The sequence below is a fragment of the Streptosporangium sp. NPDC002544 genome, from assembly GCF_040295965.1.
GTDB lineage: Bacteria > Actinomycetota > Actinomycetes > Streptosporangiales > Streptosporangiaceae > Streptosporangium.
The window spans coordinates 421526-477018 of the sequence record NZ_JBEOWJ010000001.1; the positions used below are offsets into that span (position 1 = coordinate 421526).

General features: G+C 71.4%; 55 protein-coding genes (1 of these 55 cut by a window edge). 26 read left to right on the forward strand and 29 right to left on the reverse strand.

Annotated features, from left to right (window positions below; all coding sequences use genetic code 11):
* The 4 genes from ABT061_RS01965 to ABT061_RS01980 form a co-directional block, all read left to right on the forward strand.
* Positions 1–548, forward strand: partial view of a YihY/virulence factor BrkB family protein gene (locus ABT061_RS01965; protein WP_350911625.1) — the 3' portion only. It extends 373 nt beyond the left edge of the window; only the last 548 of its 921 coding nucleotides appear in the window; the start codon falls outside the window, past its left edge; its stop codon occupies positions 546–548.
* Positions 549–610: 62 nt separating this feature from the next.
* Complete coding sequence (locus ABT061_RS01970; protein ID WP_350911626.1) at positions 611–964, forward strand: PadR family transcriptional regulator; 354 nt, start codon at positions 611–613, stop codon at positions 962–964.
* A 75-nt stretch (positions 965–1039) separates the two neighbouring features.
* Positions 1040–1171, forward strand: a complete 132-nt coding sequence (locus tag ABT061_RS01975) for a hypothetical protein (RefSeq protein ID WP_350911628.1) — start codon at positions 1040–1042, stop codon at positions 1169–1171.
* Positions 1168–2217, forward strand: coding sequence for a hypothetical protein (locus tag ABT061_RS01980; protein WP_350911630.1), 1050 nt, complete (start codon positions 1168–1170; stop codon positions 2215–2217). Before ABT061_RS01975 ends, ABT061_RS01980 begins: the two co-directional genes overlap by 4 nt.
* Positions 2218–2270: 53 nt before the next feature.
* Here ABT061_RS01980 and ABT061_RS01985 read toward each other — a convergent pair whose 3' ends face one another.
* Positions 2271–3503, reverse strand: a complete 1233-nt coding sequence (locus ABT061_RS01985; RefSeq protein ID WP_350911632.1) for a D-alanyl-D-alanine carboxypeptidase family protein — start codon at positions 3501–3503, stop codon at positions 2271–2273.
* An 87-nt stretch (positions 3504–3590) separates the two neighbouring features.
* Between ABT061_RS01985 and ABT061_RS01990 the strand changes: the two genes are divergently transcribed.
* The gene (locus ABT061_RS01990) at positions 3591–3809 is read left to right on the forward strand and encodes an SCO4848 family membrane protein (protein WP_030912524.1); all 219 of its coding nucleotides are present in this window, start codon (positions 3591–3593) and stop codon (positions 3807–3809) included.
* On the opposite strand, the gene ABT061_RS01995 is transcribed toward ABT061_RS01990, so the two are convergent.
* Positions 3768–5165, reverse strand: coding sequence for a peptide ligase PGM1-related protein (locus ABT061_RS01995; RefSeq protein WP_350911634.1), 1398 nt, complete (start codon positions 5163–5165; stop codon positions 3768–3770). The genes ABT061_RS01990 and ABT061_RS01995 overlap by 42 nt on opposite strands.
* A 533-nt stretch (positions 5166–5698) precedes the next feature.
* Here ABT061_RS01995 and ABT061_RS02000 point away from each other — a divergent pair.
* The 9 genes from ABT061_RS02000 to ABT061_RS02040 all read left to right on the forward strand — a co-directional run bounded on the left by ABT061_RS02000 (position 5699) and on the right by ABT061_RS02040 (position 16560).
* Positions 5699–6949, forward strand: coding sequence for a M20 family metallopeptidase (locus tag ABT061_RS02000; RefSeq protein ID WP_350911636.1), 1251 nt, complete (start codon positions 5699–5701; stop codon positions 6947–6949).
* Between the two features lie 291 nt (positions 6950–7240).
* Positions 7241–8320: a BMP family lipoprotein gene (locus tag ABT061_RS02005; protein WP_350911638.1), complete on the forward strand. Its 1080-nt coding sequence runs from the start codon at positions 7241–7243 to the stop codon at positions 8318–8320.
* A 100-nt stretch (positions 8321–8420) separates the two neighbouring features.
* Positions 8421–9944 (forward strand): ABC transporter ATP-binding protein, encoded by a 1524-nt coding sequence (locus tag ABT061_RS02010; RefSeq protein WP_350911968.1) that lies wholly within the window; start codon positions 8421–8423, stop codon positions 9942–9944.
* 37 nt (positions 9945–9981) lie between these two features.
* Positions 9982–11130, forward strand: a complete 1149-nt coding sequence (locus ABT061_RS02015; RefSeq protein WP_350911640.1) for an ABC transporter permease — start codon at positions 9982–9984, stop codon at positions 11128–11130.
* Positions 11127–12407, forward strand: a complete 1281-nt coding sequence (locus ABT061_RS02020) for an ABC transporter permease (RefSeq protein ID WP_350911642.1) — start codon at positions 11127–11129, stop codon at positions 12405–12407. The genes ABT061_RS02015 and ABT061_RS02020 overlap by 4 nt, the downstream gene beginning before the upstream one ends.
* Before the next feature lie 46 nt (positions 12408–12453).
* The gene (locus ABT061_RS02025; RefSeq protein WP_350911644.1) at positions 12454–12849 is read left to right on the forward strand and encodes a cytidine deaminase; all 396 of its coding nucleotides are present in this window, start codon (positions 12454–12456) and stop codon (positions 12847–12849) included.
* Between the two features lie 2 nt (positions 12850–12851).
* Entirely contained in the window at positions 12852–14132 is a 1281-nt protein-coding gene (locus tag ABT061_RS02030; RefSeq protein WP_350911646.1) for a thymidine phosphorylase, read from the forward strand.
* Between the two features lie 28 nt (positions 14133–14160).
* The gene (locus ABT061_RS02035; protein WP_350911648.1) at positions 14161–14721 is read left to right on the forward strand and encodes a TetR/AcrR family transcriptional regulator; all 561 of its coding nucleotides are present in this window, start codon (positions 14161–14163) and stop codon (positions 14719–14721) included.
* Between the two features lie 69 nt (positions 14722–14790).
* A complete protein-coding gene (locus ABT061_RS02040; protein ID WP_350911650.1) occupies positions 14791–16560 on the forward strand; it encodes an alpha/beta fold hydrolase in 1770 nt (589 codons plus the stop codon).
* Between the two features lie 134 nt (positions 16561–16694).
* On the opposite strand, the gene ABT061_RS02045 is transcribed toward ABT061_RS02040, so the two are convergent.
* The 5 genes from ABT061_RS02045 to lanL form a co-directional block, all read right to left on the reverse strand.
* Positions 16695–17741, reverse strand: a complete 1047-nt coding sequence (locus tag ABT061_RS02045; protein ID WP_350911651.1) for a radical SAM protein — start codon at positions 17739–17741, stop codon at positions 16695–16697.
* The gene (locus ABT061_RS02050) at positions 17738–19600 is read right to left on the reverse strand and encodes an ATP-binding cassette domain-containing protein (protein ID WP_350911653.1); all 1863 of its coding nucleotides are present in this window, start codon (positions 19598–19600) and stop codon (positions 17738–17740) included. The genes ABT061_RS02045 and ABT061_RS02050 overlap by 4 nt, the downstream gene beginning before the upstream one ends.
* Positions 19582–21330, reverse strand: a complete 1749-nt coding sequence (locus ABT061_RS02055) for an ABC transporter ATP-binding protein (RefSeq protein WP_350911655.1) — start codon at positions 21328–21330, stop codon at positions 19582–19584. The genes ABT061_RS02050 and ABT061_RS02055 overlap by 19 nt, the downstream gene beginning before the upstream one ends.
* Positions 21331–21599: 269 nt before the next feature.
* Positions 21600–23420, reverse strand: a complete 1821-nt coding sequence (locus ABT061_RS02060) for an alpha/beta hydrolase family protein (RefSeq protein WP_350911657.1) — start codon at positions 23418–23420, stop codon at positions 21600–21602.
* The gene (gene lanL, locus ABT061_RS02065) at positions 23420–26209 is read right to left on the reverse strand and encodes a class IV lanthionine synthetase LanL (protein WP_350911659.1); all 2790 of its coding nucleotides are present in this window, start codon (positions 26207–26209) and stop codon (positions 23420–23422) included. Before lanL ends, ABT061_RS02060 begins: the two co-directional genes overlap by 1 nt.
* Positions 26210–26824: 615 nt before the next feature.
* Here lanL and ABT061_RS02070 point away from each other — a divergent pair.
* A complete protein-coding gene (locus tag ABT061_RS02070) occupies positions 26825–26953 on the forward strand; it encodes an ALQxL family class IV lanthipeptide (RefSeq protein ID WP_350911661.1) in 129 nt (42 codons plus the stop codon).
* Positions 26954–27193: 240 nt separating this feature from the next.
* Here the strand turns inward: ABT061_RS02070 and ABT061_RS02075 are convergent, their stop codons facing one another.
* The 11 genes from ABT061_RS02075 to ABT061_RS02125 form a co-directional block, all read right to left on the reverse strand.
* Positions 27194–28408, reverse strand: coding sequence for a M16 family metallopeptidase (locus ABT061_RS02075; protein ID WP_350911663.1), 1215 nt, complete (start codon positions 28406–28408; stop codon positions 27194–27196).
* On the reverse strand, positions 28405–29679 hold the full coding sequence (locus ABT061_RS02080) for a M16 family metallopeptidase (protein ID WP_350911665.1): 1275 nt from the start codon (positions 29677–29679) through the stop codon (positions 28405–28407). The genes ABT061_RS02075 and ABT061_RS02080 overlap by 4 nt, the downstream gene beginning before the upstream one ends.
* A complete protein-coding gene (locus ABT061_RS02085; RefSeq protein ID WP_350911667.1) occupies positions 29676–30623 on the reverse strand; it encodes a hypothetical protein in 948 nt (315 codons plus the stop codon). Before ABT061_RS02085 ends, ABT061_RS02080 begins: the two co-directional genes overlap by 4 nt.
* The gene (locus tag ABT061_RS02090) at positions 30620–31228 is read right to left on the reverse strand and encodes a flavoprotein (RefSeq protein WP_350911669.1); all 609 of its coding nucleotides are present in this window, start codon (positions 31226–31228) and stop codon (positions 30620–30622) included. The genes ABT061_RS02085 and ABT061_RS02090 overlap by 4 nt, the downstream gene beginning before the upstream one ends.
* Complete coding sequence (locus tag ABT061_RS02095; RefSeq protein WP_350911671.1) at positions 31221–32186, reverse strand: LLM class flavin-dependent oxidoreductase; 966 nt, start codon at positions 32184–32186, stop codon at positions 31221–31223. Before ABT061_RS02095 ends, ABT061_RS02090 begins: the two co-directional genes overlap by 8 nt.
* An 84-nt stretch (positions 32187–32270) precedes the next feature.
* A complete protein-coding gene (locus ABT061_RS02100) occupies positions 32271–32429 on the reverse strand; it encodes a hypothetical protein (RefSeq protein ID WP_350911673.1) in 159 nt (52 codons plus the stop codon).
* Positions 32430–32434: 5 nt separating this feature from the next.
* Entirely contained in the window at positions 32435–33406 is a 972-nt protein-coding gene (locus tag ABT061_RS02105; RefSeq protein ID WP_350911675.1) for a T3SS effector HopA1 family protein, read from the reverse strand.
* Positions 33403–34491, reverse strand: coding sequence for a class V lanthionine synthetase subunit LxmK (gene lxmK, locus ABT061_RS02110; protein ID WP_350911677.1), 1089 nt, complete (start codon positions 34489–34491; stop codon positions 33403–33405). The genes ABT061_RS02105 and lxmK overlap by 4 nt, the downstream gene beginning before the upstream one ends.
* A gap of 264 nt (positions 34492–34755) precedes the next feature.
* On the reverse strand, positions 34756–34881 hold the full coding sequence (locus ABT061_RS02115) for an ALQxL family class IV lanthipeptide (RefSeq protein WP_350911679.1): 126 nt from the start codon (positions 34879–34881) through the stop codon (positions 34756–34758).
* A gap of 254 nt (positions 34882–35135) precedes the next feature.
* A complete protein-coding gene (locus ABT061_RS02120; RefSeq protein WP_350911681.1) occupies positions 35136–35261 on the reverse strand; it encodes an ALQxL family class IV lanthipeptide in 126 nt (41 codons plus the stop codon).
* A gap of 47 nt (positions 35262–35308) precedes the next feature.
* The gene (locus ABT061_RS02125; protein WP_350911684.1) at positions 35309–35446 is read right to left on the reverse strand and encodes an ALQxL family class IV lanthipeptide; all 138 of its coding nucleotides are present in this window, start codon (positions 35444–35446) and stop codon (positions 35309–35311) included.
* Between the two features lie 539 nt (positions 35447–35985).
* On the opposite strand from ABT061_RS02125, the gene ABT061_RS02130 reads away from it, so the two are divergent.
* From ABT061_RS02130 to ABT061_RS02145, 4 genes are all read left to right on the forward strand, one after another.
* On the forward strand, positions 35986–36573 hold the full coding sequence (locus tag ABT061_RS02130; protein ID WP_350911686.1) for an AMIN-like domain-containing (lipo)protein: 588 nt from the start codon (positions 35986–35988) through the stop codon (positions 36571–36573).
* Positions 36574–36608: 35 nt separating this feature from the next.
* Positions 36609–36962, forward strand: a complete 354-nt coding sequence (locus ABT061_RS02135; RefSeq protein ID WP_350911688.1) for a cupin domain-containing protein — start codon at positions 36609–36611, stop codon at positions 36960–36962.
* Positions 36963–37098: 136 nt separating this feature from the next.
* Positions 37099–38178 carry an adenosine deaminase gene (locus ABT061_RS02140; protein WP_350911690.1) on the forward strand — a complete coding sequence of 360 codons (1080 nt, stop codon included), beginning with the start codon at positions 37099–37101 and terminating at the stop codon, positions 38176–38178.
* Positions 38179–38211: 33 nt separating this feature from the next.
* Positions 38212–38895, forward strand: coding sequence for a hypothetical protein (locus tag ABT061_RS02145; RefSeq protein WP_350911691.1), 684 nt, complete (start codon positions 38212–38214; stop codon positions 38893–38895).
* 96 nt (positions 38896–38991) lie between these two features.
* Here the strand turns inward: ABT061_RS02145 and ABT061_RS02150 are convergent, their stop codons facing one another.
* Both ABT061_RS02150 and ABT061_RS02155 read right to left on the reverse strand, forming a co-directional pair.
* Positions 38992–40635, reverse strand: coding sequence for a phospho-sugar mutase (locus tag ABT061_RS02150; protein WP_350911693.1), 1644 nt, complete (start codon positions 40633–40635; stop codon positions 38992–38994).
* Positions 40636–40850: 215 nt separating this feature from the next.
* Complete coding sequence (locus tag ABT061_RS02155; protein ID WP_350911695.1) at positions 40851–41654, reverse strand: purine-nucleoside phosphorylase; 804 nt, start codon at positions 41652–41654, stop codon at positions 40851–40853.
* Positions 41655–41936: 282 nt separating this feature from the next.
* On the opposite strand from ABT061_RS02155, the gene ccmA reads away from it, so the two are divergent.
* Together ccmA and ABT061_RS02165 are read left to right on the forward strand one after the other, a co-directional pair.
* A complete protein-coding gene (ccmA, locus tag ABT061_RS02160) occupies positions 41937–42566 on the forward strand; it encodes a heme ABC exporter ATP-binding protein CcmA (RefSeq protein WP_350911697.1) in 630 nt (209 codons plus the stop codon).
* Positions 42563–44122, forward strand: a complete 1560-nt coding sequence (locus ABT061_RS02165; RefSeq protein ID WP_350911699.1) for a DUF6297 family protein — start codon at positions 42563–42565, stop codon at positions 44120–44122. The genes ccmA and ABT061_RS02165 overlap by 4 nt, the downstream gene beginning before the upstream one ends.
* Before the next feature lie 89 nt (positions 44123–44211).
* Here ABT061_RS02165 and ABT061_RS02170 read toward each other — a convergent pair whose 3' ends face one another.
* Positions 44212–44664, reverse strand: coding sequence for a gamma-glutamylcyclotransferase family protein (locus ABT061_RS02170; RefSeq protein WP_350911700.1), 453 nt, complete (start codon positions 44662–44664; stop codon positions 44212–44214).
* 153 nt (positions 44665–44817) lie between these two features.
* Between ABT061_RS02170 and ABT061_RS02175 the strand changes: the two genes are divergently transcribed.
* The gene (locus ABT061_RS02175; RefSeq protein ID WP_350911701.1) at positions 44818–46212 is read left to right on the forward strand and encodes an NAD(P)H-quinone dehydrogenase; all 1395 of its coding nucleotides are present in this window, start codon (positions 44818–44820) and stop codon (positions 46210–46212) included.
* Positions 46213–46410: 198 nt separating this feature from the next.
* Positions 46411–46737 carry a hypothetical protein gene (locus tag ABT061_RS02180; RefSeq protein ID WP_350911702.1) on the forward strand — a complete coding sequence of 109 codons (327 nt, stop codon included), beginning with the start codon at positions 46411–46413 and terminating at the stop codon, positions 46735–46737.
* Here the strand turns inward: ABT061_RS02180 and ABT061_RS02185 are convergent.
* From ABT061_RS02185 to ABT061_RS02200, 4 genes are all read right to left on the reverse strand, one after another.
* A complete protein-coding gene (locus tag ABT061_RS02185; RefSeq protein ID WP_350911703.1) occupies positions 46652–47242 on the reverse strand; it encodes a helix-turn-helix domain-containing protein in 591 nt (196 codons plus the stop codon). The genes ABT061_RS02180 and ABT061_RS02185 overlap by 86 nt on opposite strands.
* Positions 47154–47519, reverse strand: coding sequence for an RNHCP domain-containing protein (locus ABT061_RS02190; RefSeq protein WP_350911705.1), 366 nt, complete (start codon positions 47517–47519; stop codon positions 47154–47156). Before ABT061_RS02190 ends, ABT061_RS02185 begins: the two co-directional genes overlap by 89 nt.
* Positions 47520–47845: 326 nt before the next feature.
* Complete coding sequence (locus tag ABT061_RS02195; protein WP_350911707.1) at positions 47846–49042, reverse strand: pentapeptide repeat-containing protein; 1197 nt, start codon at positions 49040–49042, stop codon at positions 47846–47848.
* 147 nt (positions 49043–49189) lie between these two features.
* Entirely contained in the window at positions 49190–49582 is a 393-nt protein-coding gene (locus ABT061_RS02200) for a VOC family protein (protein ID WP_502991320.1), read from the reverse strand.
* A 289-nt stretch (positions 49583–49871) separates the two neighbouring features.
* Here ABT061_RS02200 and ABT061_RS02205 point away from each other — a divergent pair, with 289 nt between their 5' ends.
* Positions 49872–50459 (forward strand): histidine phosphatase family protein, encoded by a 588-nt coding sequence (locus ABT061_RS02205; protein WP_350911711.1) that lies wholly within the window; start codon positions 49872–49874, stop codon positions 50457–50459.
* A 385-nt stretch (positions 50460–50844) separates the two neighbouring features.
* Here ABT061_RS02205 and ABT061_RS02210 read toward each other — a convergent pair whose 3' ends face one another.
* Together ABT061_RS02210 and ABT061_RS02215 are read right to left on the reverse strand one after the other, a co-directional pair.
* Entirely contained in the window at positions 50845–51936 is a 1092-nt protein-coding gene (locus ABT061_RS02210; protein ID WP_350911713.1) for a WD40 repeat domain-containing protein, read from the reverse strand.
* Entirely contained in the window at positions 51933–52427 is a 495-nt protein-coding gene (locus ABT061_RS02215) for a SigE family RNA polymerase sigma factor (protein WP_350911715.1), read from the reverse strand. Before ABT061_RS02215 ends, ABT061_RS02210 begins: the two co-directional genes overlap by 4 nt.
* Before the next feature lie 185 nt (positions 52428–52612).
* Here ABT061_RS02215 and ABT061_RS02220 point away from each other — a divergent pair, with 185 nt between their 5' ends.
* Positions 52613–52804 (forward strand): hypothetical protein, encoded by a 192-nt coding sequence (locus ABT061_RS02220; RefSeq protein ID WP_350911717.1) that lies wholly within the window; start codon positions 52613–52615, stop codon positions 52802–52804.
* 53 nt (positions 52805–52857) lie between these two features.
* Here the strand turns inward: ABT061_RS02220 and ABT061_RS02225 are convergent, their stop codons facing one another.
* The gene (locus ABT061_RS02225; RefSeq protein ID WP_350911718.1) at positions 52858–53298 is read right to left on the reverse strand and encodes a hypothetical protein; all 441 of its coding nucleotides are present in this window, start codon (positions 53296–53298) and stop codon (positions 52858–52860) included.
* A gap of 431 nt (positions 53299–53729) precedes the next feature.
* Here ABT061_RS02225 and ABT061_RS02230 point away from each other — a divergent pair, with 431 nt between their 5' ends.
* A complete protein-coding gene (locus ABT061_RS02230) occupies positions 53730–54185 on the forward strand; it encodes a hypothetical protein (RefSeq protein WP_350911720.1) in 456 nt (151 codons plus the stop codon).
* A 180-nt stretch (positions 54186–54365) separates the two neighbouring features.
* On the opposite strand, the gene ABT061_RS02235 is transcribed toward ABT061_RS02230, so the two are convergent.
* The gene (locus tag ABT061_RS02235) at positions 54366–54917 is read right to left on the reverse strand and encodes a RidA family protein (RefSeq protein WP_350911722.1); all 552 of its coding nucleotides are present in this window, start codon (positions 54915–54917) and stop codon (positions 54366–54368) included.
* Positions 54918–55493: the final 576 nt, after the last annotated feature.

A 55493-nucleotide genomic window follows, 5' to 3' on the forward strand; every position in this document is an offset into this window, starting at 1 on the left:
CCCTGCGCGGCGCGCTGCGCGAGATCTCCATGACCACCGAGCCGCCGCTCGACTTCCTCCTGGCCAAGCTCAGGGACCTGTCGGCGCTCGTCCTCCTCGGCACCACCATGGTCGCCTCGGTGCTGGTCGGCGGTTTCGCCACCCAGGCCGGCGGGACCGTGGCCGAATGGCTGGGGCTGTCGGAGTCGGCGGTCGGCAGGGGCACGATCTGGCTGGTCGGCGTGACGGTCAGCGTCCTCGCCGACGTCGTCGTCTTTCTGATCATCCTGCGCTGGCTGGGACGCTCCAGACAGCCGCTCCGGGTGCTGCTGCGCGGCGCCCTGTTCGGCGCGGTCGGCTTCGCCCTGCTCAAGCAACTCGCGGCGCTGCTCCTCTCGCACATCCTGAACAACCCCGTCTACGGGGTGTTCGCCGTGGTGGTCGGCCTGCTGGTCTGGATCAACCTCTCGGCCCGGGTCATCATGTACACCGCCGCCTGGACCGCGACGGCCTCCCTCGGCCCCCCGCCCTACCCCACTCCGATTCCGGCCAACGCCGTCCCCAACTGATCCGGGCATCGCCCTTGGTCTGCCCTACCTAATATCATGCTTACCGATATATGCTGTGAGGCATGACTCCAAGGGCGATGACGGAGCCCGCGTTCCTCATCCTCACCGCGCTGGTCGATGCGCCGTGTCACGGCTACGGCATCGTGCGGGAGGTCGAGCAACTGTCCGGCGGGCGGGTCCGGCTCAAGGTCGGCACGCTGTACGGCGTGCTCGACCGGCTGGCGGGCGACGGGCTGGTGGCTCTCGACCGCGAGGAGGTCCAGCAGGGGCGGCTGCGCCGCTACTACCGGCTTACCGACGCGGGGTCGCGGACGCTGGAGACCGAGGCCGTCCGGCTCGCGGAGAACGCCAGAACCGCGGTCGACCGCCTCCGCGCCAGGCGCGGGCGTCCGTCCGTCGCGGGCGGGCCGGCGTGAGGCCGGGGCACTCCGGGTGACCCGGCGAAGCCGCCCGATGAACTCGTGAAGACCGGCGAGAGGACGATTCCACCGATGAACGAGCAGAGCGATGCCTCAGCCGCCTCCGGCGGCGGTGCGCCGGTGAGCGGGCGCGACGGTGACCCGAGGCGATTCGGATACGCCGCCGGCAGGGTGGCGACAGGTGAGCGGGTGGTGCGCCGGTGAGCCTGCTGGAGGAGCGCTACCGCTACTGGCTGCGTTTGCTGCCCGCCTCCTACCGTGCCGAGCGCGAGGAGGAGATGGTCGCCGTCTTCCTGGAGGGCTCGCCGGACGTCTCGGACGCGGACGGGCCCCGGCCCCGCTGGTCGGAGATCGCCAGTGTGGCCGCGCTGGCGGTCCGGGTCCGCCTCGGTGGCGCGGGCGCGGCGCCGAGATCCCTCGCGTGGGGCGAGACGGTCCGCCTGGTGGCTCTACTGGGGCTGCTCTTCCCGGCATTCTTCGCGATCCTGACCGTCGCGGCCGCCTTGCACACGTACGGGGTGATCGGCACGGTCGATTCTTCGCTCGCCCAGGTGGCAGGACCCCTCGGATCGGTTGAGCGGCTCGCGAACATTCTGCGGAGCCTGGCCAGAGCCGTCTGGATCGCGCCCTTCGTCGCGCTCGTCCTCGGCCATGTGCGCACGGCCAAGGTGCTGGCTCTCCTCGCCTTCGTGGCGGATCTGCTCGTCCTGACGGATCCGGGGTGGGGCCTGTTCGAGGCACTGGCCTGGTTGCTGATGCCGGTGGTCACTCTGTCGGCTCTGTGGACCGGCTTCCACCGTGATGCCCGGCCGGCTCGCCGCCCCCTGTGGCTGCTCGTGCTGCCCCTCGCCGCGGGCATCGTGTTCGACGTGCTGTTCCGGCTGGTGGCGGCCCCGGACATGCCGGCCTGGTGGTGGCCATGGCTCGACCCCCTCGGACTGGCGAGCACGTTGATCCTGGGCGCGGGCATCGGCTACGGGTATGTGCACCTCCGTTTTCCCGCCCGGCGCACGCCCTCGTGGCCGCTGGCCCTGGCGATCCTGGCGGTGCCGGTGCTCTGCGCCCGCCTCGCCGGGCTGAACCACGGCTTCGACGCCGCCGACGAGGTGAGCCGGATCATCATGCTCGGCACGCTCGGCCAGACGGCGGTGCTCCTGCTCGTCGCCCTGGTGCTCGCCGCCCTGGGATTGCCGGCCCTGCCCGCCGCCCAGGGCCCGTCGCCAGAGCCTCCCCGGATGACGTATCCGTGACCCTGGTCGTGTTCCGCGGATCGTCGCCATGGCCACGATCCGCGGAACACGCCTCAGCGGAAGCGCCTGCGCAGGCCGTACGCCAGCCAGAGCAGGCCGCCGAGCAGGCCCGCGCCGAGGACGTAGTAGCCGATCGGGATGCCCTCGTCGGCGGGTCTGGTGGCCGCGGCGGGGTTCCGCCCGGAGCCGGGGGTGGGGACGGCGGGCGGCGCCGAGGCGGTCGGGGGAGCGGGCAGCGGGGTGGGCTCGGGGATCGGGTCGACCAGCTGTCCGACCGGGGTGACCTTGCCGCGGTTGGCGAAGCCCCAGTCGAGCAGGTCGGCGACCTCCTCCCAGAAGTAGCCGTCGTGGCGCATGATCGACACGATGATCGTGTGACCGTTGCGCTTGGCCGCGCCGACGAAGCTGCCCAGGGCCTTGGAGGTCCAGCCGTTCTTGACGCCGATCATGCCCTTGTAGCGCCAGAGCAGCTTGTTGTGGTTGCCAATCTCGTAGTAGCCCTTGGGCGCCGGGAACTTGTCAGTTTTTGTGCTGATATATCGTCGAAAATCGGCGTTGGCCAGGCCGGCGCGGGCGATCAGTGCCAGGTCGTACGCCGAGCTGCTCTGGCCGGGTTTGTCCAGCCCGCTCGGGGTCTTGGCCACCGTGTCGAAAGCCTGCAGGCGCTTGGCCTCGGCGTTCATGTCCGCCAGGGTCACGGCCAGGCCGCCGTTGGCCTCGGCCAGCGCCATCGCGCAGTCGTTGCCCGAGACCAGCATCAGCGCCTTGAACAGGTCGTCGACGGTGTAGAGGGGCTTGGTGACCAGGCCGACCGCGCTGCCCTCCTCGTTCACGGCGCGGGTGCTCGGCCTGACCCTCCGGTTCTTGTCCAGTTTCGGGATCAGGGTGAGCGCGGTCAGCGCCTTCAGGGTGCTCGCGGGCAGGTAGCGCCCGTGGGCGTCCTTGGCCGCCAGCACCGCGCCGGTCTCGGCGTCGGCGATCACGTACGCCTTCGCGGCGGTCTTCGGCGGGGCCTTCACGCCCGAGGGGACGATGAGACCCCGCTCGGCGAGCCGGGAGCCGCCGACCGGCTCCCTCTCGCCCCGCGCGTGCGGGCCCAGCGCACCGGCGCCCGCGAGGTGGCTCAGGAGATCCGCACTCGACGGACCGGCCGGCGAGCCGGCGTCCGCCCGTAGTGCCGGTGAACCGGCCGCGGACACACCCGCGGTCCTGGCCTGAGCGGGTGCGCCGAGAAAGGTGGTCGCCGCGAGCAGCACCCCGACGGGCGCGAGATGTTTGATCCCCATGATGATCTCAGGGTAGCTTCGTGCCGGTTCGCATAGAGTTAGAGGTGCCCTGACCAGGTACGGGCCACTCGGCGGGATACTGACACCATGCAAATATCACGAAAGATCGCCGCTTTTCTGATCGGCCTTGCCGCTTTCATGATCTTCGAATGGATCAACCTTGGCTTCAACCTCGCGGACGGCCACCCGACGGCCTTCTACGTGGTCCACGGAATCCTGATCGCCGTCAACATCGTGCTCGCGATCGTGCTCGGCGTGATCGGCCTACGCGGTTGGTCGCAGCGTGAGCAGGGTTCTTCGGTGTAGCTCGGCGGCCTCCTCGGCGGAGTCGCCGATGCTGGTGAACCCCAGCTTGCCGAACTCGGTGATCGCGCCCAGCAGGTGCAGCACGTTCCCGGTGCGGCTCTCGCGGTCGAAGCCGAGACCCGCGTCGTGAACCAGCTTGACGACCTCCCCGGGGGTGCGGCCCTTCAGCGTGGGGGAGGCGCAGTTGTCCGTCGCCACGTAGTACTTCGGCCGCCCGTCGCGCATCAGCGTGCCGGTGCCGGGGTCGTACGACGCGCCGGTGGTCAGGATCGCGGCGCCGAGCGGGTGGGTGGTGCCGCCGATGCGCAGGTTGATCTCACACAGCAACGTCCGGTAGCCGCCGTCGGTCTTGACGGCGAAGAAGTCGACGCCGAACAGTCCCACCACGCCGCGGTCCGCCAGGACCCTGGCGATCCGCGCGGTGTACGCGCCCAGCTCGGCGCGGTACTCCCGCCGGGCGGGGAAGCTGCAGCCCTGGTAGACATCCCCGTTGGGGCCGCCGAGGACCTGTTCGTGGGTGGCGACCACGTCGTAGACGCCGCCGGGGGTGATCCTCGCCAGCGCGCTGGGGGAGCACAGCGGCCGGTCCTCGATGAACTCCTCGATCACCGCCCCCCGCTCGGCGATCTTCTCGGCGAACGTCGTCCAGTTCTCGTCGGAGGCGGAGAAGCTCGTGGGGCAGGAGACGAGCGGCCGGTCGTCCTTGGTCACGATGGCGTTCCCGAGCCCCGAGTAGCTGTTGTTGAGCTTGACCATCAGCCTGGTCGTGGGGCTCATCGCGCGGGCGGCGTGCTCCACCTCGGTCAGCGAACGCAGGTCGCCGAAGCCCCTGACCGTCGGCACCCCGGCCTCGTCGCCGATCGCGCGTCCACCACTCTTGGACCCCAGGTGGGCCAGGGAGGTGGCCGGGCCGTACACCGGCAGGGAGAGCAGCTCGGCGAGGCGTTCCTCGTACTCGCTCACCACGAACGGCACCATCCAGGCGCCCCCGCCGTCCTCGCGGGTCTTTCGACGGTCCCCGAGCGCGGCGCGGACGCGTTCGATCACGTCCGGGCGGCGCAGCAGCGCCTCGGTGAGCGGGTGCGTGTCGGGATCATCCAAACTGATCATTTGCAGGCGGGTACGGGCTTCGTCCGGATCGTCGAGGAAGCTCAGGTAGTAGTCCACGACCGCGTCGTTCACCGGCATCGAGGTGAGGTAGACGACCTCGACCTTCGGCTCTCTCAGGGTGAGGAGCAGGAAGAGCAGTCGTTCCTCGTAGCAGAGGGCTCCGGTGATCCTGCGCAGTTCATCCTGGGGAAGCGACAACGAGGGAAGGACCACCAGCGTGCCCTCGTCCGGTTCAAATATGCTCAAACGCGACTGCCTCTCCCCGAATGGGATGTTAGCGATCATGTGAGGAGTGAAACATGCATTCATCCCGTTTACATCACTCCGCCGGGTTCGATGACCGGCACCTGAGGTCAGGTAAATTGCCAGGTCGGCGATGTTTGGAAGTGGCCCGGGAGTGTCATCCTCCGGCCGGGCCGTCACCCCACATGACTACCGTCCCGTAGTCAATACGAGTCATCCCTTCTGGTTCCCTCGGGGGAGAAGGTGTACGAGTGAGGTATGGGGCGGCAAAACATTTGGCGTGGATGTCGGCGAGTTGCTCGCGGGGCGAGATAAAGTCGTTGTCATCGCCAATGCGACGGCTGCCCCGGACCACAGGCTCGCAGCTCCCGCGTCGGCGCCGACCAGCCCGCGCTGACACGGCCCGTGAGACCCACTCCGGCCCGTCGGTGTGGCGATCACTTTTTTCGGGACTGCCTCATGGGTTTCGAGATCCTGGGCAGTGGCACGGTGCGTCGAGGATGAAGGACCGCCGGCGCGGAATAGGACGGTGAGCAATGCGGGGGCGTAATTTGCGGGGAGAACTCGACACGTTCCTCGCCGGTCGCGAGCAGGAACTGATCAACTTCCGTCGAGACCTGCACATGCATCCCGAGCTCGCGTTCGCCGAATACCGCACGACGCAGCGCATCGCCGAGCGCCTGACCGCCGCGGGGCTGGCCCCCTCGGTGCTGCCGCGCGGCACCGGCCTGCTCTGCGACGTCGGCAGCGGTGACGGTCCCACCGTGGCACTGCGGGCCGACATCGACGCGCTGCCGGTGCCGGACGAGAAGGACGTCCCCTACAGCTCGACGGTCCCCGGCGTGTGCCACGCCTGCGGCCACGACGTGCACACCGCGGTTCTGCTCGGCACCTCGCTCTTCCTCGCCCAGCAGGCCGAGGCCGGCCTGCTGCCCGGCAGGGTCCGGCTGATCTTCCAGCCCGCCGAGGAGCTTCCCGGCGGTGCGCTTGAGGTCATGGCCTCCGGTGGCATCAGCGGTGTCGACCGCATCTTCGGTCTGCACTGCGACCCCCGGCTGGACGTCGGCAGGGTCGGTCTCAAATCCGGTCCCATCACCTCGGCCTGCGACAAGGTGACGATCCGGGTGAGCGGTCCCGGCGGGCACACCGCCAGGCCGCACCTCACCGCCGACCTCGTCTTCGCGCTCGCCAAGATCCTCACCGAGCTGCCCGCCGCGCTCTCCCGCCGGGTCGACCCCCGCTCCTCGCTCAGCCTGGTCTGGGGCCGGGTGGAGGCGGGTTCGGTGGCCAACGCCATCCCGGACGACGGCGTCGCCGAGGGCACCGTGCGCTGCCTGGACGAGGCGGCCTGGCACGCGGCCCCCGACATGATCAAGTCGCTGCTGGAGTCGGTCGCGGGCGCGTACGGCGTCGAGGCCGAGATGGACTACACACGCGGCGTGCCGCCGGTGGTCAACGACAAGATCAGCGTGCAGATGCTGGCCGAGGCCGCGGAGGGCGTGCTCGGCGAGGGTGCCTCCGGGCCGACGGAGCAGAGCCTGGGGGGTGAGGACTTCGGCTGGTACCTGGAGTCCATCCCCGGCGCGTTCGCCAGGCTCGGCACCCGCGAGCCGGGGACGGCGCACCTGGCGGACATCCACCAGGGCACCTTCGACGTGGACGAGAGCGCCATCGGTACCGGGGTGCGATTCCTCGCGGCGACCGCGCTGACCGCGCTCTGGGAGGGGCAGCGCCCCGTCGCGGACGAGGCCCTGATGGCACTGAAGGCGCTGAAGGCCGACAACTGACGCGCCCCCGGGGCGTAGTTGCCCGAAAAATTCCGACATATCCCGAGGAAACGGCCGACGATCTGGAGAGAAAGATCGTCGGTCCGGGGGGTGGCCCGTTGCGGGTCGCCTTCAAGGCTACCCGTAAGTAGCTCCATTGGGCCCGGTGTGTCACAAGGTGGCCTGAGCTGCATAACGGACCTGTTTCGGACTCGTGTACCGGTTTGGTCAACCCTGATGGACCAACTATCTTCCGTGCAGGGTTGCCGTGCGTCTCTTCGCGCGTGCACTGAAACGCGAAGGGAGTCCATCTTGCTTCAGAACCGATTCGGCAAGCTGGCCGCGACCGCACTGGCGGGCAGCATGCTCATGGGAGCTGCCGCGTGTGGTGGAAGCGAGGAAGCGACCACGTCGGCTCAGCCGAGCGAGGCCGCCAGCAGTGCGGCGCCGGCCGCGACGGGACCCAAGGTCGGTCTCGCGTACGACATCGGCGGGCGTGGCGACCAGTCGTTCAACGACTCCGCGGCGGCCGGCCTCGACAAGGCCAAGACCGAGCTGGGCCTGGCCGAGGTCAACGAGCTGGAGGCCGGTAACGGCGAGACCGAGGCGGCCAAGGAGGAGCGGCTCCGCCTGCTCGCCGACGGCGGCTTCAACCCGATCATCGCCGTGGGCTTCGCCTACTCCGGCCCGGTGAAGAAGGTCGCGACCGAGTTCCCCGACGTCAAGTTCGCGATCGTCGACGACGCCGCGGCGGTCGCCCCCAACATCTCCAACCTCCTCTTCGCCGAGCACGAGGGTTCCTTCCTGGTCGGCGCCGCGGCGGCGCTGAAGAGCAAGAAGAACCACGTGGGCTTCGTCGGCGGCGTCCAGGTGCCGCTGATCAACAAGTTCGAGGCCGGGTTCGCCGCGGGCGCCAAGGCGGTCAAGTCGGACGTGAAGATCGAGGTCAAGTACCTGACCCAGCCGCCGGACTTCACCGGCTTCACCGACCCGGCCAAGGGCAAGACCGCGGCCGAGGGCATGTTCGACGCGGGCGCCGACGTGGTCTACCAGGCCGCGGGCGGTTCCGGCGGCGGCGTGTTCGAGGCGGCCAAGGCCGCCAAGGGCCTGGCCATCGGCGTCGACTCCGACCAGGCCAAGACCGCGGCCCCCGAGCTGCAGGGCCTCATCATGACCTCCATGCTCAAGAAGGTCGACGTCGCCGTCTTCGACTTCCTGAAGAGCTTCACCACCAATTCCGTGAAGTCGGGCGTCACGACGTACGACCTCAAGGCCAATGGTGTCGACTACTCCACCACCGGTGGCCAGGTCGACGACATCAAGGCCCAGCTCGACGAGTACAAGCAGAAGATCATTTCCGGCGAGATCACCGTGCCGGACAAGACCTCCTGACCTGGTATTAATGAGGGGCCCGGCGGACATTTCCCCCGGGCCCCTCGTCCTACGCTCACCATCACGTTCCGTATCGGGCACCCGTACGGAGGAGGCCGTCATCAGCACCCCGGCACCGGCCGTCGAACTCGAGGGGATCACGAAACGATTCCCCGGCGTCGTCGCCAACCGCGACATCTCTCTCTCCGTGCGGCAGGGACACGTGCACGCCGTCGTCGGAGAGAACGGCGCGGGCAAGTCTACCCTCATGAAGATCCTTTACGGTATGCAGCGCCCGGACGAGGGCCAGATCCGCGTCAACGGCAAGGACGTGAGCTTCCGCTCGCCCGGCGAGGCGATCGCGGTGGGGATCGGCATGGTCCATCAGCACTTCATGCTGGCCGACAACCTGACCGTGCTGGAGAACGTGATCCTCGGCAGCGAGCCCCGCAGGGGCGGGGTCGCCATCGACTTCGGCGCGGCGAGAAAGCGGATCAAGGAGATCTCCGACTCGTACGGCCTCGGCATCGAGCCCGACGTCACCGTCGAGGATCTGGGCGTGGGCGCGCGCCAGCGGGTGGAGATCCTGAAGGTCCTCTACCGCGGCGCGCGGATCCTCATCCTGGACGAGCCGACCGCCGTGCTGGTGCCGCAGGAGGTCGAGGAGCTCTTCGCCAACCTGCGCGAGCTGGTCCGCGAGGGCCTCACCATCATCTTCATCTCCCACAAGCTGGACGAGGTGCTCTCGGTCGCCGACGCCATCACGGTCATCCGGCGCGGCACGACCGTGGCCAGCGTGGATCCCAAGGACGTGACCGCCAGGCAGCTGGCCGAGCTCATGGTCGGCAGCGAGCTGCCCAGCCCGGAGACCCGCGAGTCCACCGTCACCGACGTGGTGGCGCTGTCGGTGCGCGGCCTGACCGTCCACTCGGGGGACGACCGCCGCGTTGTGGACGACGTCGGCTTCGAGATCCGCAAGGGCGAGGTGCTCGGCATCGCCGGGGTCGAGGGCAACGGCCAGGCCGAGCTCGTCGAGGCCATCATGGGCATGCGCGCGGCCGGGGGCGAGATCCGCCTCGGTGAGCACGACATCTCCGCCTGGACGACGCTGCGCCGCCGCGAGGCGGGCATCGGCTACATCCCCGAGGACCGCCACCGGCACGGCCTGCTGCTGGAGGCCCCGCTCTGGGAGAACCGCATCCTCGGCCACCAGACGCGGCGGCCCAACGTGAAGGGCCCCTGGATCGACCGCGCGGGAGCGCGCGAGGACACCCGGCGCATCGTCGAGGAGTACGACGTCCGGACCCCGGGCATCGACGTGGACGCCTCGGCCCTGTCGGGCGGCAACCAGCAGAAGCTGATCGTCGGCCGGGAGATGAGCGGGGAGCCGGTGTTCCTGATCGCGTCCCACCCGACGCGCGGCGTCGACGTGGGCGCGCAGGCCGCGATCTGGGACCATCTGCGCGCCGCGCGCGCCGCGGGCCTGGCGGTCCTGCTGATCTCGGCCGACCTCGACGAGCTCATCGGCCTGTCGGACACCCTCAAGGTGATCCTGCGCGGCCGGATCGTCGCCGAGGTCGACCCCAAGGACGTGACACCCGAGCAGCTCGGTTCGGCCATGACGGGTGCTGGAGAGGCGGCATGAACACCCATGTAGCGAGCACTCCCCCCGGGGTGCCCGGATGAGTCCGGAAAAATCCACCTTCACCGACCGGTTGCTCGGCAGGGTCTCCCCGACAGGGCTGCTCTCGCTCGCCGCCCCGCTCGCCGCCATCGTGTTCGCCGCCCTGGTCACCATGATCGTTCTGCTGATCACGGGCGACCCGCCGGTCGAAACGATGGCCATCATGGCCGAGTACGGCGTGCGGCCGCGCTCGATCGTGCTGTCCCTGAACTACGCGACGACCTACTACCTGTCCGCGCTGGCGGTGGCGATCGGGTTCAGGATGAACCTCTTCAACATCGGCGTCGACGGCCAGTACCGTCTGGCGGCGCTCACCGCCGCGGCCGTCGGCGGTGCGGTCGCCCTGCCCGCCCCGCTGCACGTCGCACTGATCATCTTCGTCGCCATGCTGGTCGGCGCGGGGTGGGCGGCGATCGCCGGGCTGCTGAAGGTGCGGCGCGGGGTCAGCGAGGTCATCTCCACGATCATGCTGAACGCCATCGCGACCGCGCTCGGCGCCTGGCTGCTCAACAAGGAGCGCTTCGCGGTCGAGGTCGCGGGCAGCAACAACATCGGCACCAAACCGATCGGCCCGTCCGGCCAGGTACCCGGTCTGGAGATCATCCCCGGCACCCAGACGAAGGTGTTCGGCCTGATCATCCTCGCGGTCGTGATGGGCGTCGTCTACCACGTGGTGCTCAACCGGACCCGCTTCGGCTTCGACCTGCGCGCCACCGGCCGCTCGGAGACGGCCGCGGTGGCCAGCGGCGTCAACGTCAAGCGGATGGTCCTCACCGCGATGATCCTGTCCGGCGCGGTGGCGGGCCTGGTCGGCATGCCACAGCTGCTCGGCGCCTCCTACAGCTACAGCCTGGACTTCCCCACCGGACTCGGCTTCACCGGCATCGCGATCGCGCTGCTCGGCCGCAACCACCCGGTCGGCATCGCGTTCGGCGCCCTGCTGTGGGCCTTCCTGGAGACCTCCTCCGGCATCCTGCAGATCAAGAAGATCTCGCCGGACATCGTCACCATCATGCAGGGCACGATCGTGCTCTCGGTGATCATCGCCTACGAGCTGGTCCACCGCTACCAGGTCTCCGCCGAGCAGCGCCGGGTGAGCCGCCAGCTGGCGAGCGCCGCCCCGACCAGGGAAGGAACGCCGGTATGAGCCAGGGCGCCCTCACCACGCCGGAGACTCCCTTCCTGGAGCCGAAGGCCGTCACCCGCAAGTTCAGGATCACCTGGCGGGTCCTGCTGCTCGCCCTCGGCGCGCTGGTCCTGCTGCTGTCGTTCGCCCGGGCCGTCACCGGCGCCGTCGACCTCACCTCGGCGGGCGCGATCAACGCGTCCGTCGCGCTGGCCATCCCCATCGGCCTGGCCGCTCTCGGCGGCCTGTGGTCCGAGCGGGCCGGGGTGGTCAACATCGGCCTCGAAGGCATGATGATCCTGGGCACCTGGTTCGGTGCCTGGGGTGCGCTCCAGTTCGGCAACCCCTGGGCGGGCGTGGTGGCGGGCCTGGTCGGCGGAGCCCTGGGCGGACTGCTGCACGCGATAGCCACTGTGACGTTCGGGGTCGACCACATCATCTCCGGTGTCGCGATCAACATCCTCGGCCTGGGCGTCACCCAGTTCCTGTCCAAGGTCACCTTCGCCGAGATGCCGGGCGGCGGCGACTCCCAGTCGCCCCCCGTGCCCAAGCCGGGCGTGGTGAGCCTGCCGTGGATCGGAGACTCGCTGAAGGCACTGGAGGCCAGGCAGTGGTTCCTGCTGTCGGACGTGGCGGGCATCCTGCGCGGCCTGACGACGAACATCTCGCTCCTCACGATCCTGGCCATCCTGCTCGTCCCGCTGACCTACTACGTGCTCTGGCGCACCGCGTTCGGCCTGCGTCTGCGCTCCTGCGGGGAGAGCCCGGTGGCCGCCGAGTCGCTGGGCGTCAACGTCTATCTGTACAAGTACGTCGCGGTGGTCGTCTCCGGGGCCCTGGCGGGCCTGGGCGGCGCGTTCCTGGCCCAGGTGGCGGCCAGCGCCTACCGTGAGGGGCAGACCGGCGGTCGCGGCTTCATCGGCCTCGCCGCCATGATCTTCGGTAACTGGCGGCCCGGCGGGCTGGCCGGCGGCGCCGTGCTGTTCGGCTACACCGACGCGCTCCAGCTCCGCAGGGGCGGCGAGTCGGTGCACGCGCTGCTGCTCGTGGTGGCGGTCCTGATCGTCGCCGTGGCCGTCTACCAGCTGGTACGGCAGAACCGGACCCGGGCGGCGCTGATCACCGGGGTCGCGGCGGTCGCGGTGTTCGTCGTGTTCGCGCTGACCGACACCGTCCCCTCGGAGTTCACCTCGGTCACCCCGCACATCACCACGCTGCTGGTGCTGTCACTGGCCGCGCAGCGGCTCCGCCCGCCCGCCGCCGACGGAGTGCCATACCGCAGGGGGCAGGGTAAGTGACCATCACGCGCGTCTCACGAGTGGACCTGATCTGATGAGCACCGAGATGAGCATTGACTGGGCGGCTCTCAAGGCCGAGGCCGTGCGGGCCATGGGGCATGCCTACGCCCCCTACTCGAAGTTCCCGGTCGGCGCCGCCGCCCTGGTGGACGACGGGCGGATCGTGTCCGGCTGCAACGTCGAGAACGCCTCCTACGGCATCGGACTGTGCGCCGAGTGCGGGCTGGTCTCCGCGCTCCAGGCCACGGGTGGTGGCCGCCTGGTCGCGTTCACCTGCGTCGACGGGCACGAGGAGTTGCTCATGCCGTGCGGCAGGTGCCGCCAGCTGCTGTACGAGTTCGGCGGCCCAGAGCTGCTGCTGGAGACCATCGACGGTCCGAAGCCGATGTCGGAGATCCTTCCGTACGCCTTCGGACCGGAGAACCTGAGCCGGGGGGCCTGAGCATGGACGCGATCAACGTCATCGTCACCAAGCGGGACGGCGGTGAGCTGTCGGCCGAGCAGATCGACTGGGTGATCGACGCCTACACCAGGGGCGTCGTCGCCGACGAGCAGATGTCCGCGCTCGCGATGGCGATCCTGCTCAACGGCATGAACCGGCGGGAGATCGCCGGGTGGACCCAGGCCATGATCCGTTCCGGGGCGCGGATGGACTGGTCGGCGCTGCCGGGGCCCACCACGGACAAGCACTCCACCGGCGGCGTCGGTGACAAGATCACGTTGCCGCTGGCTCCGCTGGTCGCCGCGTGCGGGGGCCACGTGCCCCAGCTGTCCGGCCGGGGGCTCGGCCACACCGGCGGCACCCTGGACAAGCTGGAGTCCATCCCCGGCTGGCAGGCGTCCCTGTCCAACGACGGGATGCTCGACGTGCTCGGCAAGGCCGGCGCGGTCATCTGCGCGGCGGGTGACGGGCTCGCCCCGGCCGACAAGAAGCTGTACGCGCTCCGCGACGTCACCGGCACGGTCGAGTCGATCCCGCTGATCGCCTCCTCGATCATGTCGAAGAAGATCGCCGAGGGCACCGGCGCGCTGGTGCTGGACGTCAAGGTCGGCTCCGGGGCCTTCATGAAGACTCCTGAGCGGGCCCGTGAGCTGGCCACGACCATGGTCGCGCTGGGCACCGACGCCGGAGTCAACACGGTCGCGCTGCTGACCGCCATGGACCGGCCGCTGGGCCTGGCCGTGGGCAATGCGCTGGAGGTCACCGAGTCGGTCGAGGTGCTCGCCGGCGGCGGCCCCGCCGACGTGGTCGAGCTGACCGTACGGCTGGCGCGGGAGATGCTTCAGGCGGCGGGCCTGTCCGGTGGCAAGGACCCGGAGCGGGCCCTCGCGGACGGCTCGGCGATGGACGTCTGGCGCCGGATGATCTCCGCCCAGGGCGGCGACCCGGACGCCCCGCTGCCCACGGCCGCCGAGACCATGGAGATCACCGCGCCCTCGTCCGGCGTGCTGTCCAGGCTCGACGCGTACGGCGTGGGCCTGGCGGCCTGGCGGCTCGGCGCGGGCCGGGAGCGCAAGGAGGACCCGGTGTCGTTCGGCGCGGGCATCGTGCTGCACGCCAAGCCGGGGGACCCCGTCCGCGAGGGGCAGCCGCTGATGACGCTGCACGCGGACGAGACCTTCCGCTTCGAGCGGGCGCTCGCCGCGCTGGAGGGCGCCTACACCATCGGGGAGAGCGCCGACCCGGACCTGCTCCCCCTGGTGATCGACCGCATCACGGCCTGACCCAGAAAGATCGGTCTATTTTAGAGAGATGGGACAGAAGGGCGAGGAGACGCGCGGCCGGTTGCTCAACGCGACGCAGGACCTGATCGAGGGCGGGGGCTACTTCGAGGCGGGACTGAACCGGGTGATCGCGGCCAGCGGGGCGCCGCGTGGTTCGCTCTACTTTCACTTCCCCGGCGGTAAGGACCATCTGGTCGCGGAGTCCGTCCGGCGGGCGGGTCGCGAGATCGGCCAGGTCGTGCACGACCTGGCCGAGACCGCGCCGGACACGGTGACCATGGTCACCGCCATGCTCGGGGTGCTCGGCGACCGGCTGGAGGCGTCCGGCTGGCGCAAGGGTTGTCCGGTGGCCACGGTCGCGCTGGAGATGGCCGCCACCAACGATCCGCTGCAGGAGGTCTGCTCGGAGGCGTACGGGTCCTGGGAGGGCTCGCTCCGCGACCGGCTGGCAGCCGACGGGCACCCCGAGGCCGCCGATGCCGCGGTCGCCGTTCTCGCCCTGATCGAGGGTGCGCTGGTGCTCGCCAAGGCGCATCGCAGCCGGGAGCCGCTCGACCGGGTGGCCCGGCAGGTCACCGCGTTGCTCTAGGAGGATCCGGTCCGGTAGGTTCCTGCGTGTCCATAAAATATGTAGACCGATCTATTTTGAGGTGATCGCATGGCCGTCGGCCCCATCGACTCCGTGGTCTTCGGCGCGGCCGGATTCGTCGGTCGCTCCCTGGTGGCGGAACTTCTCCGCGCCCGGCGCGGGGTGGCCGCCGCCGTGCGCGGGCGGGCGGACCGGCTCACGTCATGGCTCACCGGGCAGGGAGTGGACACCGCGCGGCTGACCGTCGTCACCGCCGACATCACCGCGCCCGGGCTCGGCCTCGACGGCCTGGCGGACCTGGGGCAGGTGCGTGACGTCTACAACACCGCGGCGCGCTTCGCCTTCGGGCTGAGCGCCGAGGAGGCGAGGGCGGTCAACGTGACCGGGGCGCTCAACGTGGCGGACTGGGCCGCCACCAGGCCCGGCCTGCGCCGCCTGGTGCACATCAGCGGCTATCGCGTCAGCGGTGACTCACCGGACCGCCGCGGCGATCTCGCGGTGGACTACCGCCAGGGCGCCTACAAGGCGTCCAAGCGGGAGGCGGACGCGGCGCTCCGCGTCCGGGCACGCGAGCTGGGCATCCCGCTGACGATCGTCAACCCCGCCACCGTGGTCGGCACCGGTCAGTTCATCGGCCTGGCCACGGTGGTCAGGGACCTCTGGTACGGACGGCTTCCCGCGCTGCCGGGCGGCCCGGACATCTTCCTGCCCGTCGTGGACGGTGACTACTTCGCCCGCTTCACCGCCGCGCTGCCCGAGCACGAGGAGACCGAGGGGAATGCCTACTGGGTGCTCGATGACGAGACCCCCAACCTGCCGGAGCTGGTCAGGACGGTCGCCGGGCACCTGGGGGTGCCCGCGCCCCGCCGGGCGATCCCGGTCGGGGTGGTCCGGCGGCTGCCCCGCGCGCTCACCGGGGCCGATCCCGAGACGCTGTCGTTCCTGTCCGCCGACCGCTACGACACGGCCCCGGCCCGGAGCTTCGCGGAACGGGCCGGACTGGTCATGCCGCCGGTCGGGGAGGTGCTCCGGCGCTGGGCGGACGGGCTGGTCGCCGCCCGCTTCGGCCGCGGGGTCCCGCCGCGCGAGCCCTACGGGTTCCACGACGTGGCGGGGGTCAGGACCTGGGTGGCGGGGGAGCGCGAAACCCCCGAGTACGTGCTGTTCCACGGCCTGCCACTGGACGCCGACTCCTGGGACGCGGTACGCGGACGGCTGGACGCCCCCGCGCTGGCCGCCGACCTGCCCGGTCTGGGCCGCTCCGCGGCGGCCCGGCGGAGCGGCCCGGGGCGCGGCCACCCGCTGGACGACTGGACGGCGGCTCTGATGGGGCCGGTCAGGACCAGGCCGGTGCTGGTCGGGCACTCCTTCGGCTGCGGGCCCGCCCTGCGCTACGCCGCCGCCCACCCCGACCGGGTCGCCGAGGTGGTCCTCGTCGCCCCCGCCTTCCTGCAGGCACCCTCGCCGCGGCTGCTGCGGTCTGGGATGGCCGTGCCGGTGCTGCGCCGGATGCGGGAGGAGCGGCTGGGGAGGATGCTCGGTGTTCCAGCCGGCGCGATCGCCGACATGCGGCGGCCGGGGGCGGCCCGCCGGGTGATCGAGGCGACCAGGGTGGCCCACATCGCCCGGGACGGGCTTCGCCGGTCGCTCGACCGGATCGAGGTGCCGGTGACGATTGTCGCCGGGGCCGCCGATTCGCCGGTCGCCGGCAGGAGTGCCGCCGTGATAGCGGGCGCGGGGCACTATCCCCAGCTCACGCATCCCGAGGAACTAGCCGAGGTGTTGCGGGCGGCCGGCAGGCGGGCCCGCCAGGAGCCTTCGCGACCGGCTCGGGGCTGAACCTCCGCGCTCATGCGCGAGACGCGGGCCCCGATCGCACGCTCCGCTCCCGGCGGCGATTCGCGGTCGCGTGCCGCGAATCGCCGCCGTCGGGGTCGCACCCGCCGGACAGCGGGGCCGGGCGGGTCTCAGGCTCACGCGGGTTGCGCGGCCTGCCACGGCGGGCGGCGGTCGATGCGCGTGAGCACCTCCGGGTATCCGAACCGGCGGTCGATACGCCGGGTCGCCTCGGCCCAGTCGGTCATGGAGCGCACCGGGGACAGCGTCTCGACCACGAAGGGATCGCTCCATCGCTCGACGGCGCGCCGCCAGAGCACGTCCGGGGCCTCGGTCAGCAGGTTTCCCACGCACCCCTCGTAGATCGGCATGGCGCGCACCTCGCCGTCGGGCTCGATCTGCATCAGCGGGAACCCGTAGCTCGCGACGATGCCGGGGTGCATCATCAGGATGAAGTTGTCGGAGGTGGTCACCGCCAGCGACGCCGGTGCCAGTGACCGCAGCCGCTCGGTGTACTCCTCGCTGGTCAGGGTGGCGAGCTCCTCGTTGCCGAGCAGTTCGGTCTCGGCGAAGCCGGGTCGGCTGGCCAGCCCGGACGGCACCGCCGCGGCCAGGTTGAGAAAGCGCATCCGCGGGAACCGAGGGGCGATGTCGGTGCAGAAATCCGCCAACTGGTGGAAATTGCTCCGCACAACCGAGCAGTCGATCCCGAAGATCAGCGGAGTGCCGCCCTCTGCCGCGCGCCGGGCGGCGATGTCGTCCAGCATGGCCAGGGCGTTCATCGCGCGGTCGAAGGAGCCGGCCCTGCCCCGTACCCGGTCGTGCACCTCCGCGTCGGTCCCGTCGATGCTGACGGTGATCCGCTGGAAGGCCCGGGCCGCCTCCTCGGCGGTCTCGGGGGTGAGTGTCCATCCGCCGGTGTAGAGGTTGACAGTGATCCCCGCGCGGCCGATGTGCTCGGCGATCTCGTAGATCCCCTTGACCACCAGGGGCTCGCCGCCCGCGAACTCCACCGAGTCCGGGCGCATGGCGATGATCGCGTCGGCGAGCCGCAGCATGTCGCCGTGGCTCAGCTGCCGGGCCGGGCGCCTGCCCGACTCGGAGTAGCAGTGGATGCAGCGCAGGGGGCAGGCGTAGGTGACGTCCCAGATGATGTCGGTGGGCTTGTTCACAGGGGCGCTCATGAGGACCTCCTCGTCGAGATCGGATGCCCGGGACCGGCGCCGGGCGTTCGGTCGTTCGTCCAGTGCCCGACCAGGTCGGCGTACAGGGGGGAACGGGTCAGCAGGTCCGCGTGGGTCCCGAGGTGTGCGGCGGTGCCGTCCAACAGCAGGATGCGCCGGGCTCGGATCGCGGAGCTGATGCGGTGGGCGATGACGATGAGAGTGCCGGGCCGGGCGGCGAACGCGCTCTCGGCCCTCGCCTCGGCGGCGGGGTCGAGATGGCAGGTCGCCTCGTCCAGGACGACCAGGCGGGCCGGGGAGGCGTAGGTCCGTGCCAGGGCGATCAGTTGCCGCTCTCCGGCCGACAGCGCGGCGGGTTCGTCGATCTCGGCGTCGAGGCCGCCGAGCCGTTCGACGAGCGCCCGCGCGCCCACCCGGTACGCCGCCTCGTCCAGCCGGGCGTCCGCGGTGCCGGCCGGGCACAGGTAGCCGAGGTTCTCCCGGACCGTGCCGGCGAAGACGTACGCCTCCTGGGGCACGAGCGCCACCATGGAGCGCAGGCCGGGTTCCGCTATCGCCTCCAGCGGGAGCCCGCCGAGCAGGATCTCCCCGTGGGTCGGCCGCCGCAGCCCGGTGAGCAGCAGGGACAGGGTGGACTTGCCGATGCCGCTGGGGCCGACCACGGTCAGGTGGTCTCCCTCGGGGATCACCAGGTCGAGGTCGTGTACCACGGGCGTGGCCTGGGGGGCGTAGGCGAAGCCCAGCTCTTTGGCCCGCAGTTCGCAACCGGCGGGCACGGCGACCGCGTAGGCGGCGTCGGCCGGCCCGGTGGCGGCGGGCGCGTCGCCGGCGGGCACCGCGATGGTCTCGGCGATGCGGCGCAGGGTGACGGCGAGGGCCACGCCCCAGCTCGAGAGGATGCCGGTCATCGACTGCAGGGCGGGCTGCAGGCCGGTCACCAGGTAGGTCACCGCGCCGACGACCTCGCCCACGCTCAGATGCCCCTGTCGCGTCAGCGGCTCAGCGGCGATGACCAGGCCGAGCAGCGGCACGTGGGCGCCGATGGCGACGATCAGCCGCCGGGACATGCCAGCTCGGGCCAGCGCGTGCGTGGCCGCGGCCTGGGCGTCCACCGCGGCCCGCACGGTGGCGTACGCCTGCTCGTGCGCCCCGCAGGCGGCGATGTCACGCGTGCCCTCCAGGATCGGGGTCGCCTCGGCGGTGAGCGTCTCGTCGGCGAGGATCAGCCGGCGCTGCCGGACCAGCAGCACCCGCATCAGCCAGGCGCACACCGCCACCGCCACGAGTACGGGTCCGGCGACGATGGCCGCGGCCAGGGGCGAGAGCACCAGCAGCCCGGCCAGCGCGGCGATCAGCGAGATGCCCAGCCCGTGCGTGGTGCGCAGCAGTGCGGACACCAGGTTCCGCAGCGTCTCCACCTGCCCGGTGATACGGCTGACGGCGGCGGTGTCCGGCCGGTCGCCGCGGGCGGCGCGGGTCACCGTGGCCGTGACGACGGCGCGCACGAGGTCGTCGCGCAGCGGCTCCACCACCGCGGCCAGGTGGGGGAACATCAGTCGCGTGGCCGCGGTCCTGAGCAGCATCGCGACCGCGAACAGGCCGAGCCAGGCCAGACCGGTACCCGGGCGTCCGGCGAGGAAGCCGTCGTCGACGGCGCGGGCGATGAGCAGCCCGGACAGCAGCCCAGGGACGGCCTCCACCAAGGCCCATGTCAGGGCGAAGGCCAGGGGCCGCCTGCGGGGGCGCAGCAACGCGAGCAGCAGCCGGAACCCGCCGGAGGGTTGGCCGTCCTCTCCCAGGCGGAGGACGGGCGCCGCCGTGAGCGGGGCGGACGCGGGGGTCACAGCCGAGCCGGGCACGGTTCCTCACTCCATGAGCTGTCGTCGCTTGCGTCGCCGCCGGGGGCCGGGCCGACGGCGAACAGGGCGCGGTACGCCGGGTCCTGCCACAGCGCCCGGTGCGTGCCCCGGCCCCGGATCCGGCCGCCGTCCAGCCACACCACGTGGTCGGCGCGGGCGGCGGTGGCAGCGCGGTGGGCGATGACCAGGCGGGTGGTCCCGCGCATGCTCTCGACCAGCGTGCGAGTCACCTGGGCCTCGGTCGCGGTGTCCAGGCTGGACGTGGCGTCGTCCAGCACGGTCAGGCGGGCCCGCCGCACCATGGCGCGGGCCAGGCCCAGCCGCTGGAACTCCCCGCCGGACAGCGGGGCGATGGCGGCGGGGGTGTCGTAGCCCTCGGGCAGGCGGCGGATGACGTCGTCGACATGTGCGGCCCGCGCGGCCTCGCGGACGCTGTCGCGGTCGAGCGCGGGCCTGCCGTAGGCGATGGCCGAGGCGAGGTCGCCGCCCAGGAGGACGGGGCGTTCGAAGGCGTAGGCGACCGCGCCGCTCAACGACTCCGGGGCCACATCGGCGAGGTCGCGGCCGTCCAGCAGCACCTGCCCGCGCTCGGGGTCCAACAGCCGCCCGGCCAGCAGGGACAGGGTGGTCTTGCCCGCTCCGGACGGCCCGACGAGGGCGGTCAGCGCCCCCGGGGCGATGTCCAGGTCGATGGCGTCGAGGAGGTGGGAGCCCTCGCGGGTCACGGTCACGCCGCGGAACGACAGCGCGCCGGGGCCGTCCGGCAGCGGGCGGGTGCCGGGCACGAGGGGTGGCAGTACGAGGACCTCCTGGATGCGGCGGGCCGCGGCGCGGGCCTCGGCGACCCCCAGGAGCGCGTCGACCTGTTCGATGAAGCCCACGCCCATCGCCGCGTAGCCGGCCACGGCGAGCAACTGCCCTGGCTGCAGCCGGCCGTCGGTGACGCCGAGCCCGGCCACGGTGAGCACGAGCACTTCGATGATGGGCAGCAGCAGGGTGATCTGCCAGACGCCCCGCGCCTGGGCCCGCCACATGGCGTGACCGGCGTCCGACAGGTCGGTCAGCGGGCGCAGCACCCGGGTGATCTCGCGATCGGCGGTGCCGGACGCCCGCACCGTGCGGATGCCGGCCAGGGTGTCGGTCAGGCGCGCGGCCAGGCGCCCGTGCGCGCTCTGATACCGCTCGTACACCCCGGACAGCCGGGTGACGAAGAGCCGTACGATCACCAGCGCGACGGGTATCCCGATCAGGAAGGCGACACCCGAGCGCCAGTCGGTCACCAGCAGCAGGACGATGCCGCCGCTCGTGCTGACGAGTTCGGCGGCCGTGTACAGCAGGGTGAGCGGGACGCGCCCGGCGCTCGCCGTGTTGCTCACCAGCCGGTTGGCCAGTTCCCCGGCCGGGAAACGGCGGGCGCCGGCGGCGTCGAGCCGGAGGAGGTGGGAGGTGAAGCGCAGGCGCAGGGACGCCGTCGCGGACGCGGTGGTCGCCGCGCCGGCGAGGGCGCCGATGAGATCGGCACAGGTGGCAACGGCCAGGACGAGCGCGAGGAACCCTGCGGCTCGCGCGCCCTCGCCGGACACCACACCGTCCACGGCGGTGGCCAGCGCGGCGGGCAGGGCCAGGGCGGCGGCCGTCGACAGGGCGACGGCCGCCGCGGTCACCGCCAGGGGCGCCCAGAGGCCGCGCGCCGTGGCGGCGAGGAGGCGATCACCATCCCGCCGCGTCACCTGCCCGGCGTGGGAATCCGAGGCTTGGTCCGGCATTAGGGGGCCACGACACCGGTTATGAAGCTCGGCAACGTGCAGGTGCACCCGCAGGGATACAGCCTGGACTCCTGGACGGCCGGGAGCAGGTCAAGAGTGGTGATGTCGAGTTCCATCGGTTTTCCTTTCTTCTTTCACGCCGCCGGATCGAGGCGGCTTGGGGACCGGCCCGGCCTGCGGAAGGGCACGGACCGAAACGCGCGTCCCGGGGAACCGGTCCGGCGGCCCGCGCCTCAGCCGGCGCGGTCCTGCCCGCCGCGCAGGAAGCCGAGCACGCGCTCCCTGATGGCATGCCCGCCGATGTCGGACAGCGGGTCGTGGCCCGCGCCGGGAACCTCCAGGTAGGTCACCGGCGCGGCGTCGGGGTGGCGGGTTCGCCGCAGCCGCTCGTGCAGGCGGCGGGAGTGGCCGACCGGGATGATCGAGTCATCCTCGCCGTGCACGATGAGCAGCGGCAACCGGATGCGGTCGGCCAGCCGGAGCAGATCGCGCGGCCCGAGGTCGTCATCGTGGATCTCCTCGCGCCCGCCCAGCCGGTCGATCAGGTTGCGAACCGAGACCGGCCCGTCCTCGTAGAGCAGCCGGCCGGACAGGAACGGCGCGACGGCCACGGCCCGCTCCCACAGATCCGGCTCCGCCGCCGCGGCCAGCAGCGCCAGGTACGCGCCGTAGCTCGCGCCGTAGAGCATGGGCCGCGGCCCGCCCGGGCCGCGCTCGGCCGCCAGCAGGCGGCCCAGATACAGGATGTCGGCCAGGTCGGGACCGCCCCAGGCGCCGTGGATGGCATCGCGGTGTGCCGCGCCGTAGCCGGTGCTGCCCCGCTGGTTGGGCGCCACCACCGCGATCTCCTCGGCGGCGAGGCGCTGGAACAGCGGGTCGAAGTCGAGCTGCCACGCGGCCTCGGGGCCGCCGTGCAGCGCCACCACCAGGTGCGGGGCGCCGACCGGATCTCCGTACACGACGGCCTCCGTGCTGCCCGCCGGCGCCGGATACTTCCGCACCCGCGGCGAGGCCCACCCGGACCAGTGCTCGCCGGTCGCGGCCAGGACGCGCGGCCGGGACGGGTCCGGAATCGTGATGACGCCCGTCGGATGGTCGGCGGCGCTGTGCACCAGATGCAGGCCGGCGTCGGACCAGTGGGCCGTCGGATGCAGGGCGCCGGGCGGCAGCTCGATCTCGTCGGGGGCGTCCGCCGTCAGATCATGGACCAGCAGGTGGGAGCGGGCGCTGTGGGTGACCGACAGGGCCAGGAGCCGCCCGGTGGGGTCCAGCGCCAGCGGGGCCACGCTGCCCTCGACGGCGTTCAGCCGATCGGGGAAGGCCGTCGGCGCCGGGTCGTCGAGGCGGCGCACGCCGAGCCGGTAGCCGCCACCGCGCGACGCGGCGGTCAGCAGCACCCCGCCGCGTGGCGCGGCCAGCAGCAGGTGCTCGCCGGCGGGCAGGCCGAGGGACGTGATGGTGCCGCGCGTCAGATCCAGGACCATGGTGCCCGTCCCCGGCTCGCCGGTGGCCAGCGCGAGGGCGTGCCCGCGCTCGTCGAGCCAGACCGCTCCGCCGATCGAGTGCGGCACCCGGATGATCTGTTCCGGCGGCACGGCCCCGCCGGGCAGGCGCCACACCGTGGTGCCACCGTCCCCGTCCATCTCCAGCACCAGAGCGGGGGTCCGCGCCGTACCGGGGAGGAGCCGCAGACCGCCTCTTCGAACGGCGATCAGCTCGACCTCCTCGACCGGCCGCCCGCCCTCGGCACGGGACGCGGCGAAGGTGAGCCGCGAGCCGTAGGCTCCGGACCGGCACAGCAGCAGGTCGCCGTCGTCCGTGGGCAGCGGCACGCTCGCCGCGCTCTCGCCGTCTCGGGTGCGTACCGCCCGGGGCCGGGGCTCGGGGCCGGTGAGGTCCCACAGTTCCGGGTACATCGCGGGGTCGCGGTCGTCGGCGGCCAGGCAGGCGGCGTACCTCCCGCCGGGGGAGAAGCGAAAGTTCAGCCGATGGACGAACGACCGCTGCCGCTCGCCGGTCACCGTGGCGGCCGGGCTCATCGTGTCGGAGATCATCACGCCTTGCCGCCGCGTGTCCATGCCTCGGCGCCCGTCTCGGCCATCCACCGGCGCGGGCCGCCGTGCCGCAGCCGGTACAGGAAGTCCAGCACCCCGGCCAGCCCGGTGTTCCAGGCGACCGAGATCTCCTCGCCGGAGAGCTCGTCGGGCACCACCATGAGCCCGTCGCGCAGGACGGCGCGCGCCCACAAGGACGCCGCCAGTTCCTCCGCCTGGTCGTGATAGGCGCGCTCGCCGAGCAGGTCGGCCATGTCCAGCAGGAACTGCCCGTCGCCGGCGATTCCGTGACACGCGGCCGTCCCCGAGGTCAGCCGGCTGCCGTGGACGGCCAGCGCGGCCGCGTGGGCGGCGTCCCGGAAGCGCTGCTCCCCGGTCGCCGCGTACAGGCGCACCAGGTAGGTGCCGACGCCGGAGGAGCCGTTGCACCAGTGCGGCAGCTTCGTCCCGCCCCCCGGGCCCTCGGCCCACCAGGCGCTCTCCCCGCGGTACTCGGCCGCGCCGAGCAGGGTCTCCCCGGCGAGCAGGGCGGCCTCCAGGCAGTCGTCCCGGTCGAGCGCGACCCCGGCGGCCAGCAGATACGCGCCGACCCCGGCGACGCCGTGCGCGAAGCCGTAGTGCTCCGTACCCGCCAGCGCGGAACCGAAGTCCTTGGGGATGGGCCACAGCACACCGTCCGCGGTCCGTTGCGCCGCCTTGAGCAGGCCGTCGGCGCAGGCGTCCGCCAGGTCCCGGAATCGCGGGTCGCCGGTGGCGCGCCACAGGTGCAGCAGGGCCGTCCCCGTCCCGGCCGCGCCATGGCAGATGTCCGGGTTGGGCCAGGTGACCGGCAGGTCCAGCCCCAGCTCCACGCCGGCGGTGCGCAGGCTCTCCTTGTCGAGCGCGCGGCCGGCGTCGTGCAGGGCCACGGCGATGCCCGCCCGGCCGAAGTACAGGCCTGGGGAGGGTCGCTGTTCGCGCGCCGGCCGCCGCGCGGTCCAGTCCGCCGCTTCCCACAGGGCGGCGGTCAGGCTGGCCCGGGTGTCCGGCGGCAGCGCGTCGTCCGCCCGAGCGGGGTCCAGCACGGCGGCCCACAGAGCGATCACCCCGGCGGAGCCGTACTGGACGGCGCATGGGTCGGCGGTCAGGCCGAAGCCCCAGTTGGGCCACAGGCGGGCGACCGGCTGCTCGCCGGTGCCGGGCGACATGGTGCGCAACGTGTAGGCGAGCCCGTCGTGGAGCAGGCGGTCCTGCTCGGCCGCGCCCAGCCGGAAACCGGCGGTCCGGGTGGCGGGCCCCAGGGCGGCGACGTCCACGTCGTCCAGGAACTCCCGCACCCGCGGCAGGTCCCAGCGCTGCGCGGGATCCTCGCGCATCAGGCCCAGGATCAGCGGGGACAGCGCGGTGGCCAGCGGGTCGCCCGCGACCGCCACCCGCACCACCGTCTCCACCCGCTCGTCCCAGGACCGCGCGTCGGCGGGCCGGTCCCGCAGGAAGGGCGGCTGGCAGGAGGTGGCCGTGAACAAACTCGTCGCCCCGAGCGCGTACAGGTCGGCCTCCACGCCGAGCGCGGGAGCATACAGGGCGGAGTTCGCCTGCTCGGGCGGTGCGTAACCGGGAGTGAACGCGCGCCCGACCGGCGTGCCGGGCACGACGGTCATCTCCAGGTCGATCAGGCGGCAGTCGCCGTCCTCCGTCACCATGACGTTGTTGGGCGTCAGGTCGCGCAGCACATGGCCCTGTTCGTGCACGACGGCGACCAGCGCGGCCAGGCGGCGCAGGACGCCCAGCACGGCGCCGGGCCGGTCGTGCTGAGCGGCCTCCCAGTTGTTCAGCGGGGTGCCCGCGATGTGTTCCTGCGCCAGGAACAGGTTGTCGTTCTGTTCGAAGAGGAGCACCTTGCGCGCCGTGACGCCCAGCGGCCCGAAGATCTCCAGCATGCGCGCCTCATGGCGCATCCGGTCCCGATCATCGGTTCCGTCGAGCCCGGCGCTCAGGTGGGGGCGCGCCTGCTTGATCACCACCTGGCCGTCGTCCGCGCGGTCCTCCGCCAGGAACACCCCGCCCTTGGCGCCGTGCCGGATGGCCTCGCGCACCACGAACCGATCGGCCAGCAGCACCGCCTGCGGCGCCGTGGTCCGCACCGGAGCCTGGCCCGACTCGAAGGGGCACTCCGCCCAGGCCGGCGGGGAGTACCACGCTCTGCGCTCGTCGGTCTCCTGAGTGCCGTCGGGCGCGGTGAGTCGCGAGGCGTAGGAGCCGTCGTTGTCGAGCACGCTGGTCGCCGAGAACACCCCGAAGCGGTAGTACACCAGGCTGCCCGGCCGGTAGATCCGGTCGGAGAGGATCGGCGCGCCCGGCAGGCCGTAGGTGGCCTCGTGCAGTTCCTCCGCGATCTCCGCCGCGCTCGCGTCGTCGGGCGGATAGACCGTGATGAACTTGCCCACCGATCCACGGTCCTGGTTGCGTGCCACGAGCCGGCCCAGCTCGTCGAAGTCGGTGGCGTACTTGAAGGGGCAACGGCGGCGCCCCAGCACCCGCACCGCGCGCGCCAGCACCACCGGAGCCGACAACGGCGTCGCCGCCACATGCAGCTTCCAGCCCTGCGCCTGCGTGGTCGCGCCGGCCGGGGTCACGTACGTCCAGGGCGAGTCGACGTGGAATTCCCAATCCGGGACGCCGTCGGATCCGGTACCGGATATCGAGTCCTTGTCACCCGCTGTGCGATGCAATGTCGCACGGGCGATGTCCCCCAGGACGTGACGGTCTGCACCGGAGACGCCGTCCCCCGCCGAACCACGTTCATTCACGACGCCGAATCTCCATTCGTGTTCTCCGGCAGGGGACGATGTCGAGCCATTGGTGCGAAACGACTGCCCGGATCTCGCCCGTGACCGGTTCCGCCGGTAATCCTCCGGACGCGGACCAGCCTGCCAGCGGCGCCTAATGGCGGTCTTAAGGTCTCCACGCCCGCCGGGCCGGCCCGTGCCGGGGTGCGCATTAAGAGTGGCTAAGCGGCCCGTAAGAACCCCCGGTTACCGTCGGCGCCGTCAGGAATACACGTCGGCAACTCCCCGGCCCCACGATGAGAGCTCGTTGAGCACCAAGTCGGACGAGTACGAAGCGGCGCTCAAGGAAAGCCGCCAGAGGTTCACGGCCCCGCTGTTCTCCGCCGGCTGTGAGGACTTGCTCGCGGTACAACGCACACGGCGTCCACATGACGCATGACGTCGAGCGCTCGAACGGTGCGGCGAGCCGGGCATGGACCGGCTCGGAAAGGTGCTCAAGACGCGATCCCGCGCGGAGGCCATCGCGAACTGCTTGATCGCTGACCGCGCGCCCACGGACTCCGCGGGCCTCGCCGGCGGACATCGAGACCCCCGCATCACCGGCGGGGGTCTTTCCCCAACGGAAGGAAATTCACGATGGAACTCGACGTCCAGGCTCTGGACATGCTCCCCGCCCAGGCGGAGAGCCCCCTTCTGCCGTGCTACAGCACCTGCTCCCCGTGGAGCCTCGTCTATGACGTTGTCACGTACACGAGCCAGTTCTAGTACGCGGCGATCCGCGCACGCGGATCAAAGCGGGTCTCTCCCGTAGAACCGCCGGCCACGAAAGAAGATCGCGGGGAGCACGTTCAGGATCTGGACATGCTCCCCGTCCAGGCGGAGAACTCCCTTGCGGGTCCACCGACCACCGAGGCCACGTGACCGACCGGCCGAGGGGCGTGGTCTCGCCAGGCGGGCGCGCCTGCACCGACCGGGGAGACGGCTCGGCCGGCGCGCTCGGTCACGTCAACGACATCGCCCCAGGGCCGGGGGGTCGGCGAGTTCCCGGGGGTCCGCCGCGACCACGCCGGAGAAGCGCTCGGGAGCGAAGAACTCCTCGGCCGCCGCGACCACGGCGTCCGGGGTCACGGCGGCCAGCCGGCGCGGGAAGTCGAGCAACAGGAGCGGGTCCATCGCCTTGGCCGCCAGGTCGGCGAGCGCGGTGGCGAGCCTGGCGCGGGGGGCCAGGCGGGTCGCCATCGACCCGATGGCGTAGGCGCGCGCGGTCGCGATCTCCTGGCCCGTGGGCGGATGGGTCCGCATCCGGGACAGTTCGGCGGCCAGCACCTCCAGCGCGGGGCCGGTGGTGGCGGCCGCGGTGTCGGCCTCGATCGCCAGGAACCCGGCGCCGGGATGGCTGTCGAAGAACACCGTGACGCCGTACACGTAGCCCTTGTCCTCCCGCAGGCTGCGCGACAGCCGGGAGGACAGAGCGCCGCCCAGGACGCCGCAGGCCAGGAACAGCTCCGGGTAGCGCTCGTGTTCCACGGTCACCCCCGGCGCGCGCAACCGGATGCGCGACTGCGGCGCGCCCGGCCGCGACAGCAGCACCAGGCGGCCACCCTCGACCGCGGGCAGCGGCGGTAGCGGCGCCACGTCCCGCAGGGGGGCCTGCCAGCCGGCCAGGGTACGCTCCGCGGCGTCGGCCAGCCGCCCGGGATCGTCCGGTGCGAGGATCACCAGGACGGCGCCGCGCGGGCCGGACGGCCCGCGCCGCACCTCGGCGATCCTCGCGAGCTCGTCTTCCTCCGGCATCGTGAAGGCCACCGGATGGTCGCCGAACAGCTGCCGCGCCAGCTGCGCCCGGACCGTGAAGTCGGGGTGCGCCCTGGCCACCTTGAGCTGCGCGATCAGGTGCCCGCGCGCCGGCTCGACCTCGGTGGGCACGCCCCGTGCCACCTCCGCCAGCGCCCGCGTCAGCGCGTCCATGTCGTGCAGCGAGCAGCAGGCGGTGGCGGTCATCTGATGGACGTCGGCCACCACGTCCAGTTCCACTCGGTCCTCGGCGGCCTGCCCACGCGACAGGCAGGCCGCCAGCAGGACGGACTCCGCCAGTACGGCCCGGGTCGGGCAGGGGGAGGGGAGGAGCAGGCGCGCTTCGGCCAGGGGGGTCACGCCGTGCCGCACCGCCAGCACGCGCAGCCCGTTCGCCAGCGTGCGATCGACGAGGTCGCTGCTCATCGCCCCTCCCCGGGGACGACCCGCAGCAGCGCGCGGGAGTCCGGGCGCAGTCCGCGTGCCGCCGCCGCCACGTCGGCGGCGCCCACCCCGGCGTACGACTCGGGCAGCCGCGCGGCCAGGCCGGGGTCGCCGAACAACAGCTCGAAGCGCCCGAGTATGCGCACCCGGTCGGCGAGCCGGTCCATCGAACGGTGGTGGGACAGGAGCCACGCGGTACGGCAGCGCCGCAGTTCCTCATCCGCGGGCCCGGTGGCGCCGAGCGCGTCCAGTTCGGCGTCCACGGCGGCCAGCACCCGTTCGGCCGACAGCCCCGCCGGGTGGATCGCGGTGAGCAGCCACATGTCGGGGTCACGGGCGTCGAGGAGATCGAACAGGCCGACGCGGGCCGAGAAGGTGACGTTCTGCCCGGTCTCCCGGTGCAGCCGTTCCCGCAGCCGGGGCCGTACGCCGCCGACCAGCACGCCGGCCAGGGCGGACAGCGCGAAGTGTGCGGCCGGGCCGGCGGCCGGGTCGGGCACCCGGTAGCCGAGGGCGAGGGCGGGCAGCGGCGCCAGCGGGTCGGCGTACTCGGCCGCCGCCTGCCCGGCGGGCTCCGGTTCCCCATACGGGGAGGGCGGGGGGACGGGGCGGGGCGGGATGGCCCCGAAGGCGCGCTCGATGACCGTCAGCACCGCCTCGGGCTCGACATCGCCCGCGACCGTCACCACGGCGTTGCCCGGGCCGTAGTGCCGGTCGAAGAACTCCTCGCAGTCACGAACGGTCACCTGCCGGAGGGCGGCGTAGTCGCCGTACCCGTCGTGAGCGTTGGCGAAGGCACGGAACAACACGGGAGAGAGCCGGGGCCAGGGGAAGCCGCCGTAGGGCCTGCGGATCTTGCCCAGGACCTCTTCACGTATCACCGAGATCTGGGTCCGGACGGCCTGTTCGGTGATCTTCGAGGCGCGCATGCGATCGGCCTCCAGCGCGATCACCTCCGCGACCGCGTCGGCGGGGACCACGGTGTAGAAGTCGGTGTAGTCCTGGCGGGTGGAGGCGTTGCAGAACCCTCCGGCGCGTTCGACCTGCTGGAAGTGGCTCGGCCCGGTGCCGGCGGCTCCCTGGAACATCAGGTGTTCGAACAGGTGGGCCAGGCCCGAGGCGTTTTCGGCCTCCGCGCGGAAGCCGACGTCGTAGTGCACCGCGACGCCCGCCACGGGGACGGAGTGCTCCTCCTCGATGACGATCCGCAGCCCGTTGTGCAGCGTCACGCGCGTGATCTCGGCGGTGTTCACGAACGGACCACCTCGCCGGGGGAGGGCAGCAACTGCCCGGCGCCGGCCGCGTCGATCACGTCGGCGACGAGCTTGAGGTACTCGACGAGGACGTCGTGCCATTTCATGTAGGCGGCGAAGTCGTGCAGGTGGGTCAGGAAGCGCAGCGCGGCCGTCCTGCCCACGGCGGCGAGGTCCAGGGCGGCGGTGTAGCCCTCCAGGACGCGGCCGATGAACATGTCGAAGTCGAAGTCCCGGCGCGTGCCGAATCGGCGGATCGACGCGCCGAGCTCCACCAGCTCGCCGATGATCCACCCCACGTCGGACTCCGGCGGACCGGCGGCCAGGTTCTCGCCGGTCAGCAGGCCGCCGTCCATGTCGGGGGTCAGGGGCAGGAGGATGCCCATGCTGGGGCCGCCGTGCAGCAGGGCGTGCGGTGCCTCCGTCGCCGGGACGCACCACGCCGCCACCGTGGCCATCCGGTCCCGGCCCAGCATCTCGGTCGCGTGGCGGTGCAGATCGGGCGCGGCGCCGGGTCCCAGCCCGTCTTGTAGCCAGGAGAGCAGCCGCAGCAGGCCGTCGGGGGACGGTAGATCGGCCCGCGGCAGGGGGACGGTGTGCAGGCGGGCGAGGGCCGCGCCGGTCTCCACGAAGGTGTCCGCCGTGATCCGCGCGATGTCGGCGTCGCTCTCGCCCGACCTCGGACCTAGGAGCATGGCCGCGATCGAGCGGGCCTGGCCGGTCCGGTACGTCATGCCGGTGGCGTCCGCCCGCTCCGGAAGCGTGAGCCCGACCCGCCCGCGGGCCGCCATCCGGGCGGCGTCCAGGACGGCGGGATCCGGCGTGCGCAGCGCGCCGCCCCGGTGCGGCCCGGGACGCCGGGTCCACCGGTAGTCCCCCTCGGCCGACCGGGCGATCGTGGTCAGCACGTAGCCCGTGCCGTAGGAGTCGGCGGCTCGGCTCACTGGTCCTCCTTCTCGCGCGTGGCGCGCAGTTCCGCCAGTCGTTCGATCAGGGTGGAGAGCGGGGCGGCCCCCAGGGCGTCCCGTCCTCGGGTGTGGGTGCTCAGGACCGGCACGGGGTCGACGACCACGACGTTGGACCGGCCCTCGATCGCCGTACGGTGCTGCTGGTAGGCGTACGAGCGGGTGGCTCCCGGCGGCAGGGCCGGCGCGATCCCGATCAGCGCGGAGGTGCACTGGAGCGCCAGCAGCATGGGGGTGTCGGCGAGACCGTTGGCGAACCGGCCCAGGAAGTGATAGGTCGCCGGGTAGACCATCACGGTGTCGGGCCAGATGGCGTAGTCCGCGTGCGGTGATTCCGGTGCCGGAACGTCCGGCCAGGCGTCGACGGGCACGTCCTTGCCGATGAGGGCCGCGATCGCCTGCCGGCTGACGAACCGCTCCGCGCTTCTGGTGACCACCACCCGGACGTCCAGGCTTCGGTAGGAACGCCGCAGCCAGTTGAGCCAGTACGGCAGGAAGGCGGCGCCGAGCGAGCCGGTGGCGAGGATGAGCAGGCGCTCGGCGTGGAACGGTGGCGGCCCCTGGAGCCGCCCGGGCTCACTCATCGGCGTCCGCCATGGCGTGGAGCAGGCACTCGGCGTCCGCGAGCGCCGCACGGAACCCCTCGGTCCCCGCGACGCCGGCGAGATTGAGGATGATCTCGTCGACGCCCGCCTCGCGGTAGCCGCGTAGCCGTTCGACGACCTCCTCCGGTGTGCCGTACACGTAGACGCCCGCCTCGACCAGGGCCGCGGCGCCGGCGCGCGGGTCGGCCGGGTCGGCGGGCACCCCGGCCCGGCGGAGCATGTCGGTGTAGTGCGGGGCCCGCAGATGGTCCGCGGCCGCGCTGTGCGCGAGTCTGCGGGGATCGCGGCCGGGGCCGGCCAGCGCCACATGCACGACGGTCGCGACGCGGGGCGGCGTGCCGCGGTTCGCGGCTCCGGCGGCCAGGGCGGGAAGCAGCGTGTCCCGGACGTAGTGGGGCGGCGTCATCCAGGTGATGGCCACGTCGGCGACGGCGCCCGCGGCCCGCGCCATGCCCGGCCGGATGACGCCCAGCCCCACCTCGACGGGCGGGTGGTGCATCGGGGGCAGCGCGGTGGCGGCGACGCACGCCTCGCAGGCGTGCTCGACGGTGCCGCCGTCGAGGAAGGCGCGCACCGCCCGGGCGTACCCGGCCGCGGCCGCGGCCGGCCTGTGGTACGGCGCGCCGCGCAGCGCCCGGACCAGGTCCGGGGTCGCGGCGCCGTATCCGGCGACCAGCGGCCGGCCGGTGAGCACCGCCAGGCTGCGCGCCTGCACCGCCGCCTCCATCGGGTGCCGCAGCGGCATCAGCGTCACGCTCAGCCCGCACGGCACCCTGATCCCCCGGCCCGTCAGGTAGGCGATCGTCTGATGCGTCTCGGTCAGCACGGATTGTCCCAGCCAGAGTCGGCCGGCCAGCCCGCTCATCACCAGCTCTCCGAACGGCACGACCGTGTCGGGGTGCGTGTGCTGGAGCGGGAACAGCAGTCCGGGCGCCATGGCCCCTCCTCGTTTCCCAAAGTCCTGGCGGTGCCGCAGGCCGCTGTCGCGTGCCTGCGGCACCGCCGCCGTCACCCGAATCCGTCAGCAGCCGGAGTCGATGGTGTACGCGATGAGGCAGAGGTGCACGGTGAGGTAGCTCGTCCGCGGCCAGGCGCCGGGAGCGTCGCTCCCGGGGACCGCGGCGACCTCGGCGAGCGAGGTGTACGCCTCGGCACCCTCCATCAGCAGCTCAGTGGACATGTATGTCACCTCCTTTCCTGGTTCTCGTAGGGTCCGGTCCCGGGTTCGGGGCCGGAGGTCTCGAAGGGCGACGTCGGCGAGCCGAGGTTGCGGTGCACCGCGTCGGGGTCGACCCCGGCGGCCCGCAGCGCCTCGCGCACCGCGTCGTCCCGGTCGCCGCCATGCTCGGCGTGGGCCAGCAGCCCAGCCGCGATGGCGTGCGAGCGGTGCTCGCCGAAGCTGAGCCTGCGTGTCTCGGGCCGCGGATCCTGCGGCTCCCACGCCCAGCCGATGCCGCGGCCGAGCGCGGCGACATAGGTGGACAGATCCTGGCGCAGCCCGCCGGTCGCGGTGGCCGCCGCGCCGATCTCCGGCACCGCGTGCCAGGCACGGCGTCCCAGGTAGACCACGATGCTGTCGCGGCGCGAATACAGATCGCGGGCGGAGAGCACCTTGGCCCTGTAGGGGAGTCGTAGCTTCTCCAGCCGGTCGAGCACCGCGCCCCACAGGGCGGGGGCGGCGTCGGCCGTCTCGGCGCCCAGGTACAGCCGCAGACACGTGTTCTCCTCCAGGCCGTGCCCCGCCGAGCCGCTCACCAGCAGGAACCCGGGCGAGACCGTCGGCTGGACGGCCGGCAGGCCGACCCGGCGAGCCGACCCCGTGGGGGTGGCGACCTCATCGCCGAGCCGGGACTCGGGGATCCGCACGCGCACCCCGTTCAGACGGACCACGTCGGGTGCTCCGGGCTCCACCATGGCCAGGGCGGGGGAGTCGTGGTGCGGGACCATGGCGCGCAGCCGGTGCTCGAAGTCCGGGTCGCGCAGCGACTTGTGCTGCGGTCCTTCCACGGGCTCGCGGCCGGTGTGGAAGGCGTTGTACAGCGCGTCGGCCAGCGCGCTGCGCAGCGCCTTGGGGCCGTCGGCGGTGACCTCGCGGTCGTCGACGGTGGCCGAGGTGAGATCCGCGTCGATGCGTACCCGGTCCAGCGGTTGCTTCATCGTCCCTCTCCCAGGCCCAGCGTGGTGGTGAGCTCGGCGGGGCGGAGCAGGGCGGTGCGGCCGACGCCGGCCACCGCGCGTTCCAGGGCGCTCAGCCGGCCGCGCTGGTGGGCCGCGACGATGATCCGGTCGATCAGGTGCCAGCCGGCGAAGGCCGCCGCCCGGGCCGCCAGCTCGTGGTCGTCGCGGGCCGCGGGCCGGGCGTCGAGGTAGCCGGTCCAGAACGCCTCGACGTAGGGGCGCAGGGCCTCGAAGCGGCGGGCGCCGTTGGCGATGACCTCGCGTTCGCTCATGCCGTCCTCCGGGCCTGCCATGCCGAGCACGCCGCGGTAGAGCCATTCGCCGGCGAAGGCGCCCACGTCCCGCGCGGCATCGGCGAGCCGGGCCTCTTCCCAGTCGGTCAGGTACAGCGTGCCGTCCTGGTGGAGGAACTGGTCGAGCCGCAGGTCGCCGTGGACCAGGACGTGCGGGCCGCGGCTTTCCCGGTCGCACAGGTCGCTGATCGCCTTGGTGATCACGGGGTCGTTGTGCAGGATCGCCCACACCTCCAGTTCCGCGCCGCTGGCGGCGGTGTAGACCTCCAGCGGCAGGACCGCCAGGCGGTCGCGCGGCGGCAGCGGCGGCTCGGAGGTGTCTGCCGCGATGGGCTGCGGTGCGCGGAGGGTGTGGAGCGTTCCGATCTGGATCCCCGCGGCGTGGGCGAGGTCCCAGGTGAAGGCGTCCTCCCCGGCGAGGTCGGCTCCGCTGTGCGCGTCCTGCAGCAGCGTGAAGGCCAGCAGGCCGGAGGCGTCGTCGCCGCCCAGGAAACGGGGCACGTTGATCACCGGGTGCGCGTCGAGCACCATGCCCATCGCCCTCGTGCGGTTCACCCTCCGGCGGACCTGGTCCGCCTCCCCGAGGGTCCGCTTGACGAAGACGGGGAGGCCTGCGTCGGTCACGCCCGCCCAGGTGTCGTTGCGGCCGAAGAACGCGGAGACCGTGTCCTCCCGCAGCACCCCGAGCTGGAGCGCCGTGAGGAACTCCGCGACCTCGGGGACCTGGTCGAGCGGCACCGGGATCGGTTTCGGCCCCTCACCCACGGCCATCACCGGCCCCGAGGCGGGAAACGCGGCGCGGCCGGGTGCCGGTGGCCTCGCCGGTGTACGAGCACCGGCATTCCGTAAGCATGACTGTGTCTCTTTCGACGCCCGATGGATGACGATCGACGGCGGTGCCGCACGGGGATGACGAAGACGAGCCCGAGGTGGGACCGGCGGCCTCGCCGCGGGCTCGTCGTCGCACGCGTTGCGGTGGCCGCGGCCGTCGGCGGGCCGCCGTCATGAGCGTCCAGCCTGGCCGTTCGGCGTTCGTCAGCGGATGGTCTCGGCGCAGGTGTTGTTCGTCCTGCAGGTGTGGCCGCAGGTGACCTCGCAGGCGGCCAGCTGGCTCTCCGTCTGGGCGGGGAGCAGGTCGAGGGCCTTGATGTCGAGTTCCATGGCGTTTCTCCTTTCTTCGGCGGGGGATTTCCGCCTGCGCCGCGGCGGCCTTCGTGGCCGCCCGTTGGCCGGCGGAGTTCGCGGAGTCGCACGGGCGTGATGGTCGCCCTGCGCGTCCTGCGACGGGGTCAGGTGATGATGGAGCGCGCGGAGGTGACGCCGCTGCAGGTCACCAGGCAGGTGACCTCGCACCCGGCCAGGTGGCCCTCCGTCTGGGCGGGCTTGATGTCGAGTTCCATCAGCGGCCCCGTCGCCTACTGGCTCGTGACTTTGCAGGTCCAGCTGCAGGTGCCCTTCGGCGGGCAGGTGATCTCGCAGATGGCCAGCTGGCTCTCCGTCTGGGCGGGGAGCAGGTCGAGGGCCTTGATGTCGAGTTCCATGGCGTTCGTCCTTTCGTGGGAAGAGATCTCCGCTGATACCGCAGTGATCAGGAGAGGAACCGGGTGGCCGAGGTGACCCCGCAGGTGGACTGCTTGCAGGTCACGTCGCAGGTGATGGTGCAGCCCGCCAGGTGCTGCTCGGTCCGGCCGGGGAGCAGGTCCAGGGCGTTGATGTCGAGTTCCATTCCGTTCTCCTTCCATGCGCGATCGTTCCGCCGGCACGACGGCCGACACGGCGATTTCGTCGTGCGAGAGAAGCGTGGTGACGGGTGCTTAGGAATCGCTTTCGGCTGGAATGACGCTGTGCTTCGGACTCTTGTCTCCGGATCTTGTCAAGGGTGGAGACGAGCCTCATGGGAAGCCCTCCGGCTTGCCTTTTTCCTGGTCACGGCGGTGTCCGGGATGCTTGCGAAAGCTAAAGAGCGTCTCACATCGTGAGACGAGGGGCGATCGACGGACCGCCCGTCACCGCCGCCCGGTCCGCACCGGACCGCGGCCCGGCCGTCGCGTGGCGCTCGCGGCCGTTCTCGGTGATGCCGGCGAACGTGTCCACCGCTCGCCCTGCCTTCGCGGCCGACCGTCGTGAGTCGCCGCCGTTCCGGCCATGATCCGGATGCTTGACTCGTCCTTCGACAAGCTGTCAGGATCTTGTCAGGGCGCAGCCGGACGGCAGAGGGTGAACCTCTCCGGAGACCTGGGCATCTAACGGGGCAGGAGGCTCATCATGAACCGCACCCTCGTTCCCCTCGTGCTCGTCCCCCTCTTCCTGCTGGCCGGTTGCGGCTCGGACACGCAGACCGCGCCCCCGTCCTCGGGGGCCCCGGCGACCACGACCGCGGATCCCGCCGTCACTCCGACCTCCACGCCGGCCGGGCCACGTCCCCCGACGAGTACCAAGGAGATCGAGGTCGAGCGCACCACCGTTGCCTCGCCGGCCGTCACCGGGGCCAGGTTCGGCCGGCACCAGGGGTTCGACCGGGTGGTGATCGACCTGAACGGAGAGGTGCCCGGCTACACGGTGCGATGGGTGCCCGAGCTCGTCCAGGACGGCTCGGGCGATCGGGTCGACGTCGAGGGCGGGGCCTACCTCCAGCTGACGATGAGCCCCGCCATCGCGCACACCGAGGCGGGCAAGCCGACCTGGACGGGCGGGCCGATCTTCCAGGCACAGCTCGGCAACGTGCAGAGCGTGGTCAAGACGGGTGACTTCGAGGGAGTGGTGAGCGTCGGCATCGTCCTCGACCGCAGGGCACCGTTCCGGGTGCTGGAGCAGAAGAACCCGAACCGGCTGGTCATCGACGTCGCGCACTGAGCGGCGCACCCCGTGACCAGTGACAGACTGGTCTGATGGTACGCAAAATCGACAACGCGACGCGGATTCCCGTTCCGGGCGGCAAGACGATCGACGAATACGTCGGCCGGGTCAACAGCGGCGACGATCGGATCTCGATCGCGCGGATGGTCGCCCCGGCGGGCTGGGAGGAGCCCGCCCAGACCCCGGAGTTCGCCGAGTACACCCTGGTGCTCAAAGGCACGGTGATCGTGGAGCACGACGGGGGCATCACCGAGGTCGGCGCGGGGGAGGTGTTCACCTGCGAGCCGGGGGAGCGGATCCGCTACCGTTCGGGGCCGGACGGCGCCGAGTACGTCGCCATCTGCCTGCCCGCCTTCTCTCCGGAGACCGCCAACCGCGACGACTAGTCGCCCTGTAGGGCATCGACCAGGCCCGCGGCACCGGGGCGGGCCTGGTCGTGAACACGTCACCCGAAACACGTGGGGCCGTCACGCACTCGGCCCCCGTGACTAAAGTCGAGGTCTCCCCGCTGGAAGGATGTAGATGAGTCAGCCACCCACTTTTGAGCAGATCCGCCTGGCTCCGAAGGTGTTGCTCCACGATCACCTCGACGGGGGGCTCCGGCCGGAGAGCATCATCGAGCTGGCCCGCGAGTCGGGCTACGACAGGTTGCCGGCGACCGACGCCGACAGCCTGCGCGCCTGGTTCAGGGAGGCCTCCGACTCCGGCTCGCTGGTGCGCTACCTGGAGACCTTCGACCACACGGTCGGCGTCATGCAGACGCGCGAGTCGCTGGTCAGGGTCGCCGCCGAGTGTGCCGAGGACCTGGCCGACGACGGCATCGTCTACGCCGAGGTGCGTTACGCGCCCGAGCAGCACACCTCCAGGGGGCTGAGCCTCGAAGAGGTCATCGAGGCGGTCCAGGAGGGCTTCAGGGCCGGTTCCGAGGGGCGGGGCATCCGGGTGGGCACCCTGCTCACCGCCATGCGCCACCAGGCCAGGTCGATGGAGATCGCCGAGCTGGCGGTCCGCTACCGCGACGCCGGGGTGGCCGGGTTCGACATCGCCGGCGCGGAGGCGGGCTACCCTCCCACCCGTCACCTCGACGCCTTCGAATACCTCCAGCGGGAGAACGCCCACTTCACCATCCACGCCGGTGAGGCCTTCGGCCTGCCGTCGATCTGGCAGGCGATCCAGTGGTGCGGCGCGGACCGGCTCGGTCACGGCGTCCGGATCATCGACGACATCTCCGTCTCCGACAACGGGGAGCCCAAGCTGGGCCGCCTGGCGGCCTACGTCCGGGACAAGCGCATTCCGCTGGAGATGTGCCCGACGTCCAACCTGCAGACCGGTGCGGCGGCCTCCATCGCCGAGCACCCGATCGGCCTGCTGCGCCGCCTGAACTTCCGGGTGACCGTCAACACCGACAACCGGTTGATGAGCGGTACGAGCCTCTCCGAGGAGTTCGCCAAGCTGTCGGAGGCGTTCGGCTACGACTGGGACGACATGCTGTGGTTCACGGTCAACGCCATGAAGTCCGCGTTCCTGCCGTTCGACGAGCGCCTGGCGCTCATCAACGGCGTCATCAAGCCCGGTTTCGCGCGCCTCAAGTGGCAGGCGTGACCGGGCACGTACGAGTGAAGTGAGCTTTCTCCCATGAAGCAGGTGTTCCGCTCCAACTTCGCGATGATCGTCGGTTGGCTCTGGATGGTGTTCGCCGCGGGCAACGCGGTGGATCTGTTCCTCCGCTACAACGGCCGTCCCTCGATGGTCGCCGCGGCGGTGCTGGGGGTGCTGACCGCGCTGGTCTTCGTCACCTGCCTGCGCCCGATGATCGTCATGTCCGAGGAGGGGGTGCTGGTCCGCAACCCGCTGCGGAACGCCTTCGTGCCCTGGAGCGGAGTGGACGAGGTCAAGGTCTCGCACTCGATCACGATCACCTCCGGCGGCCGGAGGGTCCGCTGCTGGGCGCCGCAGACCTCGGCCCGTGAGCGGGCGGCGGCCGCGCGCAAGGGAAGGCCCGCGCTCGCGCGGGGCCGCTTCAGGACCGAGCCGGTCCGCTCGAAGGCCGAGCAGGCCGCCGCCGAGGCGATGGCGGGCAAGACGCACGCCGACTGGGTGGCCGAGCAGATCACCGAACGTGCCAAGGCCGCCAGGCGGGCGGCCTCGGTCGCCGGGACCCCGGAGAGCGACGCGACCGTGCCCGAGGCGGAGGCCGGGGTCACGAGCGGGACCGGCACCGTATCCGAAACAGGTGCGCTCAGGATGAACTGGGCACCGAGTGCCCTGGTCGCCGTGGCCGTCGCCGCTCTGCTGGTGGTCGCGGCCTTCCTGGTCTGATCGCCCCGATCGCGGTGGCGCCGGGCTCGGGGAGGTGGTGTGGCCGGGGACGATCACGGGGAAGCATGATCGTCCCCGGCCGTGGAACAGGCGCGGTCAGAGGCCGAGGGCCTTGGTGAGGTCGGCCTTCAGGGCGTCGAGATCCCGTACCGCCCGCCCGCGGGCCTCGGAGACCTCGCCGGTCACCGGGACCACGACCTCCAGGTAGCACTTGAGCTTGGGTTCGGTACCCGAGGGCCGGACGACGACCCGGGCGCCGCCGGACAGGTGGTAGCGGAGGCCGTCGGTGGGCGGGAGCCCGCCCACGCCCTCGCTGAGGTCCTCGGCGGTCTCCACCTCGCGGCCGCCGAGCCGGGCGGGCGGCGTGGCCCGCAGCCGGGCCATGGCGCCGGTGATCAGCGACAGGTCGGCCACCCGGAACGACAGCTGGGAGGTGGCGTGCAGGCCGTGCCGGCGCGCCAGGTCGTCCAGGAGGTCGAGCAGGCCGCGGCCCTCCAGCTTGGCCTCGGCGGCGATCCCGGCCACGGTCAGCGCCGCACCGATGCCGTCCTTGTCGTGCACGGGCAGCCCGAGGTTGGAGCCGACGCTGTATCCCAGCGCCTCCTCGTACCCGAAGAGCAGGCCCGGACCGGCCTTCATGATCCATTTGAAGCCGGTCAGGGTCTCGGCGTAGCGCACACCGTACCCGGCGGCGATCTTGCCGAGCAGGGACGAGGAGACGATGGTGGTCGCCACCAGGCGGCCTTCGCCGGAGGTCCGCCTGATCACGTGCTCGCCCAGCAGGGCGCCCACCTCGTCGCCGGTCAGCATCCGGTAGCCGCCGCCGGGCAGCGGCACGCCCACCGCGCAGCGGTCGGCGTCGGGGTCGTTGGCCAGCACCAGGTCGGCGCCGACCCGCTCCGCCAGCTCCAGCGCGAGGTCCATCGCGCCGGGCTCCTCCGGGTTGGGGAAGGCGACGGTGGGGAAGTCGGGGTCGGGGGCGGCCTGGGCCTCGACGACGGCCGGCGCGTCGAACCCGGCGGCGGCGAAGGCCCTGGCCAGGGTGTCGCCGCCGACGCCGTGCAGCGGGGTGTACGCCACCCGCAGCTCGCGGGCGGCGCCGATCGGGAGCGCGGTCACCGCCTCCAGGTAGGCGGTCACCACACCGTCGTCCAGCGTGGTCCACGCGGGATCGTCCGGGGAGCCGAGGGGCAGCTCGGAGACCGGCCCGACCGTGTCGATGGCGGCGGATATCTCCGCGTCGATCGGCGGCACGATCTGGGAGCCGTCGCCCCAGTAGACCTTGTAACCGTTGTCGCGGGGTGGGTTGTGGCTCGCGGTGACCGTCACGCCCGCGTCGGCGCCGAGGTGGCGGACCGCGAAGGCCAGCACGGGCGTGGGCAGCGGTGCGGGGAGGACCGAGGCGCGCAGCCCGGCCCCGGTGAGCACGGCCGCGGTGTCACGGGCGAAGACGTCGGACTTGTGCCGGGCGTCGTAGCCGATCACGACGTGCCTGCCGGGACCGAGGACGCGGGCCAGACCGGCGGCGGCGCGCATGACCGTCACCCGGTTCATCCGGTTGGGGCCGGCGCCCAGCTCGCCGCGGAGCCCGGCGGTGCCGAACTCCAGCTTCGCGCCGAACCGCTCGCGCAGCGCGTCGCCGTCGCCGCGTTCCAGCAGCTCGGTCAGCTCCGCGCGGGTGTCGGGGTCGGGGTCCTGGGCCAGCCAGGAACGGGCGAGCCCCACGAGATCGCTGCTCATCGTCACCTCTCGGGCCCGGGGCCCGTCGCCGGTTGAACCCTTGCAAGCAGGGTGATTCTTGAAAGCCGGGTGTTTCCCCGAAGGGAACCGATCCTCGCGTGTGGCCGGTTCCCGCAGCCGGGGTGCTCCCGGACTGTGTGGTCCCGGACCGTGTGGTCTCGGCCGGTGCGGCCCCGGACCGTGCAGTCCCGGTCGTGCGGTCCCGGCCGTGGGGCCTACAGCTTGCCGACGACCCTGGCCAGCAGGCCGCCCATCCGCGTGGCGGTGGCGCGGCCGACCTCCAGCACCTCCTCGTGGTTGAGCGGCTCGCCCACCAGACCGGCGCCCGGGTTCGTGACCAGGGAGATGCCGAGCACCTCGGCGCCGCCCTCGCGGGCCGCGATGGCTTCGAGCACCGTGGACATGCCCACCATGTCGCCGCCCAGGATGCGGCACATCCGGACCTCGGCCGGGGTCTCGTACGTCGGGCCGCGGAAGGCCACGTAGACGCCCTCGGCCAGCGAGGGGTCGGCCTCGCGGGCCAGCTCGCGCAGGCGCGGGGTGTAGACGTCGGTGAGGTCGACGAAGGTGGCGCCGCTGATCGGGCTGGCCCCGGTCAGGTTGATGTGGTCACTGATCAGCACCGCCTCGCCGACCTCCTGGGTCTCGGGGCGCAGACCCCCGGCGGCGTTGGTCAGCACGACCGTGCCCACCCCGGCCCTGATCGCGGTCCGCACCCCGTGCACGACCGGTTCCACCCCGCGGCCCTCGTAGAGGTGGGTGCGGCCGAGGAAGATCAGCACGTTCTTGCCGGACTCGGTCCGCACGGCGCGGATCCGGCCCGCGTGGCCCGCCACGGCGGGCGGCGCGAAGCCGGGCAGGTCGGTGACCGGGATCTCGGCGACCGTCTCGCCGATCGCGTCGGCGGCCGGGACCCAGCCCGAACCCATCACCAGCGCGACGTCGAAGGAGTCCACGCCGACGGCGCTTCTCAGCGCGTCCGCGGCGTCCGTGGCGAGTGCATAGGGATCGTTGCTCACTCACCGAGCGTACCGGTCAGCGGTGCTGTTCCGTCCGCTCCGTACCGCTTCCTGCATGCCTGTCCATGGCCGTCCGCCGGACGGCCATGGACAGGCACCGGCTCAGTTCAGGAGCTGGAAGGTGGCGTCCTGTTTCCGCGGGACGAACAGGTCGCGCAACCCCTCGGTGCCGTTCTGGTTCAGCAGCCCCGGGGACAAGGTCCGAGGTCTCCACTCCGGTCTGCCGGGTCGGCGCCTTGCCCCCGGAGACCTCCGTACCGCCGGAGGGGGGATTAGGGTCAAATGGTGGCTGAATCGATCATCGTGGTCCGTGACGTACGCGTGGAGTTGAGTGGTAATCCGGTCCTGCGGGGTGTCGACCTCACGGTCGCCCGAGGTGACATCGTCGCCGTGGTCGGGGTGAACGGCGTGGGCAAGTCGACGTTGCTGCGCTGCCTGGCGGGCCTCCAGCCGTCGAGGTCCGGCGAGGTCAGCGTCCTTGATCGGCCGCCGGCGGATGATCCGGACTTCTGGCGCGATGTCATCCTCGTCGGCGACGAACCGGCGTGGTACCCGGGGCTGACCGTGCGGGAACATCTGGAACTGATGCACGCCGTACACCGCTCGTCCCGTCTGGAGGTCGAGACGGTCCTGGAGGTGTTCGGCCTGGCGGGGCGAGGGGACATGGCACCGCTGACGCTCTCCACCGGCCAGCGACAGCGGCTGTCGCTGGCGATGGCCCTGCTCCGGCCGAGCCGGCTGCTCCTGCTGGACGAGCCGGAGCGCGGACTCGACGCTACGTTCAGGAAGCGGCTGGCGACCATGCTGACCGAATACGCGGCGGCCGGTGGCGCCGTGGTGATGGCGACCCACGACCTCGACTTCGCCCACGTCACCCGCGCACGCCAGATCACGCTGGAGGCCGCCGCGTGAACGAGGTCCAGGCCGTGCGGGCCCTCATCCGGCCGGGTGGCCGGGCACCGATGAGCTGGTCGGACCGGTACATCGCCCTGTTCGGGCTCGCGATGGCGGTGGCGGTGCTGGCCCAGCCCGTCACCTCCGCAGTCGCGACCATGGCCGGGCAGGCGGATCCGTCGAGGCTCGGGGCCGGGGTGGCGTTGATCGCCCTGGCCTACGCGGGCCTCCTCGCGCTCGCCCGCACGCTCGGCCCCGTCGCGCTGCCGGCCGCCGACGCCGCCTGGCTGCTGCTCTCCCCGCTCCCGCGCCGCGCCGTGCTGGGACGGAGCGCGGCGATCCTGCTGACGATCTCCTTGCTGGCCGGCGCGGGACTGGGCCTGGCCCTGCTCGCCGTACTCGGTGCGCCGGATCAGTTGACGCCGCGGCTGGTCACCGCGGTGCTACTGGGAGTCTCGGCGGCGGTCGGCGGGATGGCGGCGGCCGTGCTGGCGCAGGCGTCCCCGCAGTGGGACTCGTGGCTGCAGGGGGCGCTCGTCGTCCTCGTGATCGTGGCCGCGCTCGCGGCGGTGCTGGGCAGCGGTCCGGGGCGGCACCTGCTGGTCGCCGTCGCCGGCGCGCCGGTCTCGCTGGGCGCGGCCTCGGCGGCGCTCTGCGGCACCGTGACCGCCCTTCTGGTACGGCGGGCGTGGGTGGCACTCGGGCGTGTCCACGCGCGTACCGTCCTGGCCGCGTCCACCCGCGCCGGCGGGGTGGCCGCCGCGACGGTGGCCCTGGAACTCGGAGCCCTGACCTGGATCGCCGAGGACGGTCACTGGCGCGGGCGCACCCTGCGTTCCAGCCCGTGGCCGGCGCCGCTGTCGGGGGCCCTGTCGTGGCCGATGCCCCGGCTCCTGCGGCCCCTGTCCGCCCCGCTGGCCCTGGCCTGGCAGGACTGGCGCAGGCTGGGGCGCCGCCCAGGCCGGCTGGCCGCCCTGCTCGCGGCGGCCGCGCTGCCCGTGCTGGCCGCCCAGGCCGCAGGCGGTCTCTCCCCGGTCGCGATGATCCTGGTGGCCGGCGGAGCGCTGACCGCCGCGGCGGCATGCACCACGGGTGCGCGCCGCGACAGGGAGGACCCGAGTCTGGCGCGGCTCTTCGGCGTGGGCGCCCGTGCGGCGCTCACCGCACGGGCACTGCTGCCGATGCTGCTGAGCGCCGTCTGGCTCACCCTCGCCCTGGCCGGACTGACCGCGATGGGTGCCCTGCCCGCCGGTCCGTGGTGGCTGTTCGGCCCGCTGTCCGCGCCCGCCCTGGCCGCCGGAGCCCTGCGGATGGCCCGGCGGGGTTTCGTCGATCACTCGATGCCGGTCATCGACACTCCGATGGGCTCCGTACCCATGGGCCCGCTCGTCTGGGCGATGACCGGCGTGGACATCGCCGTGCTCGGCTGCGCCCCCGCGCTACTGGCCCTGATCACCGGGCCGTCCGCCCTCGGCGCCCTGGTGGCCGCGCAGGCGCTGTCCGGGGCGGCCGTGCTGACCGCGCTCCTGCTCCGCGCGAGGCGAGCCGTCGCCGGCACGGCCCGCCTCGGGTGAGACAGCGGAGGCGTCGCGGACAGCCGTCCTGCGACGCCTCCGGGCATGCGACATCGTCACAGGCCCGATGCCGGGCGGAAACGCCAGGCCTAGCCTCCCAGGGAGGTGCAGGGGCGGCCGCGCATCTCCTTGACGTAGTCGTCGGGGGCGCCGGCGCGCTCGGCCGCCTCGGCCAGGATGCCGAGGTAGCGGGCCGAGGGCAGCCCGCCCTCGTATCCGTCGAGCACGTAGAACCAGGCCAGGACCTCGCCCTCCATGGTCTGCACCCGGAGTTTGACCTTGTGATAGAGGCCGCGCGCCGCGCCCTCCCACTGGTCGAGGGAGCTCTCGTCCCACTCGGGCACGTCATAGAGGACCACGAAGACCTGATCGGCGGCGTCCTCGACGATGGAGGCGAGGGCGCCCTCCCAGCCGAGATCGTTCCCGCCGAAGGTCAGACGCCAGCCCTGGAGCCAGCCCGTCCCCCTGATCGGGGAGTGCGGGGCCCGCTGGGCCATCTGCTTCGGGTCCATGTTGCTGCCGTAGGCGGCGTAGACAGGCACGTTGGCCAACACTAATCGAAGATCCGCGAGACGCTCACCCAGCCTCGAAGCCACGCCGATGTCTCGTGGAATTACGACGGTTTTGGGGGACTTTCGTGCTTTGAGAGGGATGCCGAGCGATGGCCGGTCGCGCGATGCGGGAGAATGGGGTACGTGACGAGGATAGTGATCATTGGTGGCGGACCCGGTGGATACGAGGCCGCGCTGGTCGCCGCCCAGTTAGGGGCCCAGGTCACCGTCGTCGAACAGGACGGCCCCGGCGGAGCCTGCGTGCTCACCGACTGCGTGCCCTCCAAGACGCTGATCGCCACCTCCGTACGCAAGCAGGCGCTTCTCGACGCCAGCATGCTCGGCGTGCACTTCACCGGCGGCCCCGACGGCGACGTCGGCGGCGTCATCGCCGACATGCCGCTGGTCAACAGGCGCGTCAAGGAGCTCGCCAAGGCGCAGTCCGCCGACATCGCCGCGCGACTGGCCGCCGAGGGCGTCGAGGTGATCAAGGCGCCGGGACGGCTGGTCGACCCGCAGGTGGTCAGGGCCGGAGACCGGACGATCCGCGCCGACGTCGTCATCGTGGCGACCGGCGCCACCCCGCGCATCCTGACCGGCGCCGAGCCCGACGGCGAGCGCATCCTCACCTGGCGGCAGCTGTACGACCTGGAGGAGCTGCCCGAGCACCTCATCGTGGTCGGCTCCGGCGTCACCGGCGCCGAGTTCGCGGGCGCCTACCGCTCGCTGGGCTCGGAGGTCACGCTCGTCTCCTCCCGCGACCGGATGATGCCCAACGAGGACGCCGACGCCGCCGAGGTCCTCGAAGAGGTCTACCGCCGCCGCGGCATGAACGTCATGGGCCGCTCCCGCGCGGAGTCCGTCAAGCGCACCGCGGACGGCGTGGTCGTCACGCTGGAGGACGGCAGGACCGCCGAGGGCAGCCACTGCCTCATGACCGTCGGCATGGTCCCCAACACCGCCGGGATCGGTCTTGAGGAGGCCGGGGTGACCCTCGACCGGGGCGGTTTCATCCAGGTCGACAAGGTCTCCCGCACCTCCGCCCCCGGCGTCTACGCGGCCGGAGACTGCACCGGGGTCCTGATGCTCGCCTCCGTCGCCGCCATGCAGGGCCGGATCGCCGTCTGGCACGCCCTCGGCGAGGCCGTGCAGCCGCTCCGCCTGGCCACCGTGGCCTCCGCCATCTTCACCGACCCCGAGATCGCCGCGGTGGGCGTCGCCGAGCGGGCGGTCGAGGCCGGCGAGATCGAGGCCAACATCGTCAAGCTGCCGCTGGCCACCAACGCCCGCGCCAAGATGCAGGGTTTCAACGACGGCTTCGTGAAGCTGTTCTGCCGCCCGCACACCGGCATCGTCCTCGGCGGCGTGGTGGTCGCCCCCCGTGCCTCGGAGCTGATCCTGGCGGTCTCGGTGGCCGTGCAGCAGCGCCTGACCGTCGACCAGGTCGCCCACACCTTCGCGGTCTACCCCTCCCTGTCCGGCTCCGTCACCGAGGCCGCCCGCCGCCTCATGCAGCCCATGACCCCCAGCGGCATCTGACCGGCCGCCACCCGGCTCATCTGGCCTCACCCGTCCCCGGAGCCGGCCGTCACGGGCGGGACGGCGTACGGGTACCCCCGATCTCATGCCGTGACCGGAAACCCTTGCCGGGATCATGGGCCGTGTCATGGTCGGCGATTCCCACGTGGGAGGCGCGGATGGCATGCTGGGAAACCTGCGATCACGAGGAGATCAGCGATGACCCACCCTCTCGGCACGTCGCCCGCGCCTCTGCGCACCCCGCTCAGCGCGGAGGAGAGGGCCCAGAGCGAGGCGAACTTCGCCCCCCTCGTCGCCCAGCAGCTCGTCGCCAACGGACGGTTCAGGGTGAGCGCCGACACGCCGGAGATGGTGGAGCTGTTCCAGGCGGTCGCCCGCCGGGTGGGCGAGATGCTCGGGCGGCCCGTGGTCAGCTATGCCAACGGCAGGTACATGGTGATCACCTTCGGCCAGGAGGAGGCCCTGACCTCACCGGCCGAGGCGCCCGCTCAGCACAGGGGTGACCGCCAGGTGTCGTCCATCTAGTGACTCCCGAGCCGGTGCTCGGCTCCGGCCGCGTTCCCCGACGCCCCCGGCCACCCCTCGTTCGAGGCGGAGGGGGCCTCACCTCGCGGACGAGGGGAGAGGCCTCCTGTCGCCTCTGCGTGCCGGGCCGACAGCGGATCCACGCGCCTTGAGCCGCCGCCGTCCTTCCGGTGATCACCACCTCGTCACGTTCGGCGGCCCGATGCACGCTCATCTGCGGCGACCGGCCCATCCGGTGCGGCGGCAACGAGACTCCGCGCAGGCCGTAGCGGATACGAAACAGCCGGGCGATCAGCTCGGTGACCCGCGCCGGTGTCCGGCGCTGATCTTCGATCCGGCCGTGCGCGACCGGTTCGGCATCGCGGCGATGTCGCTCCACCGGCACGTTCCCAGCCGCGATGCCGCGCCGGCTGAGTTCAGAGCCGGGCGAACCAGTCGAGCGGGAACGGCGGCCGGGCCAGGGGCGCCACCGCGATCCGCATGAGGGCGAGCGGGTTGTCGTCACCCGCGATGCGGTTGGTGTCGAGTGTTCCGCAGCCCGTGCAGTGGTGGACGAGGGCCCACTCGCCGTGGTGGCGGACGTGGACGGCTATCGGGGCCATCGACGACCCGCAGTCCGCCGCCCTGTCGCCTGGAGTGTTGTCCAGGTGCCTGCTCCACAGGCAGGTCGGGCAGTGGTTGCGGTGCGCCGTGCCAGGTGCGTCGGCGGGGACGTCGAGGCCGCAGTGGACGCAGCGGAAGGAACGGATGCGAGCGCGGTCGCGGGATGGGTTGCGGGACAAGGGGACTTCCTCAGGGATGATGATGGGCACAGGTCACCGGTGCCTTCGTCACGCCATGTCGTGGGCGTGCGACGGCGGCTTCGGTGCCCGCAGGCATCAAAATCCCCCCTTTCGAAAACTCGTCGCGACGATGCGAGTGAAGCGGAGGACGGGAGAGATATCAACAGGTTTTCCTCTTGCTGCGAATCGCCCCGAAGCCGCGTTCTGCCCCGAAGCCGTGTTCGCCGGGAGTGACTCCGCGCCCGAGGTGACCGCCACGCGCACGAGGCGATGATCTGCTGCCCGAACCCGCACGCTCCCGGTTGTCGCCGTCCTGCCGGACGGCGTCAGCGGACGCGGGAGCGGAGGCGGTTCAGGGCCGCTCTGCCGTCCTGGACGGCGCGGGCCACGAAATGCAGTTCCTCCTCGCGGCGGGCGATCGACAGGGCCTGCTTGGCGGCCTCGTAGGCGTCGAGGGCGTGCCGCCAGTCGTGGTCGGCGGTCATGCCGCCACGCCCGCTGATCTGGAACTCGTAGTCGAGCTGGTCGATCTCCTCGCCCAGCCGGGTGATGTCGTCCTCGGCGCCGCGCCGCACCACGGCGAACCGCGCGGCGCGCCGGGTCCGTTGCTGGGCGCTGACGCCCCAGGCCACCACGGTCAGCGCCAGGCCCACCGCGCTGAGCACGACCATGACGAGCCCCACGGACGGACCGGCGCTTTGCGCGGGTTCCGCCTGCGGAGTGTCCGCCTTCTCCGCGTCCTCGGTCTGGGAGGTGGGCAGCGAGGTCGGCAGCGGGATGGTCAGGCCCGTGGGGGTGCCCTTGGCGCCGGCGAGGTCGACGTCGTCGGCCTGGATGAAGGACGCCCCCTGGACCAGCGCGCCGGTGAAGTCGGCGCCCTTGAGCTCGGCCTGGGTGAACTCGGCCTCGCTCACGTCGGCGTACTTGAACGTCGCGTTGCGCAGGTTCGACTGGCTCAGCTTGGCCTCGCGGAGCTTGGCCCTGGTGAAGTCGGCCTTGCGGGCCTTGAGCTGGCCGGGGGTGCTCTCGTCGAGGTCGGCGTCGATCAGCTTGGCGCTGGTGAAGTTGACCTGGGTCAGCTCGGCCCTGGTCAGCTTCGCCCCGGTCAGGTTCGCGTGCGGGAACTCCGCCTGCCCGGCCTCGGCGTCGACCAGGATCGCCTTGCGCAGGTCGGCGTAGTCGGCGTGCATCTGACCCAGGTCGGCCTCGGTGAGGTTGGCGCCCCGCAGGTCGGCGTACTTCAGCGTGGCCTGGGTGAGGTTGGCCTGCCTGAGCGAGGCGCCGCGCAGGATCGCTCCGGTGAGGTCCTTCTGGATGAGCTCCACGTTGTTCAGCTTGGCCCCGGTCAGGTCGGCGCAGCGCAGGTCGGCGGGGAGCCGGGCGCCCCTGGTGAAGTCCCTGCCACGCAGGTTGGCGCCCTGGCCGGGCTTGCACGGCCCGGCCGCGGCCTGGGCGGGGGAGACGATCGTCCCCGACAGCGCGAAGATCGCGACAACGAGAGCCAGGGGGATGGAACGACGCACGGGGGAGCCTCCTTCAAAGCGGCCCCGATCGTGTCAGCAGATCATTGCATCACGCTAAACGACCACTTGCACCTTTTACTACCAGGTGCTCACGGGCAGTCCCTCCACCGGGATCCTCTTTCGCCGCGTGACGGCCGGTGTCCGCGTTCAGGCCGGGCCGAGCAGGTCCCATCGGTTGCCGGCGATGTCCAGGAAGACGGCGATCCGCCCGTAGGGCTCGGTGCGCGGTACGGTCACGAACTCGACGCCGGCCGCCGTCATCCGCGCGTGGGCGGCGTCGAAGTCGTCCACCCGCAGGAAGAACCCCACCCGCCCGGCGAACTGCTCCCCGACGACGGCGGCCTGGCGCTCGCCGTCCGCACGGGCGAGCAGGATGCCGGTCTCACCGCCCGGCGGCCGGACCACGACCCACCGCTTCGGGCGGCCGTCGTTGGTCAACGACGGCGAGTCCTCGACCAGCTCGAAGCCCAGGGCGTTGACGAAGAACTCGATGGCCCGGTCGTAGTCCTCCACGACGATCGCCACCAGATCGATCCGCATCTTCATGATCGTAAATCTTATGGTCCTCTCACGGCTGCCGATCTCCCACCGTGCCAAGAGTCGAGGTAGACGCGGCGGATCGCGGCCGACACCCTGGCACCACTTCGAATGTTGTGAACATTTGGATTTTGTGAGTATCCTAATTTGGATTGTCCAGGGAAGGGGCAGTGATGGTTCGGCTGACTTGGGGTGTGGTGTGCTCGAACTTTCCGAGCAGGCCTGCGCCGGGTGGCGGGGACGAGCGTCGGCTCCTGCCATGCGGTATGGATCTGAGGCCCGGGATCTGACAATGGCGACTCGGCACCTGTACGTGATGCGGCACGGCGCGGCGGACCCGTTCGGCGAGTTGACCGATGTCGGGCAGCGGCAGTCGGAACTGGTCGGGGAGCGCCTGGCCGCCCTGCCGGTCGATGCCGTGTGGCATTCGCCCCTTCCCCGGGCAGTGCGCTCCGCCCAGATCGTAGGGAAGTACCTGCCGGGCGTTGCCGTGCGGGAAGCGGCCGAGCTGATTGACCACGTGCCGCACGTGCCGGACGAGATGCCCCCCGCGTGGGCGGGGTTCTTCGATGGGTACGACGCCGCGGAAGCCGCCGCGGGCGCAGGCCTCGCGGATGCACTGATCGACAGGTTCGCGCGCCCCGCCGAAACCGAGACCCATGAGGTCCTGGTCACCCACGCCTATCCGGTGGCCTGGCTGGTGCGGCACGCCCTCGACGCGCCGCCGGCGCGGTGGCTGGGGCTGAACTGCGGAAACACGGCGCTGACGGCGATCGAGTATCGCGACGGTGTAGCGCCGACAGTGCTGTTGTACAACGACATGGGTCACCTTCCGCCTGACCTGCGTTGGACGGGGTTCGGGCCCGGCACGCGGCCATGAGCGGCGGTGTGGCGGAAAGCCGCACGATCAACCAGGACCGTCCCCCGTCCGGCGACGAGTGATCCTGTGGCGCTGCCGAGCGCTTACCGGTACGGGGCGGGCGAGGAGCGTCCACTTTCCCGCCCCCGGGACTCGGAGCGAGGGCGTCGTCCGCCCTGCACCACGCCCAGCCCTCGCGCCCGCTGGGCGGGCGATGCCCTCACCCGGCAAGGGTTCGGGGGCGCCCCCTCGGCGCGCAGGCCACTGTTCTTCCCGTGCAGTGCCGCCTGCAGCTGGGTGACGCGCTGTTCGGCACGGCGGTGGGTGGCTTGGGCGTCCTGGCGGTGAGGCCGTCCGTTGAGGCCGGCCTCGCCCTACACCTGGTGATGCGCGGATACGGCCGCGGTCAGCGGATGAGTCCCGGCACCACGAACGGGCCATCGTCACGCAGCGCGAACAGCTCCCTGCTCTCGCCCGTCCGCACGTCCACCGCGTACACCACCGACGCCGGCCCGTTCGGCTCCTGAGGTACGGCGAGCACGGTCAGTTCCGTGTCGTTCAGCCAGCTTCCGAGCCATGAAGGAGCGAGTCCTTCCGGAAGACCGGATATCGGAATACGGGTCTCCCTGCCGCCACGAATCGCGTCGAAGATGACGATCGAGCCGTCCTGCCGCACCATCGGCTTTCGATTCCGATCGACGGTCTGCCCCAGCCGGACGAGCGTCCGCCCGTCGGGTGCGAGGGCGCTGTAGTAGTACGTGAAGTCCTGGATGGTGATCGGATCGTGGCCGAGCACCCACACCCGGCTGGTCATGTCATGCGGCTTGGCCAGCACGACGGGTCCGGACCCGTCCGACACGCTCACCGGCCACCACCCCCGGGCGAGGGTGGTCACGGTCTTGCGCTCCACGTCCACCAGCTTGTTCGGCTCTCGACGCCCGCCCCACCCCGACACGACGAACCGTAGCCCACTGGGCGACAGCCGCAGCGTGTACTCGACCGCAAAGTCCTCCTCGGGCTGTTTCAGCGGTGCCTTCCACATCCTGCCGCTCGCCAGGTCGCGTACCACGATCCCGCGCTGCTTCGAGCTGTAGTACGCGATCCTGCGGCCGTCCGCCGTGACTGCCAGCGGCCCCGTCGCCGCCTCGGCCAGCTCGTAGGTGTCGCCTTCACGCGTCACGATCCGCCAGGCGCCCTCGGCGCACGGCCCGCCGTTGCTTCGGCACCTGGGCCGGTACGCCTGCTCGGCCGGTCCAATTCCCTTCCCTGGCAGTGGGGGCACTGTGGTCTCCGGAGGCGTGAGCAGGACTTGGGGTGCGGGGGATACCTGCTGGAGCAGCGCGACGCCGCCACCGGAGATCACGCACAGCACGGCGGCCGTGGCCACGACCAGGCGGTTCACTCGCCTTCTGCGGGCGCCCTGAACCGCCCGAGCCGCCAGATCGACGGTGGGCGCCTGCTCGGCCAGCGTCCGCAGATCCTCACGCAGCGTTTTCATCGGTACACCTCCTGAGGGGCGAGCGCGCGCAGTTTCGACAGCGCGTAGTTGGTCTGGCTCTTGACGGTGCCGATTGAGACGCCCATGAGCTGCGCGGTCTCGTGCTCGGTGCGATCCTCGTAGAAGCGCAGCACAATCACGGCCCGCTGCTTCGGCGTGAGCTGGGCCAGCGCGTGGTGCAGGGCGATGCGGCGCACGGTCGCCTCGTCATGCACCTGCCCGGACTCGGCCCGCTCGGGCAGTTCGGCTCCGGGCAGCTCGACCTGCTTGCGCCGGCGCCACGAGATGGTCTGGTTCACCAGGGCTTTGCGGGCGTACGCCTCGGGGTTACCGCCATCGGCGAGCTTGGTCCAGTGCGCGGCGACACGGATAAGGACCGTCTGCAGCAGATCCTCGGCGAGATGGGCGTTCCCGGTGAGCAGGTACGCCGTCCGCATCAGCGATTGCTGACGAGCGCGTACGAACTCATGGAACCCCTCGTAACGGTCCATGTATCAGAACAACTCTGCCGAAGGGTTCCAGGTTGGAACGTCAGTGTATCGGTCGGGTAACGCGGCGGCGGGACCAGGCATCGGCCAGGAGCTTGTACAGGCGTAAAGGAGCGCCACCCAATGGGGCGATTGGTTCAACGCCATCCGCCTGCACTCGGCGATCGGGCACCTGCCACCGCAGGAGTTTGAAGCGCTCTACTACGCCTGTTACCAGCCCAGCGAAGCCACTGAACTCGGGGCACATCAAAGCCGGGGCGGTTCAATACCCGGCCCACCGGGTCGACGCCGCGTTCGCCGAGGCCGGACTGGACCGCGGCAGGGTGGTGGCGTTCGTCCACCCCGACCGGTGGCTGACGCTCTTCGAGCGGCTCCACTGAGGCGGTGCCCGGGACCCGGCCGACCGGCCGGGTCCCGGGCACCGTCCCGCGGGTCAGTTCGCGAGGTCCTCGTCCCTGATGGTCTCGACCCGGCAGTGCGAGAGCGCGTTCCGCTTCGGCTGGTAGACACAGACCTTGAGGTCGATCCACTTGACCTGGCCCTTGGTCTTGAAAAGGTAGCCCTTGGACCCGGAGGAGGCGCAGGACCAGCGCACCGGCGACCAGGACGGCCCGCCCTTCTGGTAGTGGAACCTGGCGCGAACCCAGGCGCAGTGACCGGGGTGGCGGTCTCGGTCGTAGATCTTGCCGTACGCGGTGAAGTGGCTCTGGTTGAAGCCGGTGACCCACAGTTGCGCCTTGGCGTACCCGGAATGCCCGGAGCCGGATCTGACCGTCCCCAGATAGAAGTCGCCCTGGGCCGTCGCGCTCGCCGCGGTGGGCAGTCCCAGCACGAGCGCGGTGGCCAGCAGCGCTCCACGGACGATCCTGCGCATCGTCTCTCCTCTTTCCTGTTTCCTGTGCTTCCCGGCGCGGGTTCTTCTCTGCTCGGGTGATCCGTCACCAGTGATACGCGAGACGACTTGGAACCCTCTTGCGAGTCACTGCCCGCGGCGCACCGCCCGGTCCACCGCCTCATCCCGCCGAGGAATCCGGGGAGCCGGAAGGATCCGGAGAGCCGGCGGACAGCAGCTGCGGGATATCAGGGCCATGACGAGCGGGGATCATTCAGGCATTAGGGATCATGCTCTTCGAAGCCGCTATATGACGGCCGCCGAAAAGTAGGCAATGCTGGTGATCTCCGGCCGGACCGTTACCTTCGCCGGGCCCTGTCGTTATCCAGGCCATGATCACCGATCGATCGTCATCGAACGTAAGGCGGACCACGATCTTGAGGGCGAGGCCGACTGTCCGAGGTGTGGCTCTAGTGACCGCGGGGATGCTCGTCGGCGGCGTGCTGACGGCCGGCGGCGCCGCCCTAGCCACCGGGATGGGGCAGGAGGTGATCCAGGGCTGTGTCACCACCGCGACCGGCGCGCTGCGGGTCATCGCCGAAGGAACAACGTCGTGCGAAGCGGGGGAAACTTGGCTGGACTGGAACCGTCAAGGGCCGCCCGGGCAGTTCGCGATCTTCACGATCAAGGGCTCAGGAGGTGCGATCGCGCCCGGCGCCACTGTCACCCATCGGGCTGATTGCGGAGTCGGAAACTACGCGATCTCCGGCGGCTACTCAGGCAGTGTGGCCGGCGCACCAGTCAGCGTGATCGCCAACACCATCGACAGTAAGAACACCACTGCCTGGAAGGTCAGCGTCGTCAACCACAGCCAGACGGAGACCTACCACGTGGTGACCTACGCGTCTTGCGTCCCCGCTGCACCGTAAGGCATGCCGTAGGCCGCGCTCGCGTTCCCTCGAATAACGCGAGCGCAGTCCACGACCGACCGGCGACCGGCGAGGCTCTGCTCGTTCAACACGCTCACCGAATGACGTTCCCCGACATTGGCGCCGACGCCATACCCGCGGTTGAGGAACATCGGGGCCGGCTCGGGTTCGTGCCGGGCTTCAGGGCAGTGCCCGGCAGGCGGTCACCTCGATCTCAATCATGAGTTCGGGAAGAAGTAGCTGGTTCACCTGGACTGTCGTGGAGGTGGGGAATGGCCCGTTAGCGTAGATGCTCTTGCGGTACGGCAAGGCGTTGATCAAGGCAGGTATATCGGTTACGTACATGTTCTCGCGCACGACATTGCGAAAATCGAGGGCGTATTTGGCCAGGCTCTCCTTGATGCGCTGGTAGATGAATTGCATTTGAGCAGCCAGGTCGCCGGGGGATACCGGGTTGAAGTCCGCGTCGAGGGCCGCCGTACCCGATAGCCACAGAGTGTTGTCCACCTGGACGCCCTGGGAGTAACCGAGGGAAAGTTGCTGGGACTTCCAGTAGTAGAAGAGATCGGTGCGTTTGGAGGCCGTCGCCGGGGCTGCCGACGCGTCGGGGGTGGCGAGTTGGCCGGCGATAGCGGCTACTCCCGCAGCGCCGACGCCGGTCAGGAGGCGGCGGCGGACTGTTCCGCTGTTGTGTAAGGCGTCGTTTGAGTCCGGCTCGCTCTGAGCGCTCATCTTTGCGTATCTCCTGTGGTGGGGGATGTCGATGTTGGGCGTCGGCTCCTATGGGCAGCGGGGCAACAACCAGGGGCGACCATCACAACACGCGCTGCGCCGCATCTAAAAGCGCAGGCGACTTTGGTCTTCGTGAGAAACGAGAGCGAAAATTATTTGCTGCTCACCGGGGGAGAGCAGCACCGTCTCGGACGAGCCGGGAACCCATAAGTAGTCATTGGCGTGAGTCGTACCCATGGCAAGACCTCCTGGCCGTTGTTTCGGTTACCCGAATCCGGCGCATTGGCGGATCTGAAACCACTGGGAAGAGTGTTTGTCCGCTGCGGAGCTATAGTCAAGGCCTGTGAGTCAAGATCTTTTAGGGCCTGTTGGCAGAGGCTTACGGTAAGGCCGGCCCGGCGCCACCGACCCCGCCTGCCAGACCGGCACGATCGCCATCTCCAACCGCCGCTCCGCCGTACGATCCGTAGCAGCCGGTTGCCTTCATCGTCATCGATCTCACGTACGCGAACCCGTTCAGCCACACGCGGAGTCTGAAGCGATCACGCCGACCAAGGTAGGACCTCAATCGGCGTG

Coding starts and splice junctions, on each gene's coding strand:
- ABT061_RS02030 (WP_350911646.1), top strand. CDS start 12,852: ATGGACGCGATCAACGTCATCGTCACCAAGCGGGACGGCGGTGAGCTG.
- ABT061_RS02205 (WP_350911711.1), top strand. CDS start 49,872: ATGGCGACTCGGCACCTGTACGTGATGCGGCACGGCGCGGCGGACCCG.
- ABT061_RS02130 (WP_350911686.1), top strand. CDS start 35,986: ATGAACCGCACCCTCGTTCCCCTCGTGCTCGTCCCCCTCTTCCTGCTG.
- ABT061_RS02200 (WP_502991320.1), bottom strand. CDS start 49,582: ATGCGGATCGATCTGGTGGCGATCGTCGTGGAGGACTACGACCGGGCC.
- ABT061_RS02135 (WP_350911688.1), top strand. CDS start 36,609: ATGGTACGCAAAATCGACAACGCGACGCGGATTCCCGTTCCGGGCGGC.
- ABT061_RS02020 (WP_350911642.1), top strand. CDS start 11,127: ATGAGCCAGGGCGCCCTCACCACGCCGGAGACTCCCTTCCTGGAGCCG.
- ABT061_RS02105 (WP_350911675.1), bottom strand. CDS start 33,406: ATGAAGCAACCGCTGGACCGGGTACGCATCGACGCGGATCTCACCTCG.
- ABT061_RS02140 (WP_350911690.1), top strand. CDS start 37,099: ATGAGTCAGCCACCCACTTTTGAGCAGATCCGCCTGGCTCCGAAGGTG.
- ABT061_RS02045 (WP_350911651.1), bottom strand. CDS start 17,741: ATGAGCGCCCCTGTGAACAAGCCCACCGACATCATCTGGGACGTCACC.
- ccmA (WP_350911697.1), top strand. CDS start 41,937: ATGGTGGCTGAATCGATCATCGTGGTCCGTGACGTACGCGTGGAGTTG.
- ABT061_RS02060 (WP_350911657.1), bottom strand. CDS start 23,420: ATGATCTCCGACACGATGAGCCCGGCCGCCACGGTGACCGGCGAGCGG.
- ABT061_RS02095 (WP_350911671.1), bottom strand. CDS start 32,186: ATGGCGCCCGGACTGCTGTTCCCGCTCCAGCACACGCACCCCGACACG.
- ABT061_RS02075 (WP_350911663.1), bottom strand. CDS start 28,408: ATGAGCAGCGACCTCGTCGATCGCACGCTGGCGAACGGGCTGCGCGTG.
- ABT061_RS01970 (WP_350911626.1), top strand. CDS start 611: ATGACTCCAAGGGCGATGACGGAGCCCGCGTTCCTCATCCTCACCGCG.
- lxmK (WP_350911677.1), bottom strand. CDS start 34,491: ATGGCCGTGGGTGAGGGGCCGAAACCGATCCCGGTGCCGCTCGACCAG.
- ABT061_RS02025 (WP_350911644.1), top strand. CDS start 12,454: ATGAGCATTGACTGGGCGGCTCTCAAGGCCGAGGCCGTGCGGGCCATG.
- ABT061_RS02040 (WP_350911650.1), top strand. CDS start 14,791: ATGGCCGTCGGCCCCATCGACTCCGTGGTCTTCGGCGCGGCCGGATTC.
- ABT061_RS02100 (WP_350911673.1), bottom strand. CDS start 32,429: ATGTCCACTGAGCTGCTGATGGAGGGTGCCGAGGCGTACACCTCGCTC.
- ABT061_RS02090 (WP_350911669.1), bottom strand. CDS start 31,228: ATGAGTGAGCCCGGGCGGCTCCAGGGGCCGCCACCGTTCCACGCCGAG.
- ABT061_RS02070 (WP_350911661.1), top strand. CDS start 26,825: ATGGAACTCGACGTCCAGGCTCTGGACATGCTCCCCGCCCAGGCGGAG.
- ABT061_RS02215 (WP_350911715.1), bottom strand. CDS start 52,427: ATGGACCGTTACGAGGGGTTCCATGAGTTCGTACGCGCTCGTCAGCAA.
- ABT061_RS02225 (WP_350911718.1), bottom strand. CDS start 53,298: ATGCGCAGGATCGTCCGTGGAGCGCTGCTGGCCACCGCGCTCGTGCTG.
- ABT061_RS02125 (WP_350911684.1), bottom strand. CDS start 35,446: ATGGAACTCGACATCAACGCCCTGGACCTGCTCCCCGGCCGGACCGAG.
- ABT061_RS02145 (WP_350911691.1), top strand. CDS start 38,212: ATGAAGCAGGTGTTCCGCTCCAACTTCGCGATGATCGTCGGTTGGCTC.
- ABT061_RS02000 (WP_350911636.1), top strand. CDS start 5,699: ATGCGGGGGCGTAATTTGCGGGGAGAACTCGACACGTTCCTCGCCGGT.
- ABT061_RS02180 (WP_350911702.1), top strand. CDS start 46,411: ATGACCCACCCTCTCGGCACGTCGCCCGCGCCTCTGCGCACCCCGCTC.
- ABT061_RS01975 (WP_350911628.1), top strand. CDS start 1,040: ATGAACGAGCAGAGCGATGCCTCAGCCGCCTCCGGCGGCGGTGCGCCG.
- ABT061_RS02120 (WP_350911681.1), bottom strand. CDS start 35,261: ATGGAACTCGACATCAAGGCCCTCGACCTGCTCCCCGCCCAGACGGAG.
- ABT061_RS01985 (WP_350911632.1), bottom strand. CDS start 3,503: ATGGGGATCAAACATCTCGCGCCCGTCGGGGTGCTGCTCGCGGCGACC.
- ABT061_RS02115 (WP_350911679.1), bottom strand. CDS start 34,881: ATGGAACTCGACATCAAGGCCCTCGACCTGCTCCCCGCCCAGACGGAG.
- ABT061_RS02035 (WP_350911648.1), top strand. CDS start 14,161: ATGGGACAGAAGGGCGAGGAGACGCGCGGCCGGTTGCTCAACGCGACG.
- ABT061_RS02235 (WP_350911722.1), bottom strand. CDS start 54,917: ATGAGCGCTCAGAGCGAGCCGGACTCAAACGACGCCTTACACAACAGC.
- ABT061_RS01990 (WP_030912524.1), top strand. CDS start 3,591: ATGCAAATATCACGAAAGATCGCCGCTTTTCTGATCGGCCTTGCCGCT.
- ABT061_RS02150 (WP_350911693.1), bottom strand. CDS start 40,635: ATGAGCAGCGATCTCGTGGGGCTCGCCCGTTCCTGGCTGGCCCAGGAC.
- ABT061_RS02015 (WP_350911640.1), top strand. CDS start 9,982: ATGAGTCCGGAAAAATCCACCTTCACCGACCGGTTGCTCGGCAGGGTC.
- ABT061_RS02210 (WP_350911713.1), bottom strand. CDS start 51,936: ATGAAAACGCTGCGTGAGGATCTGCGGACGCTGGCCGAGCAGGCGCCC.